The following is a 56,029-nucleotide window of genomic DNA, read 5'->3' as shown; positions in this document are numbered from 1 at the left end:
GGCGAACGATCTGACCCGGCTGCAGACCCGCTTCCTGGGCGAGCCGGAAAAGGTCGATGCGGCGGCCGAGCGCGAGGGCGAGGCGCTGGAAGCGTTCGACGCCAACGAGCTCGGGCTGGTGACCTTCGCCTTCGACGACATCGACTGGGAGGACGAGGTCCGCATCTTCCTGGAAGAGCGCGCGAGCTTCTCGCCGGACGCGCTTACCGGCATGGAAGCGAACCTCCGTTTCCCCGGTCCGGAAACCATGGAAACCCGCATCTTCGGACGGCTGACTGCCTGGCAGAACTGGATCTTCCAACGCCCGAACGCGGTCGGCGACGACGGCGCACTGCGCCGCTACGGCAGCGGTCAACGCGGGGCCTACGACCTACGCCGAGTCTAGAGAGCAAATCCACGAAAAGTGGGAACCGGTTTTCCGTTCGGATTTGCGGAGTGGAAGAGCAAATCCACGAAAAGTGGGACCGGTTTCCCGTCCGGATTTGCATCGAATCAAGAAATTCGAACCGCTGTGCGATTCACCGAAATGCGCAGCGGTTCGAGACCCAAATTCCGGGCCGGCTTCGTCCGGCCCCGACCGATCGCAGGGAGTGAAACATGCTCGATCTAATCAACGTTTCCTACGACACGCAGATCCCGAACAATGTCGGCCTGTCGAACGACAAGCGCGTGCTGAAGGCGCTGGAGCGCTGGCACCCGGGCTACATCAACTGGTGGAACGACCTGATTCCGAAGAACTTCCAGGAATCGCTGGTCTATCTGCGTACGGCGGTTTCGGTCGATCCCAAGGGCTGGGCCAAGTTCGACTATGTGAAGATGCCGGAATATCGCTGGGGCGTGCTGCTCGCGCCGCAGGTCGAGGAGCGCAAGATCCCCTGCGGCGAGCATGCCGGTGACCCGGCCTGGCAGGAAGTGCCGGGCGAGTACCGCAACATGCTCAAGCGGTTGATCGTGATCCAGGGCGACACCGAGCCGGCCTCGGTAGAGCAGCAGCGCTTCCTGGCGCTCTCCGCGCCGTCGCTCTACGACATGCGCAACCTGTTCCAGGTCAACGTGGAAGAGGGCCGGCACCTGTGGGCGATGGTATACCTGCTCCACAAGTACTTCGGCGCCGACGGCCGCGAGGAGGCCGACGACCTCTTGCGCCGTTCGTCGGGCTCGGAAGAAAACCCGCGCATGCTCGGCGCCTTCAACGAAGAGACGCCGGACTGGCTCTCCTTCTTCATGTTCACCTACTTCACCGATCGCGACGGCAAGATGCAGCTTGAGGCGCTGGCTCAGTCCGGCTTCGATCCGCTCTCGCGCACCTGCCGCTTCATGCTGACGGAAGAGGCCCACCACATGTTCGTGGGCGAGACCGGCGTCGGCCGCGTCATCCAGCGCACTTGCGAGGTGATGAAGGAGAACGGCATCGAGGATCCCTACGAGATCGACCGGATTCGGGCGCTCGGCGTGATCGATCTGCCGACCATCCAGAAGAAGCTGAACCTGCACTACACGCTCAGCCTCGACCTGTTCGGCCAGGAGGTTTCGACCAATGCGGCCAACGCCTTCAACTCCGGCCTCAAGGGGCGCTACCAGGAGCACAAGCTCGACGACGACCATCAGCTCAAGGACGACACCTACACGGTGTGGGACTTCGAGGACGGTCAGGTTGTGCGCAAGGACGTGCCGGCGCTGACGGCGATCAACATGCGCCTGCGCGACGACTACACCAACGACGCCTCCGGTGGTGTCGGCCGTTGGAACAAGATCATCGAGAAGGCCGGCGTCGACTTCAAGCTGAAGCTCCCGCACGAATCCTTCAACCGGAAGATCGGCGTGTTCGCCGACAAGACCTTCGATCCGGACGGCAACCTTCTGTCCGGCTCCGACTACGACGCCAAGGCCAAGGACTGGCTGCCCTCCCATGCCGATGGCGACTTCATTCAGTCGCTGATGAAGCCGTGCTGGGAGCCGGGCAAGTTCGCCGGCTGGATCGCGCCGCCGCGCGTGGGCATCGACAACAAGCCGGGCGACTTCGAGTACGTGAAGCTCCACATGGCTTGATCCGCTCCTCCCCCTGGGCGGGTGGCTGCCGGGCTTTCGGGTCCGGATGCCGCCCGCCGCTTCTCGTCAGAACAGGCCGGAGACCATGAACAAGCCCCTTGCCGATGCCGCTTCGTTCCAGAAGCCCATCAAGCAGCACGTGATCGATCCGGAAACGTGCATTCGCTGCTACACCTGCGAAGAATCGTGCCCGATCGATGCGATCACCCATGACGACAACAACGTCGTGGTCGACGCGTCCATCTGCGACTACTGCATGGCCTGCATTCCGCCGTGCCCGACCGGCGCGATCGACAACTGGCGGGTGGTGCTGGAGCCCTATTCGCTTGACGATCAGTTCGAGTGGGACGAACTGCCGGAGCAGGTGGAGCTCGCCGGCGAAGATGCCGGATCGAGCGCGGTCGAGGCGCTCGACGAGGAGATGGAGCGTCTCCTGAACGACGCCCATGCCGGTGCCGGCGGCAAATCCAAGCCGCCCGTGTCGGCCTCCAAGCCGAGCGTGAACCTGTTCACGATCGGCCATCCGGCAACCGCAACGGTCCAGGGCAACTACCGGCTCACGGCCGAGAACGCCGACAGCGACGTCCGGCACATCATTTTGGACTTCGCCGATGTGTCGTTCCCGGTGCTGGAAGGCCAGTCGATCGGCATTATTCCGCCGGGAGAAAAGGCGGCGGGGAAACCGCATCTGCCGCGGCTTTATTCCATCTCCAGCCCGCGCGACGGCGAACGACCGCAGACCAACAATCTGTCGCTCACGGTGAAGCGCGAGCCCCACGGCATCTGCTCCAACTATGTCTGCGACCTGAAGAAGGGTGACAAGGTTCAGGTGACCGGTCCGTTCGGTGCGACTTTCCTGATGCCGAACGATCCCCAGGCGAACCTGATCATGATCTGCACCGGCACCGGCTCGGCGCCGTTCCGGGCCTTCACGATGCGCCGCCAGCGCACCTCGCCGGAGACCGATGGCCGGATGATCCTGTTCTTCGGTGCGCGGACGGCCGATGCGCTGCCCTATTTCGGGCCGCTGAAGAAGGTGCCGGACCGCATCCTGGAGAAGGAGCTTTGCTTCTCCCGCGCGGACGACGGGGCGAAGGAATATGTTCAGGACCGCATGCGGACCGAGCGCGAGCGCGTGCTCAAACTTTTGAAGTCGGAGCGGACCCACATCTACGTCTGCGGCCTCAAGGGCATGGAAGAGGGCGTGGACGCGGCCCTTGCGGAAATTGCCGCGGAGGGGGCATTCGATTGGTCCGCCTTGCGTCGGCAGATGCGCGAGGAAGGTCGCTACCACGTTGAAACCTACTGACGACGAGGCGCGCTCCGGCGAGAGCGATGGGAAAGGGCCGGGGTCGGAGACGGATGCCGCCTGGAAACCGGGAGGGCTATCGACCTTCGTGCACCCGATCAAGGTGCGCTGGGCAGACTGCGACCTTGCCACGATCGCCTACACCGGTCGGATTCCGAATTTCGCGCTGGAGGCGATTGATGCTTGGTGGGAGGCAGTGGTCGGCTTCGACTGGTATCGGCTATCGATGGACAAGGGCTACTCGACCCCGTTCGTTCATATGTCGATCGATTTTCTCTCGCCCGTCACGCCCCGCTCGGTGCTGGAATGCGCCGTCCGGCCGCTGACGGTGGGCGACAGTTCGATCCGGTTCGAAGTGGTTGGACGCCAGGCCGGCGTGCGCTGCTTTGCCGGCGAATTCGTCTGCGTGTTCATCGAGACGGGGCCGTTCGAGAAGCGCCCGATCGTGCCGGAAATCCGGGCCTTGATCGAAGCCTGGATGGGCTGAGGACAACCCGGCTGAGCCTCTTGCGGTCGCGTGCTGCACCTGCGAAGATCTTCGGATCGGTGCCGCGCCCCGCTTGAGGGCCTATGAATTATAATGCATAATTGGGCCCACCATGAGCTCAGGCACCGTCAGCGAAATCGTCACTTTCAGCGGTCAGGTCTCCAGCGCCGACGCGGATGCGCTCGACGAGAGTGCGGCGTTCCTGGAAGTGGTCGGCGAGCGAGTCCGCAACGGCCGAGCCCGGCGCGGATTGTCGCGCAAGGCGCTGTCGGAAGCCTCCGGGGTATCGCAGCGGTATCTTGCGCAGCTTGAAAGCGGCACCGGCAACATTTCCATCGCGTTGCTGCGCCGGATCGCCGAGGCGCTGGATTTCCGCATCGAATGGCTGGTGGGCGAGGACGACCCGTTCGTTTCCGAGATTCCGGCGGTAACGGCACTTTATCGCGCGGCGACCCGGGAGCAACGCCGCAAGGTGCTGGAAATTCTCGATCCCGAGCATCCCGATCTCCGGCGTGCCTCTCGGGTGGCCCTGATCGGGCTGCGCGGCGCCGGCAAGTCGACCATCGGGCGCCTGACGGCGGCCACCGTCGGCCATCCCTTTCTCGAACTCAACGAGGAGATCGAGCAGGCGAGCGGGATGCCGGTAAACGAGGTCATCGCGCTTTACGGGCAGGAGGGCTACCGGCGCCTGGAGCGCCAATCGGTGGAGCGGGTCGCGGCGACTCATGACGCGATCGTGCTGGCGGTCGCCGGCGGCATCGTCTCGGAGCCGGAGACCTTCACCTACCTGTTGCGCCATTTCCACACGATCTGGCTGAAGGCGCGGCCGGAAGAGCACATGACGCGGGTGCGCGCCCAGGGCGACGAGCGACCGATGGCCGGCAACCCGGCGGCGATGGACGAGCTCAAGAGCATCCTGACCAGTCGCGAGGCGCTTTATGCCCGCGCCGAGGCGGTGGTCGACACCTCCAACAAGACCATCGAGGACTCCCTTGCCGACGTGTTGGAAACGATTCAGGCGCGCGGGTTCCTCTCCGGCGGTACCGCCGATGGCGCCCGCTATGCCGACCTTCTGGATCGCGCGGCGGGTTAGCGAGCATTAGGTCATGGACTCATAAATGCGAATGTTCCGGCGCCTGAAACGGCAAAGAGATGCCAGGAGAGCGGCGAAGGGCGGGGTCTTTCCCCCGTCCGAGCGGGTCGACGAAGCAGGTCGAAACCGTTTCGGCGTCCGAAGGAGCGGGTCGATTTGCCCGACTGCTGCGTCGCAAAATCTTGAAAACCGGCCGGGTTTCCTGCGCTCTTGCTCCTGGCATTCGACCAAATTGCCTCCGCCCGGACCGTCCGGATTTATGAGTTCATGACCTAGGCCATAGATCGCCGTCGCTTTCAGATCGCCGCTCGGGTTGCCTCAAGTGCCCTGACGGCGAAGCGCTCCGCCAGCGGGGCGAGCGACCCAGCCTCCTCGGACGCCGCGTTGCCCGCTCGCGCTCGATCGGCGATGCCAACGAAGATCACGGCGAAACGGAACAGCGCGAACGCCACATGGAACGGCGTTAGCGGCGCGGTCGGCCGGGCGTGGGCGTAATATTCCGCCACGAAGTCGTCGCGTGATGGGATCCCGGCGGCCGCCCACTCCGTTCCGAGGATGCCGCCATATTCGTCGGGGCTGGTGTGCCAAGGCATCACCGCGAAACCCAGGTCCGCAAGCGGATGGCCAAGCGTCGAGAGTTCCCAGTCCAACACTGCGATCACTCGGGGCTCGCTCGGGTGAAACATCAGGTTGCCGAGCCGGAAGTCGCCATGGGCGATCGAGACGGCGCCGTCGTCGGGTGGCATGTGCGAAGGTAGCCAGGCGATCAGCTCGTCCAGCGCCGCGATGCGTGGACTGGTGGATTCCTGATACTGCTTGCTCCAACGGCCGATTTGGCGCTCGAAATAGTTGCCGGGACGGCCGAAATCCTGAAGTCCGACCGCCTCGGGGCGGACGGCATGCAGCCGCGCCAGGGTACGGGCCATCTCCAGATAGATGTCCCGCCGTTCTTCGGGCGTCAGGCTCGGCAAGGTGCAGTCGGAAAAGACGCGTCCTTCCAGCCGCTCCATGAGGTAGAAGGGCGTGCCGAGGTGGCTGTCGGCTTCCTCCAGCCACAGCGCTTTCGGGACCGGCACGTCGGTCGCTTCCAACGCCTTTAGCACCCGGAACTCCCGCTCGACGGCATGGGCGCCCTTGAGGATCGGTCCGGGGGGCTTTTTGCGCAGCACCAGGCGCACAGTGCCGAAGGTTACGAACCAGGTCGGATTGGATTGACCGCCGCTGATCCGCTCGACCGAAAGGCCGCTCTCGTCGGGCAGCTTGTGCGCCAGCCAGGCCTCAAGGGCGGCAAGGTCGAGATCGCTCATGTCTCGGCGGTCTCCCAGGTCCAGAACGCGCGCTTTTCGTCGCTCAGGTGCCGGTTCAGGACCATCTGGTGCACTTCGTCCGCGCCGTCGACCAGCCGCGCCTGCCGGGCGTAGCGGTAGATCCATTCCAGCACGGTGTCTTGGGAATAACCCCGCGCGCCGTTGATCTGGATCGCCACGTCCGCTGCCTTGTGCAGGAGGTTGGCGACGTGGATCTTGGCCATGGAGATCTCCTTGCGGGCGAAGCTGCCCCGGTCGAGCTCCCAGGCCGCCTTCATCACCAACAGCCGGCCGACTTCGATCCCCATGGCGATGTCGCCCATTTTGATCTGGATGCTTTCGCGGTCGGCCAGCCGGACGCCGAAGCCGTGCCGGTTCTGGGCATATTCCTGGGCGATCTCCATGCAGCGCTTGGCCAATCCCAGCCAGCGCATGCAGTGGGTCAGCCGCGCCGGCCCGAGCCGCATCTGCGTGAGCTTCAGGCCCAGGCCTTCGCCCATGATCACCCGATCGGCGGGAAGTTCCATGTCCTCGTAGACGACCTCGCAATGGCCGCCGTGCTCCTCCGGGCCCATGATCGGAATCCGTCGCTCGATCCGCCAGCCGGGCTCGTCGCGATGGTGGAGAAAGGCGGTCAGGCCGCGCCTCGGATCGTCGGATGTGCGGGCCAACAGGATGAAGTGGCTCGCGTCCTCGGCGCCTGTGATGAACCATTTCCGCCCGCGGACGACATAGCGGTCGCCCGTCTTGGTCGCGGTCGTCAGCATCATTCCCGGGTCTGAGCCACCGCCCGGACGCGGTTCCGTCATTACGAAGGAAGAGCGCACATTGCCGTCCACGATCGGCTTCAGCCAGCGCTCCTTCTGGGCGTCGGAAGCCGCCTGCTCCAGCACCATCATGTTGCCGTCGTCGGGGGCGGCGGAGTTGAACGCCACCGGGCCGAAAATGGAGCGGTTCATCTCCTCGTAGCAGACCGCCATGCCGACCTTGCCGAGCCCCTGACCGCCGGTCTCGGGCTTGAGCTGCAAACACCACAGCCCCTCGGTCCGCGCCTTCTCGCGCAGCGGTTCCAGATGGTTCAGGGCAATGTTGCCGTGTGCGTCCCAGGCGTCGCGATCGGCTTCGAGCGGCAGGATCTCGTCTTCCACGAACCGGGCGATGCGGGCGCGAAAGTCTTCCACACGGGGCGGGATCTTAAAATCCACGGGACGACTCCAGTTATTTTTCGAGCGAGCGCTCGATAGATTTATAGGCGGGACCGGGTTAACTTGCAATCCGCCGTGCGCGTCGCGCCGGAGCGCCGCAAGTCTCAAGGGTGGAAGACCGGAAGAATGGACAGCATCGGAATGCTCGACCCGGCGGAGTTCACCACCGAGGCGTTGTGCCGGTCGATGCTTGCGCGCCACCGGGACACGATCGGGGTGCGGAAGCCGGAGGTTGCGATCCGCAAGTTGACCGTGATCATCAAGGCGGCCCTGGAGGTGTCGAACCGCAAAGGCTTCCAGGCCATGTCGCTGCGCGACCTGTCGCAGATCTCGGGCGTGTCGATGGGCGGGCTCTACGCTTATTTCGACAGCAAGACGACGCTTCTGAACATGATCCTTCAGGAAGTCGCCGAACAGGTGCGCCGCGTCCTTGCCGACCCGCCGGGGGAGGTTGCCGCCGATCCGGTGGCGCATCTGACCTGGCTGATCGAAACCCACATCCGGCTAACCGAAGCGATGCTGCCCTGGTTCGGTTTCGCGTTTCTGGAAGCCAAGACCTTTCCGCCCTCCGAACGCCGCGCGGCAGCGGACAGTGAGATCGAGACGGAGGCCTATTTCGCCCGCGTGATCGAGCGCGGTGTCGCCGAGGGCCGTTTCCGGACCGAAACCTCGCCCCTGCTCGCCTCGCTCATCAAGCCGCTGCTGCAGGATTGGTACGTGAAACGCGCCAAGTACCGGCGCCGTGAGGTCGCCATCGAAACCTATATCGCCACGGTCCAGGACTTTGTCCTGCGCGCCTGTTTGGCCGATCGGAATGGGGGTTAGGAGCCCGTGTTCGCGCTTGCCCCGTCTCCATCGGTCCGGCGCGGTGCGCCATGGCGCAGCCCGTCCATGATGACGGAAACCAGCCGGAGCGCGCGGTCTTTCCAGTCGGGCGTTTCTGGGGCGGAGTAGAGCCCCGAGGTGGCCTGCAGGATATCGGCGGCCTCGACATCCTGGCGGATGGTGCCCGCCTTGGAGGCGGCTTCGACCAGGCCTTGCAGCGCCTGCGAGATCCGGCTCGGCGTATCGGCGAAGATCGTGGAGCCGGTGTCGAGCAGAATGCGCAGGCTGTCCATCATGCCGCGCTTGGTGGCGGCGTAGGACACCAGGTGGCGCAGCCAGTCCTCCAACGCGTCGTCCGGGGGCAGGCGCTTCGCCAGGTCCTCGGCGGCTTGGCAGAGCAAGTCGACCTCGCGCCGATAGACTGCCTCGACCAGATGCTCGCGGGTCGGAAAATGGCGATAGAGCGTGCCGATCCCGACGCCGGCCTCACGCGCGATATCTTCCAGGGATGTCTGCACGCCATTGGCGGCAAACGCCTCGGCCGCCACGGCCACGAGCCTGTCCCGGTTGCGGCGGGCATCCGCCCGCATCGGCTTTTCTTCCGCCGCGTCGCCCGAACCGAGCTGCCTCCCGGCGCGTTTTTCGACCAATTCCATGCTCCGCCGGTCCGGCGGTCTTGAACCCCGGTTATCGGTCTTCTAAATATAAACGGAGGCGCCTCCGCTTATTGGCTCCTCCCCTGCATACCGTATCGTGGGTTTGCCTGTCACGCGTGGATTGTCGGCCCCCTCTTATTCCGGCCCGGCGTGCGACCCCGAGCGGCGTTCGGACAAGGATCTAGGATGACCGACCCGACACGCATCGACCTCACCATCAACGGAATCTCCCACACGCTTCATGTCGAGCCGCGCGTGACGCTGCTCGACGCGCTTCGCGAGAACCTTGGCCTGACCGGAACCAAGAAAGGGTGCGACCATGGCCAGTGCGGCGCTTGCACCATCCATGTCGACGGCGAGCGCATGCTGGCCTGTCTGATGCTCGCGGTTCAGGCGGACGGCCGCGCGATCACCACCATCGAGGGCCTGGCGGCCGCCGATGGCACGCCGCATCCGGTTCAACAGGCCTTCCTGGAGGAAGACGCCTTCCAGTGCGGCTACTGCACGCCGGGACAGATCATGTCCGCGGTGTCCTGCATCGCCGAAGGCCATGCCGGCTCCGACGACGAGATCCGGGAGTACATGTCCGGGAATCTCTGCCGGTGCGGCGCCTATCCTCACATCGTCGCTGCCGTCCGCAAGGCGGCGGAAGCCGAAACCGACCGAGCCCAGGAGGCGGCATGATCGACTTTCACTATGAGCGGGCGACAAATCTCGACGAGGCCTCCGTCCTCGCCAACTTCGCCGACACGATGGTGATCGCCGGCGGGACGACCCTCGTGGACTTGGCCAAACTGGATGTCGTTCGGCCGGAGACGGTGGTGGACATCTCCCGGATTCCCGGCCTCGACGCCATCGATGTCGACGCGAGCGGCGCAATGATCGGGGCGCTTGCGAAAATGAGCCGGGTGGCGGACGATCCCCGGATCAAGGACGGCTTTCCGGCCGTCGCTCAGTCGCTCTCGTTGGCCGCCTCTCAGCAGCTTCGAAACATGGCGACCATCGGCGGTAACCTGATGCAGCGCACCCGCTGCAGCTATTTCCGGGATCCTGCCGCCTATCCCTCCTGCAACAAGCGTACCCCGGGCTCCGGCTGTGCCGCCCTTGGCGGACTCACCCGTAATCATGCCGTGCTCGGCACCAGCGAGGCCTGCATCGCCACCTATCCGGGCGACCTTGCCGTTGCCCTCGTGGCCCTCGACGCGACGCTCCACGTGGGTCGGCGCACCGTTGCCGCCGAGGACTTTTTTCTCCTGCCCGGCGAGACTCCCGAGCGCGAGACCGATCTGCGTCAGGGCGAGATCATCACGGCCGTCAGCGTTCCCGCGTCGCCCGTGGCACGGCGGTCTACCTACCTGAAGGTTCGCGACCGCCAGTCCTACGAGTTTGCGTCCGCGAGTGCGGCCGTTGGGCTGGAGCTCGCCGACGATGGCGGTACGATCGCCGATCTTCGCGTCGCGCTCGGCGGTGTCGCCACCAAGCCGTGGCGGGCGCGCGCCGTGGAGGATGCCCTCCGCGGCACGCCTCTCGATGAGGAGGCCGTCGGAGAGGCGAGCCGGCTCGCCGTGGCGGAGGCCGTCGCCTTCGACGGCAACGCCTACAAGATCGAGCTTGTCCCGCGCGTGATTGCACGTGCCATCCTGACCCTGGGAGGTCTGGCATGACCATCATCGAACCGACCACGAAACGCGGCGACGCGTCCGATGGCGCAATGGTGCGCGGCACGCTCGGCAGCATTCATGTGCGCGCCGACGGGCCGGCCAAGATCCGTGGCGAGGCGACCTATGCGCTGGAGCACCGGATCGACGGCCTGCTTCACTGCGTCCTGGTCCAGTCCACCATCGGCGCCGGCCGCGTCGTCTCCATCGACCGCAGCGCGACGGAGGCAAGCCCCGGCGTGCGGCTGGTGCTGGACGCCTTCAATGCGGCGCAGGTGAAGTGGATCCCGGACTATTGGGGCAACGCGCCCGCGAAGGACTACGACACCCCGTTTCCGACCGAGATCACGTTCAACGGCCAGGCGATTGCCGCGGTGGTGGCTGATACCCCTGAGCAGGCGCGGGAGGCGGCAGCCCGCCTCGCGGTCGTCTATGAGGAAGCTCCGGTTCGCGCCACATTCGACGCCGAGGACACCCAGACCCGGCCGGTGGACATGATGGCCAAGGACTGGGGCGATCCGGACGCGGCTCTTGCCGAGGCCCCGGTCGTCGTGGACGCCGCCTACGAGACACCGCGCGAATACCACATGGCGCTTGAGCCCCACGGCCTGATCGCCCACTGGGAGGACGACGACCGGCTGACGCTCTACGAATCCACCCAATGGATCGACGGCACCGCGAACTGGTTCGCCCAGCAGTTCGAGATCCCGTTTGAGAACATCCGGGTGGTCTCGCCCTATGTGGGCGGTGGGTTCGGCTCGAAAGGGTTCGTGCTGCCGCATTCGATCGTGGCGGTGATGGCGGCGCGCCAGCTCCGCCGGCCGGTGAAGCTGGCGCTCCAGCGCAGCCAGCATTTTACCGCCTTCGGCGCACGTCCGGCCACGCGCCAGTCGCTCAAGATCGGCGCCACCGAAGACGGCCGGATCGTCGCCATCGACCATCAAGGCACCAACGAGACGGCGGTGGACAAGGCCTTCGTGGAGCAGTTGGGGTCGGTGACCGCGCTGCTCTACGCGGTGCCCAACTTCCGCTCGCGCCAGTCGATCGCTCCGGTCCATACGGTGCTGCCGGGCGCTTTTCGCGCGCCGGGCAAGACGCCGAGCGCCGTCGGCATCGAGTGCGCCATCGACGAGCTTGCCGGCAAGCTCGGCATCGATCCGCTGGAGCTCCGGCGCCGGAACGAGGCCGACCACGACTTCGATAGCGGCCTGCCGTGGTCGTCGCGCCGTCTGATGGCGTGCTACGACACGGGCGCGGCGGCCTTCGGCTGGTCCGGGCGTCCGTTGGAGCCGCGTTCCATGCGGGACGGACACCAGCTCATCGGCTGGGGCATGGCGGTGGGGACCCATCCGGTCATTTCCAGCCCCGGCGAGGCCAGGGTGCGCATCCTTTCCGATGGCACGGTCGAGGTCCTGTCGAGCGCGATCGACATGGGCACTGGCACCTATACCATCCTCGCCCAGACGGCAGCCGACGTGCTCGGGGTTCCGGTCGAGATGGTGGACGTGAAGCTCGGCGATTCCACGCTCGGTCACGCGCCGGTCGCCGGCGGGTCGCAGCTTGCCAACCTGATGGTCGGTGCCGTCTACAAGACGGCGGTCGCCGCCCGCGAGGAGCTGATCGCCCTCGGCCTCACCGATCCCAACTCACCGCTGCGCGACCAGGCCAACACGCTAACGCTCTCCGAGGGCAGGATCGGCACGCCGCGCGGGGCGACGATGTCGATCGCTCAGTTGATGGCGGCGACCGGGCGCAGCGAGATCGATGTCACCCGAGACACTCTCCCGGACGGCGAGCGGCCTCCGGAGGAGCGGCTTAAATACTTCACCTCCATGGCCGGGATGGAGGGCGGCGTCAGAGGAGAGGTCTCGCGCCATTCCTTCTGCGCCCATTTCGTGGAAGTGCGCGTCGACGAGGATTTCGGAACCGTGCGCGTCTCCCGGGTGGTGACGGCGGTCGATGCCGGCCGGCTCTACAACCCCAAGCTTGCCGACAGCCAGTTCAAGGGCGGCATCATCATGGGGATCGGCATGGCGCTCCTGGAGGAAGGCGTTACCGATCCGCGCAACGGGCGGATGCTGAACGCCAATTTCGCCGACTATTTGGTGGCGACCAACGCCGACGTGCCGGAAATCGACATCCATTCGGTGGGCGAGCCGGATTATGACGCGACCCCGCTTGGCGGCAAGGCTGTTGGCGAGCTCGCGATCGTGGGCATGGCACCGGCGATCGCCAACGCGGTCTATCACGCGACCGGCAAGCGGGTCCGCAGGCTCCCGATTACGATGGAGAACTTACTGTAAGGCCCAAATCTCCTATGGCTTCCGCTCATTCCGGCGACTGCTGGAATGAGCGGTCCCCCGGTCACGCCGATTGGGCGGCGAGGCCCGCATCCAGCGCGGCGACGATGCGCTGGACATCGTCGGCGGTGATCACCAGCGACGGCGACAGGATGATGGTGTTGCCGGAGACCCGCAGCATCACTCCTTCCGCGTAGGCGGTTTCGAACACGGCGCCGATCGTCGCCTTGTCGATCGGGGTCTTGGTGCCCCGGTCGGCGACGAGCTCGACCGCCACCATCAAGCCCTTGCCGCGCACATCGCCGACGATCTCGTGCTTTTCCTTCAGCGCCTCGCAGCCGGCCAGGAGCTCGTCGCCGCGCGCGGCGGCGTTGGCGGCCACGTTGGCCTTTTTCATCTCCGGGAGGCAGGCGAGCGCGGCGGCCGCGCCCACGGGATGCGCGGAATAGGTGTAGCCGTGGCCGATCGCGCCGAAACTGTCCGTGCTGTTTTCGAACACGTCCGCGACCTTGTCGCCGATCATGACCCCGCCGAACGGGAAGTAGCCATTGGTGATCGCCTTGGCGATGGTCATCAGATCGGGCTTCACGCCCCAAAGCCGCGAGCCGGTCCAGGCGCCGGTGCGGCCGAATGCCGTGATCACCTCGTCGGCGATCAGGAGCACGCCGTGGCGGTCGCAGATGTCCCGCACCATCGGCATGAAGCTTTCATGCGGCGGGATCACGCCGCCGGCGCCGAGCACCGGTTCCATGATGAAGGCCGCGACCGTGTCGGGACCCTGGAAGAGGATCTCGTCTTCCAGAAGTTGCGCGCAGATTTTGGCGAGTGTCTCCGGGTCGCTCTCATCGAACGGATTGCGATAGGTGTAGGGTGCGGCGATCTGATAGCAGCCGGGAAGCAGCGGCTCGTAGTTGCGGCGGAAATTGGCGTTGCCGTTGACCGAGGCGCCGCCGAAATGGGTGCCGTGATAGCCCTTCTTCAGGCTGATGAACTTGGTGCGGTCTCGCTCGCCGCGGATCTTATGGTACTGGCGCGCCAACCTGAGTGCGGTCTCCACGCTGTCGGATCCGCCGGAAGTGAAGAAGGAGCGCACCAGACCGTCGGGCTTGAACCACTCCGCCAACTGGTAGGAAAGCTCCACCGCCGGGCTCGTCGCGGTGCCGCGAAAGGCGGAATAGTAGGGCAGCTCGTTGAGCTGGTCGGCGATCGCCTTTTTGATCGGGTCGCACGAAAAGCCGAGATTGACATTCCACAGCCCGCCGACGGCGTCGAGCGTCTTGTGGCCGTCGACGTCGGTGAGCGTCACGCCTTCGGCGGCCACGAGCAGCTTGGGCGGATGGGCTTGCATCTCGGCCGGGTGGGCCATGGGATGCCACATGTGACGCGCATTGTTTTCTTTCAGGAAATTGCTGTCGTGGAGCATCATGGCCGAGCCTCCGGCGTTTGAGGAAGTCCGAGAAGGGCGAGCGCGCGGGCGTAGCTATCGGCGGGGTGGCGCACGTCGAAATGCACGGTCTTCATGCCGGCCGCATCCGCGCCACGGATGTTTCTGAGCTGGTCGTCGACGAAGACGCAGGCCTCTGCCGACACCCCCAGCCCATCGATGACGAAGCCGTAGGCGCGCGGGTCCGGCTTCAGGATCTCGGTGTAGGTGGCGTCGACGATCAGGTCGAAATCGGCAAGGAAAGGCAGCTTGTCGCGAAAGTCCGGGCCATAGAACAGGTCGAGCTCGTTGGAGAGGATCGCGAGCCGGCGCCCGGCAGCCTTTGCCGTTTCGATCGCCGCGAGCGCCTCGGGCCGGACCACGTCGCGCCCGCTGCCGCGAATGCGCTGGAGAAATTTGGGAAACGTGTCCCAGACCTCACCGACCAGCTCGCCGGTCTCCCGCGCCCGGACGGCCCAGTATTCCCGTTCGGTGATCTCGTTGGCCTGCATGGCGCGCCACAGCGGGTCGCCTGCCGGATCGAAGGGACCGAGCCAGGTCAGCGTTCCAGGCTCAAGCCCAAGGGTGCGCTCCGTTTCCGCATGGGTCTCGAACACGGTCTTGGAGACGACGCCGCCGAAATCGAGAACCAGGGTCGTGCAGGGCGCGCTCATGTCAGGCTCCGCCTTGCCTTGATGAGTGCCGGGTCGGGCTCTGCGCCCATGGCGCGGGTGACGTCGATCGCGGCGCCGAGTACGGCGGCGGTCACCTTCTCCTGCAGTTCCGGCGTCGCGCGGGCCGCAAGGATCGCCACCGCGATCGCGCCGTAGGCGGAACCGGACCAGTCGAAGATCGGCGCGGCGATGCCCACGACGTCGATCTCGTAGCTGTTGGCCGAGGCGGCCCACCCTCTCGCGCGGATCTCCGCCAGGTCCTGGCGCACATCGTCGGCCGAGGCTTTGGTGTGCTCGGTGTAGACGGAGAGCGGCCGATTGCCGATCAGCTCGTCCACCAGCTCGCTCGGCGAAAAGGCCAGATAGGCGAGCCCAGACGCCGTCGCATGGAACGGCAGCGGCTCGGAAAATTCCAGATGCACGCGGGTTGCGCGCTGGGGAACGGCAATGCCGACCGTGATCAACTCCGCACCCGAGGCGAGCGAGGCATGCGCCGTCTCGCCGGTTTCCTCCGCCAGCCGGTCGAGCGCCGGTTGGATCATGGAAAGCACCGGAAACGAGGTCTCGCGAATGCGCGCGAAGCGCAACACCGCCTTACCGAGCCGGTATTTCTTGGTTTCCGGGTGCTGCTCGACAAAGCCCTGTCGGGCGAGCGACGACAGCATGCGGAGCGTGGTCGCCTTGTCGAGCCCGGCTTGGCGCGCAAGATCACTCAGGCCCGCCTCCGGGCGCCCGACCGTAAAGAGGTCGAGAATTTTCAGAGCTTTCTCAACGGTTCGCATCGCGCACGTGCTGATTTCCTCATGGACGCCATTCAGACTTGACGGAACTTCCAGACCTCTGCAAGATTTTTTTGAACCATCGGTTATAATAATGAACCGATTTATTCGGAGGGTTCATGGATCAGGCCGCAGTCGACGCGCTTCGCCACAAGGCGGTTCCGTCCCAGCGTCTGTTTATCGGAGGCGCCTGGTCGGAGGCGCGCGAGCGCGCCGCGCTCGACGTCGTGTCTCCGCTGGACGGTCGCCGTCTGACGTCGATTGCCGATGCGGACGCGGGCGATGTCGACCGCGCGGTGACGGCGGCGCGCAATGCCTTCGACGCGGGCACCTGGTCGCGGGCGGCCCCGGCCTTTCGCAAGAAGGTGCTGCACAAGATCGCGGACTTGATCGAGGCGCATGCGTTGGAGCTTGCGGTGCTCGGCGTGCGCGACAATGGGACCGAGATCGGCATGGCGTTCAAGGCGGAGCCCGGCAGCGCGGCAGGCACTTTCCGCTACTACGCCGAGGCGCTCGACAAGATCTACGGCGAGATCGCACCGACCCAAGACGGCGTGCTGGGGCTGATCCATCGCGAGCCGGTCGGCGTGGTGGGCGCGATCGTGCCCTGGAACTTCCCGATGATGATCGGTGCCTGGAAGCTCGCCCCGGCGCTTGCCGCCGGCAATTCGGTGGTTCTGAAGCCGGCCGAAGGCGCCTCGCTTTCCCTACTGCGCCTGGCGGAGCTGTGTGCCGAGGCCGGCCTGCCCGAGGGTGTTCTGAATGTGGTGACCGGGCGCGGTCAGGTGGCGGGCGAGGCGCTCGGCCTGCACATGGGCGTGGATGTGCTCGCCTTCACCGGCTCCGGCGGGGTCGGGCGCCGGCTTCTGGAATATTCGGCTCGCTCCAATCTCAAACGGATCTATCTGGAGCTTGGCGGCAAGTCGCCCAACATCGTATTTGCCGACGCGCCGGATCTGGAACGTGCGGCGACGGTTTCGATCTCGGGTATTTTTCGTAATTCCGGCCAGGTCTGTGTCGCGGGTTCCAGGCTGTTGGTCGAAAAGCGCGTCCACAACGACTTCGTCGAGAAGCTCGTGGACCGGGTCGGAAAGCTGAAGGTCGGCGACCCCCTCGATGTCACCACCAACATCGGAGCCGTCTCCAGCGCCGAGCAGCTCGAGAAGAATCTGCGTTACGTCGCGCAGGCGCGGGAGGAGGGCGCCGGCCTGAAGGCGGGCGGGTCGCGCATCCTGGAAGAGACCGGCGGCTACTATATGGCGCCCACCGTGTTCGACGATGTGTCGCCAGCAATGACCCTTGCCCAGGAAGAAGTGTTCGGTCCGGTGCTTGCCGTCATCCCGTTCGAGGACGAGGCCGAGGCGATCCGGATCGCGAACGCCACCGACTACGGGTTGGCGGCCGCTGTCTGGACCTCCGATCTCGCCCGTGCCCACCGCATGGTGCGCGCGGTCAACGCTGGCGTTGTCCACGTGAACACCTACGGCGGGGCCGACAACACCGTCCCGCTCGGCGGCCACAAGCAGTCCGGCAACGGCCACGACAAATCGCTGCACGCCTTCGACAAGTACATCAACCTGAAGACCGCCTGGATCGATCTGACGTGAGCGACATAAAGACCATCCTGATCATCGGCACCTACGACACCAAGTCCGACGAGCTGCGCTATCTGCAAGGCGCGATCGAAGGGCAGGGCGGGCGCACGCTCACCATGGATGTCAGCGTGCTTGGCGATCCGCCCGAGGCGACCGATCTCTCCAAGCACGATGTGGCAGGAACCGCCGGTTCGTCGATCGAGGCGGTGATCGCCTCCGGCGACGAGAATTCGGCCATGCAGATCATGGCGGAGGGCGCCGCTCGTTTGGTGAAACAGCTCTACGAGGCCGGCCGCTTCGACGGCATGATCGCCATGGGCGGCACCATGGGGACCGATCTGGCGCTCGATTGTGCTCGCGCGCTGCCCATGGGCGTGCCGAAATATATCGTTTCCACCGTCTCCTTCTCTCCGCTGATCCCGACCGGGCGGCTCTCGCCGGACATTCAGATGATCCTGTGGGCCGGTGGGCTTTATGGCCTCAACGCGGTCTGCAAATCGTCGCTCAGCCAGGCGGCGGGGGCGGTGCTGGGGGCGGCACGGGCGGTCGAGCCTCCCCGCAAGGACCGACCGATGGTGGGCATGACCAGTCTCGGGTCGTCGTGCCTGTCCTATATGAAGATCCTGAAGCCCGCGCTGGAAGCGCGCGGCTTCGAAGTCGCGGTGTTCCACGCCACCGGTATGGGCGGCATGGCGTTCGAGAGCCTGGCTGCGGAGGGGGCGTTCGCGTGCGTGATGGATTTTGCGCTCCAGGAGCTCTCGAATCTCATGCACGGTTCGATCGTGAACAGCGGCGAGGATCGGGTGCTGACGGCCGGGCGGGCCGGCATCCCGCAGATCGTGGCGCCCGGCTGCATCGACCTGGTCGACTTCGCGGCCTGGCAAGAAGTACCGATGGGCCTGCGCGATCGTCCCTACCATGTCCACAACCGGCTGATCGCGTCCGCCATGCTGACGCCCGAGGAGCGCCGGGACACGGCGCGCGAGATCGGGCGGCGCCTCGGCCAATCCACGGCCCCGGCTCATGTGCTGCTGCCCGTCGGCGGGATTGAGGAATGGGACAAGCTCGGCGAGCCGGCGCACGATCCTGATGGGCTCGCCGCCTTCGTGGACGAGATGCGCACCGCGATCGTTCACCCTGTCGGGTTGACCGAGATCGACGCTCACATCAACGATCGAGCCTTTGCCGATGCCGCGCTTGCCGTCTTCGACGCCTGGATCGCCGACGGGATCATATCCATGTAGCTTTTGAGACTACTGCCGCTTCAGCTCCGCCCGGAGCTTGCGTGCCTTGATCAGCGAGCGCGCGTGCAGGACCAGCACCAGCACGATCAGGCCGAACAGGATCGCGGCGATCGGCCGGTCGATCAGGTCGAGCGGGGACTTGAGTCGCGGCAGCGAGGTGCGGAACTTGGTTTCCATGATGCCGCCCAGCACGATGCCGAGAATGATCGGGACGATCGGTAGGTTGAGCCGCTTCAGGATCAGGCCGAGGATGCCGAAGGCGCCGGCGATCATGCAGTCGGTGGCGGAGTTGCGCAGCGAATAGACGCCGACGAAGGAGAGCACCAGGATGCCCATTCCGAGGAAGCGGTTCGGGATGGCCACCACCTTCAGAAGCGGTCGGGTCGCCAGCACCAGGATCACCAGCGCCAGCACGTTGAGCACGAGCAGGCACAGATAGAGGGCCAGCACGAAGTCCAGATGGTTCTGGAACAGGCCGGGACCGGGCACGACGTTGTGGACGTAGAACACCGAAAGCATCATCGCCGTCAGCGCTTCGCCGGGGATGCCGAGCGCGAGCAGCGGGATCATCGCGGCGGCCGGGACGGCGTTGTTGGCGACTTCCGAGGCGACCACGCCATCCGGGGCGCCCTTGCCGAAGTCCATCGGCCGGCGCGAAACGCGCTGGGCCCAGGTATAGGACATGAACTGGGCAACGAACTCGCCGACACCGGGAATGATCCCCATCAGCGTGCCGAACCCTGCGCCGGGGACAAGCACCTTCGGATAGCGCAACACCTCGCGCAGGCCTTCGAACAGACGGCCGGCGAGCTTCGGCATCTTAAAGGCCTCGTCACGCCCGACCAGGAGTACGAACGCCTGGGACAGGGCGAACAGGCCGAGCACCACCACGATCAGATCGACGCCTGAAGTGAGCCAAGTCTGTCCGAAGGTGAAGCGGGCGCTGTAGCGCACCGGCTCCAGCCCGATCGTCTGCAGGAAGATGCCGAAGCACAAGAGCGCGCCGGCGGCCGCACTCTGGCCGCGGTGGGCGACCACCACCAACACCATGCCCAAAAGCGCGGCCAGGAAGATCTCGCGCGAGCCGAACATGGGCGCGACCTTGGCCAGAAGTGGCGACAAGAGGATGAGGCACAGAACCGAGAACACACCGCCGAAGAAGGAGGCGCCGTAGGAAAGCGCGAGCGCTCGGTGTGGTTCGCCGCGCAGCGTGATCGGATAGCCGTCATAGGTGGTGAGCGCGTTCACCGGCGTGCCGGGCGTGTTGATCAATACGGCGGGGATCGCCCCGCCGAACATCGCCGACCCGTAGATCCCGAGCAGCAGCGTCAGCCCGACCAGCGGTTCCATGGAAAAGGTGGCCGGCAGCAGGATCGCGATGCCCACGGCGGGCCCAACTCCCGGAATCGCGCCGATGACGACGCCGGCGGCAGAGCCGACGAGCAGGGCCAGCAGCGCATCCGGCCGGGCGATCAGATCGATGGCGGAAAGCAAAATGTCCATCGATGCAGGATGCCTAAAGGTAGAGGATCATGAAGTTGCGGATGGCGGGCGGCAGCAGTTCGTAAACGGCCCCGCCGGGAATGCGCACGCTCAACAGGCCTTTGAAGACCACGACGGTGACGATCGCGAGGAGGGCTGCGGCGGCGATCATCCGCGCGCTGCGGTAGCCAAGCCGCCAGGTCAGGAGGCAGGCGAAGGCGAGCGTGGTCGGCAGATAGCCGGCAAGCGGCACGAGTGCGACATAGGCGATGAACCAGACCAGAAATTCCAGCGCCCTGAGCCAGGCGAGGAGTTCGCTGCGGATCGCCGGAAGATCGGCGGCTCGGTTGCGGCGGATGGCGAAGACAAGCTCGGCCGCGCCGAAGATCAGCATTCCGACGATCGAAATGACCGGCCAGAAGCCCGGCTGGGAGACCAGCGCGGCGCGCTTCACCCAGGTGATCTCATTCGGAATTTGGGTCAGGAGCGCCACCGCAAACAAAAAGGCCGCGGCGCCGTAGACCAGCTCGGCAGGATGATGAGCGGCGGTCAGCCGCCGCTCGGTGTCGTTGGACGTCTCGGGACCGGTGGTCATGGCGGGCCATCGCGAGGGCAGGCCGAACGCGTGCGGTCGAAGACCCAGGCGACCGGCGATCCGGAGCTGTGAGGGCAGTGTGCGCCCGAAATCGGGAAGACGGCAACAGGCCGCAGAGACGACCAAGCGGGCGGCACCGCGATGCCGCCCGGTCACAAGGAGGCGTTACTGCCCCACCATTTCGTTGATCTTGTCGATCGTCTTGCCGTCCTTCTCGATCTGGGCTTCGGACGCCGCCTGATCCTTCCAGTAGATCAGGGCTCCGGTCTTTTCGGCGAAATCCTTGGCCTTGTCGCTGGCGATCGTCTTCTTGGCGACGGCGGCGATCTTGTCGATCACGTCCTGCGGCGTGTCTTTGCGGACGAACAGGCCATTCCAGAGCGCCAGATCGATTTCAGGAGCGAGGTCCCCGATGGTCGGAGCGTCCGGCACCATCGCGATCGGACGGTCGGTCACGGTCGCCAGCACCTTGATGTCGTCGAGACAGGCGGAGACGAGCTGGACCGTGGTGTTGATCACGTCGACGTCGCCGGAGGCGAGCGTGTTGCAGTCGAGCGCGTCGAAGGCGGCGTCGGAGGCGAAGGAGAAGCCCTTGGTGTCGGCGAGCGCGAGCGTGGCCTTGGTGGGCGGCAGGGCTGCGCCGAAGTGGCCCAGCGTCACGTCATGGGACTTGGCGTATTCCGCCAGCTCGTCGATGGAATCGTAGGGCGCGTCCTTGGCTGTCGCGATCACGAACGGATAGGTCAGGAAGATGCCCACCGGCACGAACGGGTTAGGCTGGAGCTGCGGGATGCCGAGCTGCGGGCCGACGATCGGAACGCCGATGACGAAGGAGCCGATCGTGTAACCGTCGGCCGGCGCATCGGCCACGTAGACTGCGCCGGGGAACGGGCCGCCGCCGCCGCCCGGCTTGTTCACAACCGCGGCCGGCTGGCCGTAGGTCTCCTGGAAGTTCTCCGCGATCATGCGCGTCAGGACGTCTTCCAGATCGCCGGGAGGCCAGGGCACGACGAACTCGACCGGCCGATCCGGATAGTCCGCCTGAGCGGGAGAGGCCAGGGTGAGCGCTGCAAGCGCGCCCGCGGCAAGAGGGGCTGTAAGGAGCTTGTGCATGCGGGTTCCCTTCTCGGTCCGGAAGATCGACCGGCGATTTGGCCGGTTCATTATTATCACCATCGGTGCAATTCCATTGTTGGTTTCACTTGAGACGGTGTCAATGCCTTTGTGTCGGGCCGTGTGGCGCGCCCTCCGCGCAGTCTGCGCGCGCAACGATTTGCGCAGGTCTGCGCGCGCAAAAGAAAAGCGGTGCGCAACATTCTGCACACCGCTTCGATACGGGCCTCGATGAGGCGCCGGTCAGGTGCGGAACAGGTCCTTGGAGATGCCCGCGGCCCGAAGCAGATAGTCCCGGCTTGCTTCCAACTCGCCGCGAAGCTGTTCCAGATCGCCGTCGAGCAGTGCGCCGCGCCATTTGCGGACCTTGCCGGCCACGAGCACAGTGTCGACGTTCGAGCGGTCCATCAGGGTGACGACGGCGCCCGGCGCGTGGTTGAGCGGGGCGACGTTGAGGCGGGTGGCGTCGAGCAGGACGATGTCGGCCTCCTTGCCGGGGGTCAAGCTGCCGGTCTTGGCGTCGAGCTTGAGCCCTCGCGCGCCTTCCAGCGTGGCGAAGCGCAGCACGTCGCGGGCCGACAAAAGCTTGGGATAGTCCTCGCCGGCCAGCGCGAGTTCGTTGGCGAATGCGCGCTGAAGCGTGATCGCCCCCCGCATCTGGGTGAAGGGATCGGCCGACATGGTGCATTCCACATCGGTCGAGAGCGAGGGCTGCAGGCCGTGATCGAGGGCGCGCTGCAGCGGCGGGATGCCGTGGCGCATGTGCATCTCGATCGGCACGGAGAGCGAGACATGCGCGCCGGCGTCGGCCGCCGCCTGCCAGCCGAGATCGCTCATGCCGGTCATATGGATGAAGATGTTGTCCGGACCGAACGTCCCGGCCTTCGCCAGCTCGTCGAACACCGGCGCCATGCCGAAGGTGCCGACCACGTGCAGTGCGATCGGAAGGTCCAGCTCGCGCCCGATGCGCCAGGCGCTTTCGTACATCGGCAGATAGATTTCGCCGCCCATGACCATCGTCAGGAGCTGATCGTCGGAGGCAAAATAGGTTTGTTTCAGACGGGCGGCGTCGTCGGGATATTTGGCCGCGTCTCCCCAGCCTTCGAAATAGCCGAACACGGAACGTCGGTCGGAGGCCTTGAGGGCGTCGACCGCGGCGTCGGAGTGTTCCGGCGAATGGTGGATCTGGGAGACGTCCATCACGGTGGTCACGCCGGTGTCGAGCTGGGCGAGCGCGCCGTAAAGCTCGCTGACATAGACGTCGTAGGGCCGGTACACCTGGGACAAGGTCTGCAGCATGCCCTCATAATAGTTGAGGGCGCTCTCCGGCCGGCCGTCGTTGATCAGGATCGCATCGGGCAACAGGCTGCGCAGCGCGGTTTCGAACTGATGATGGTGCGTGTCGATGAAGCCGGGCATCACCACCATGCCATCGGCCTCGATGATGGCGGCGTCGCCGGCGTCGAGATCGGGCCCGATCGCTTCGATTCGACGGCCGTTCAGGAGCACGTCGGCGCGCTCGAAATCGCCGACGGCCGGGTCCATCGACATCACCGTGCCGCCCCGGATCAGGGTTCGCCGCCCGTCGCGGCCGATGCCGTCCGGCAGCTCGCGCTGGCGAACCTTCGGCGACGGTTGCGCTCCGCCCGCCGACGGCGAGCCGTTTCCGGCCGCCATGGTGGCGTCCGATCCGTGCGCCGGCGCATGCCGCCGGCCGTTGCATGCCATGCACATGTCGTCCCTCCCCTCGTGTGGCACTCGCCCGACGTTGGTGCGGGCGTTCAGTCGTGATCGATGATGCGTTCGAGTACGGGATAGCGCTGGAACGTCTGCGCGATGCGGGCCGCCGCCTGCCGCAGCGGCAACAGGCGCTCCTCGACCAGCCGGTCCGCCGTCATGGCGCCGGAGTAGCCGGAGGTGTTGAGGGCGGCCACGGTCTGCCCGTCGCGCCCGCGGATCGGGACGGAGAGCGCCGTGATGCCGTAGTCGAGCTGGTCGACGGTAACGGCATAATGCTGCGCGCGGACGTTCGCGATCACCTCGCGCAGCTCGTCCTTGTCGACGATGGTGCGCTGCGTGAGCGCGACCGGCTCCATATTCTGCAGGAAGGCCTCCAGCCGGTCTTCCGGCAGGCCGGCCAGGATCACCTGACCCAGCGAGGTTGCCTGGGCGGGATAGCGCGCGCCGACGACGGCGCTCGGCCGGCGGGCGCGCTGCTCGGAATAGTGCGCGATATAGAGCACCTTCTGGCCGACCAGGGTCGCGACCGAAGAGGCGTCTCCGAACGTGCTGACGAAGTTGCGCAGCTCCGGCTGCAGCACCTCGTCCACGCGTGCGGAGAAGTAGAACGCCGAACCGAGGCTCATCACCTTCGGCCTCAGATGGAAGCGCTTTTCGGTCTGGCCGACGAATCCCAACGCTTTCAGCGTGATCAGGCTGCGCCGCGCGGCGGCGGGGCTGAGCCCGACCCGGCGCGCGATCTCCGAGAGCGTCATCTCCGCGTTGTCCGCTCCGAAACACTCCAGGATCGAGAGTCCCTTGGCGAGGGCTTCGACGAACTCGGGGGGACGTTCGTCCTGGTCCGGTTTCTGGAGCATGGGAGGTCTCCCGTCAGGCAGGCGCAAGCACGAAGTCGAAATAGACTTGGGCGTCCGGCTTGCGCTGGAGCTGGATATCGGCGTTGGCTGACGCGTCGTAGGGCTGGAGCTCGGTGATGAGCGATTTGCGTACGCCGAACACGGCGTCGTTGTCGATATATTCCGTGTTGGCGAAAAACAGCTCGGTGGTGATCGCCCGCATGCCCTCGGCACGGACGATGTAGTGCAGATGGGCGGCGCGCCAGGCATGCCGGTTGCCGGCGCGCAGGAGATCGCCCACGGGGCCGTCATAGGGCACGGTGTACGGCTTTGGCAGCACGGTCGTGTACCAGTAGTTGCCGTTCTCGTCTGCCCTGAAGATCCCGCGAAGGTCGTACTTGTCCTGGCCCTCCTCCTGGATCGGATAGGTGCCGCTGCCGTCGGCCTGCCAAGTGTCGATAACCGCGCCCGGAATCGGGTGACCGAGCGTGTCGCGCACCTGGCCGCGGCACAGCACCGACACGCCGGAGCGCGGTCCGGCCAGGTCGGCGCCAAGCGTCTTGTCCGGGGACTCGGGCAGGTAGAACGGACCCAGGTTGCTGCCCTCGGTCGCGCCGCCGCGCGTGTTGATCATGTCGACGATCGCCGAAAAGCCCAAGACGTCGGACAGAAGAATGAACTCGTGGCGATCCGGCGTTGAGATCTTTCCGCAGTCGTAGAGAAAATTCAGCGCCGCCATCCACTCGTCGTGGGTGAGGTTCGTCTCGCGAGCATAGGCGTGAACGTGGTCGATCAGCTTCTGAAGAAGCAGCTCTAAGCGCGAACCAGGCTCCGTCGCGAAGCTCTTCTTCACGGCTTCGGTGATGGTGAACTGATTGACGTCGGACATGGCTCCCTCCCGCTCGTCGGACGGCGCTTCGTCGTCGCCGGCCCCTACACTGCTTGACGGCAGGGTAAGCACAGCCCTATCCTTCGACAAGAGAAAAAAATTTCGGCATACGAAAGGTTTTGACGGAATGCGGATTGGAAAGCAGGACCAGGCCTTCACCGCCATTGCCACGTCCGACGCGGACTCGATCACGGTTCGCGGCAGCGATCTGTGCGACGAGCTGATCGGCCAGATCGGGTTCACCGATTATTTCTGGTTGTTGGTGACGGGAGAGCGGCCGAACGAGGTCCAGCGCCGGATCACCGACGCCTGCCTCGTGGCGATCGCGGAGCATGGTCTGGTGCCGAGCGTGCAGGCCGCCCGCATGACGCTCGCCGCCGGTCCCGACGCCTGGCAGGGCGCGATGTCGGCCGGACTGCTCGGCATGGGGTCGGTGGTTGCCGGCTCGTCGGAGGTGGCAGGCCGCTATCTGTTCGAGCTGGTGGAAGAGGCGCGCCAGAGCGGTGAGGATGCCGATGCGGTGGCGAAGGCGAGCCTGGAAGGCTTGAAGGCCAGCCGTTCGAAGGTCCCCGGTCTCGGTCATCCGCAACATGCCGCCGGCGATCCGCGCGCCAACGTGCTTCTGGAAATCGCCGATCGGGAGCGGATCGTCGGTCCTTATATCGGCATGCTGCGCACCCTCGGAGAGCACGCCCCGAAGATCATCGAGCGGCCGCTTCCCATCAACGTCTCCGGCGCGATCCCGGCCCTGATGCTGGACGCGGGCTGGCCGCATCAGGCGATGAAGGGCATCCCGCTGCTGGCGCGCACCGCCGGCCTGGTGGCGCACCTGTTCGAGGAAAGCCAGCGCTCGATCGGTTTCATCATGTCGAACAAGGCCGACCAGGCCATCGCCTATGATGGCCCGCTGTCCGACAAAGCCCGCAAGCGCGCTTGAGGGGGCGGACGATGACCAAGATCCTCAAGGACTTCCGCGTCGTCGAGCTCGGCACCTACATCACCGGACCGGCGGCCGGCATGCACCTGGCCGATCTCGGCGCCGATGTCGTCAAGGTCGAGCGGCCGGGCACCGGCGATCCCTTCCGGGCCTTCAAGGGCGGGCTCTACTCGCCTCACTACCAGACCTACAACCGCAACAAGCGCTCGATCGCGCTCGACACCAAGGATCCGGAGGATGCCGAGGTGTTCCGGTCGCTGATCGAAACCGCGGATGTCTTCATTCAGAATTTCCGTCCGGGCGTCGCGGAAAAGCTGGGCGCCGGCGAAGAGGATCTTCGCAAGATCAATCCGGGAATCATCTATTGCGCGATCACCGGGTTCGGGGCGTCGGGGCCGTACCGCGACCGGCCGGTGTTCGACACCGTCGCCCAGGCGGCGAGCGGCTATCTGCGGCTGTTGACCCCGCCGGATCGGCCGCGCGTCATCGGTCCGGCGATCGCCGATGCCATCACCGGCCAGTACGCGGCGATGGGAATTTGCGCCGCGCTCCTGGAGCGCTCCAAGACCGGGGAGGGGCGCCGGCTCGACATCTCCATGCTGGAGGCCATGAGCCACTTCAACCTGGACAGCTTCACCCACTATTTCTCCATGGGCGAGGTGATGGGTCCGATCAGCCGTCCGGAGGTGTCCCAATCCTATACCTTCGAATGCAGCGACGGAAAATGGATCGCCTTCCACCTGTCGTCGCCCACCAAGTTCTGGGACGGCCTTGTGCAAGCGCTGGATCGTCCGGAAATCGGCACGGACCCGCGCTTTTCGGAGCGTATGGAGCGCATCAAGCATCACGACGTCCTGATTGATGTGATGCGGCCGATTTTCCTGGAGCGCACGCGCGAGGAGTGGTGCGCGCAGCTGTGGGAGAACGAGGTGCCGCATTCGCCGGCCTACGATTCCGACGAGGCGCTGGACGATCCCCAGGCCCAGCATCTGGGCATCAAGATCTCCGCCGAACATGCGGAGATGGGAACCTTCACGACCGTGCGGGCGCCCTACGCGTTCGATGGGGAGGTGGATGCCGACATTCTGCCGCCGCCGACCCTGGACGAGCATGGCGCGGAGATCCGGGCCGAACTGGCCGGCCGCGGCAAGGCCGCCGGCTGAGGCGCCGGCGCCCGCAAACGCGAGGCGCAAGCAAGGGGGGAGAGGCGATGGGCGGACCGACATCGATCCCGGTTGCCGACGTCATGACGGCAAGTCGCGAGATGCTTCAAAAGCAGCTCTATGCCATCTTTACCCGACCGGCGAACGGGATAGGGCCTGTGCTGGAGCGGATGGAGGAGCATCTCGCCTTCCAGGTCAGCCTTGAAAAAGACGGCATCCTCTATGCCGCGGGCCCGATGTGGACCGACGCCGAGGATGCCTGGGAAGGCGAAGGGCTGGTGGTCGTGCGGGCCGGCTCGCGCGAGGAAGCGATCAAAATCGCCGAACGTGACCCGATGCATAAATCGGGCGCGCGCGCATTCACGGTCCGACCGTGGATGATCAACGAAGGCAGCGTGACGCTTCGGCTCGACTGTTCGAGCCAGACGTTCACGCTCATCTGACAATCGCAGAGGGAGGAACAGCAATGAAACGGTTGCAGCACTTTCAGGAAAAGTGGGGACCGGTTTTCCGTTCGAAATCGCGTCGAACCGACACCGCAGCGCCTCCGCGTGCGTCCGCGAGACGCGGAACGGCTCTGGCGGCGGCGCTGCTTATGGGCGCTTCGCTCGCGCCGACCAGCCTGTCGGCTCAGGAGACGATCAATCTCACCGTGGCGTCCAGCCACCCGCTGGTGATCCCGTGGGTCGGCATGATCAAGTCGGTGTTCATGGCGCGCACGGACGAGATCCTGGCGGAAACCGGCAACTACGAAATCAGCTGGAACGAAGCCTTCGGCGGCTCGCTCTACAAGGCGAACGCCACGCTCACCTCGGTGGAGGAAGGCATCACCGACATCGGCTGGGTGTTCTCGTTCCTGGAGGCCGCCAAGCTGCCGCTCAGCCAGGCGTCCAGCTACGCCCCTTTCGCCACCGCCAATCCGCCAGTGCAGCTTGACGTGATGGAAGAGCTGTTTGAGACCAACGACGCGTTCCGCAACGAGTGGGAGCAGTACAATCTCAAGGTCCTCGGCTTCACCGGGACGGATATGTACGACATCTACACCAAGGAGCCGATCGAGGGCATCGACGACATCGACGGCATGAAGCTGTCGGCGCCGGGCGTGCTCGGCACCTGGCTGCGCGGAACCGGGGCCAATGCCGTCGATGGTGCGCTGACGACCTTCTACACCGACATCCAGACCGGCGTGTCGGACGGCGTTCTGTCGCTGGCGCTGGGCGCGCTGCCGACCAAGCTCTACGAGGTCGCGCCCTATATCAGCCGCTTCGATGCCGGCGTTGCCTTCTCCGGCGCGGTCGCCATCAATCGCGATACCTGGGATTCGCTGCCCGAAGAGGTACAGAACGCGATGATCCAGGCGGGCAAGGACTACACCGAAGCCCACGGCAAGGACCTCCTGGAGCGTCACGAGGCGGCGATGGAGAAGATGGTCGAGCTCGGCGCCGACCAGGATCCGCCGGTGACTGTCACCGTGATGCCGGAAGAAGAGCGGGTGAAGTGGGTGAACAAGCTCCCCAACCTCGCCGGCGAATGGGCTGAGCCGCTGGAAGCCCAGGGCATTCCCGCCAACGAGTTCCTGGCCGCCTACATGGACGGGCTGCGCGAGCGCGGCGAAGAGCCGGCCCGCGACTGGGACGCCGAGTAGGGCCCGCCAGGCGGCGTCTCGCCCGATGTCTTCCACCCAAACCACGGCTCCCTCCGGCCCATCGGCCGGAGGGGCACCGAGCGCGGTCAGGCGAGCCTGGAACACCCTGGTGGACGGCTTCGCCGCGCTCGGCACGGTGCTGATCTGCGTGCTGATGCTGATCATCGCGAGCGACGTCGTCGCCCGCAACCTGGTCGGCGGGTCGCTGCCGCTCGTATCCGAGCTCGGCGCCCTGACGCTGGTGATGATCGTGTATCTTCAGCTCGGCACCACGATCCGCCACGATCGTCTTGCCCGTACGGAATTCCTGTTCGGGGCCCTGTGCGCCGCGCGTCCGCGCCTCGGCCAGCTTGTGGGCGCGCTCTACGATCTCATCGGCGCGGGGATCGTCGGCGCCATGGCCTGGGCCACCATCCATATCGTGGAGAAGGACCTGGCCTCCCATGAATTCATCGGAGTGACCGGCGTGCTGACCGTTCCGGTCTGGCCGTTTCGCGTCCTGATCCTTGCCGGTCTCACGATCGCGGCGTTGCAGTTTCTGCTTCAGACGGTCGACGCGCTTCGCGGGCGCGGTGCGGCGACGGCATCCAAGGACAAAACATGAGCGTGGAAATCGGAGGCATCGCGATTGCCGCGCTGGTGGTGTTGATCTTCCTCGGCCTACCGATCGGCATCAGCATGATGGTGGTTTCGTTCGTGGGTGTGGCCCTCATCCGCAACGACACGGTGGCGATGCGCATGCTCGGCCAGGTCGCCAACGACAGTCTGCGCGAATATCTGTTCGCGGTGGTGCCGCTGTTCGTGCTGATGGGGCTTTTGGTCACCGTCTCCGGCGTCGGCAAGGACACGTTCGACTTGTTCGAGCGGCTGATGCGCCGGCTGCGCGCCGGGCTCGGGATCGCCACCGTGTTCGCCAACGCCGTGTTCGCCTCCATCACCGGCATCTCGATCGCGTCCGCCTCGGTGTTCGCCCGTGTGGCCGTGCCGGAAATGACCCGCCACGGCTACGGCAAGGCGTTCTCCACCGGGGTGGTGGCCGGATCCTCGGTGCTGGGCATGCTGATTCCGCCCTCGCTGTTGATGATCGTTTACGCCGTGCTGGCCGAAGAGTCCGTCGGCCGCATGTTCCTGGCCGGCGTCGGGCCGGGCCTTCTGCTCGCGGTGATCTTTTCCGTCACCATTCTCCTGCTCGGCACGTTCCGCCGCAGCTTCGTGTTCGACCGGCCGGACGAGGAGACCGTGCCGGACCCGTTCGGCGCGTTGCAGACTTTGCGCCTGGCGGTGCCGATCGTCTCTCTCGTCCTGCTCGTGCTGGGCGGGCTTTATGGCGGCTTTCTGAACCCGACCGAAGCCGGCGCCGTGGGTGCGCTCGGCGCGCTGGCGATCGCCCTCCTGCGCCGTTCGTTGACGCCGCGGGTGTTCTGGAACCTCCTGGTGGAGACCGGGCAGATCACCGTTTCGGTGCTGTTTCTGATTGTCGCCGCCACCTTCTTCAGCCGGATGCTGGCGATGTCCGGCTTGCCGAACTGGCTCGCCGAGACCTTGCTCGACGGCTCGCTCGGCCATCTCGGCTTTCTGATCGTCTATCTGGCGCTGGTGATCGTGTTGGGCTGCCTGATCGATTCCATCTCGATCATGCTGATCCTGCTGCCGATTGCCCTCCCGGTCGCGGAAGCGGCGCATTTCGATCTGATCTGGTTCGGGGTCCTGACCGTGGTTGCGGTCGAAACCGGGCTTTTGACGCCGCCCTTCGGGCTGTCGGTCTATACCATCAAGTCGGCGCTTCAGGACGATGAGCTGACCGTCGGCAATATCTTTCGCGGCGCCTTTCCGTTCGTGCTTGCGATGATTGCCGCGTTGGCCATTCTGATAGCGGTCCCGTCGATCGCGACCTGGCTGGCACGCGCGTGACGTCGGCCAAACGAAGACTCAATCCAAAAAACTGCGGAGGACATCCCCATCATGACCACCCAGGCAACGCTGCTCCCGACGTCGCTGGTCGGCTCCTATTGCCAGCCGGACTGGCTGATCGACCGCGCGAAGCTCGGCATGCGCTTTCCGCCGCGGGTGCGCGCGAACGAGCTTTGGCGGGTCGCTCCGGAATGGCTCGAGGAGGCGCAGAACGACGCCACGCTGCTTGCGATCCGCGACCAGGAGCGGGCCGGGCTCGACATCATCACCGATGGGGAGGAGCGGCGCGAGAGCTATTCCAACCGGTTCGCCACCGCGCTCGAAAATGTCGATATCGACAATCCCGGCACCGCGCTCGACCGTAGCGGCCATCCCAACCCCGTGCCCCGCGTCGTCGGCCGCATCAGCCGCAAGCATCCCGTCGAGGTCGAGGATATGAAATTCCTCAGGGCCAACACCGACCGGATGACCAAGATCACGGTGCCGGGTCCGTTCACCATGGCCCAGCAGGCCCAGAACGACTTCTATGAAAGCGAACGGGAGATGGCGCTCGACTATGCGGCCGCCGTCAACGAGGAGATCAAGGATCTGTTTGCGGCCGGCGCCGATATCGTGCAGGTCGACGAGCCCTACATGCAGGCCCGCGCCGAAAAGGCGCGCGAGTACGGCATCGAAGTCCTGAACCGTGCGCTCGACGGCGTGACCGGTACGACCGCGGTCCATATCTGCTTCGGCTATGCCGCGATTATTCACGAGCGGCCGGAGGGATACTCCTTCCTGCCGGAGTTCGAGGGGTCGTCGGTCAAGCAGGTGTCGATCGAGACGGCCCAGTCGAACCTCGACTGCACTATCCTGGAAAGCCTGCCCGACAAGGACATCATCCTGGGCGTTCTGGACCTGTCGACGAACGAGATCGAAACGCCGGAAACGGTGGCCGCGCGCATTCGCCGGGCGCTGCCCCACGTCGATGCCAAGCGCATCACGGTGGCGCCGGACTGCGGGCTGAAATATCTGCCGCGCGACGTCGCCTTCGGCAAGATGAAGGCGATGGTCGACGGCGCCGCAATCGTGCGGAAGGAAGTGGGATAAGGCACACCCCAGGAGAAGCGGGAACCGGTTTTCCGGTTGCCGCAAAAAATGGAACGGCCGGGGAGCCGTCCCATTCGTTCTTTTGCGGATCTCGCCTGAGCGTCAGGCGGCGCGGACGCTGGTCAGGAACCGCTCGACTTCGGCCCGCAACGCATTGGCGTCGCGGTTCACCGTTTCCGCCGAACCGGTCACGTCGTTGGCGGCCATCTTGGTTTCGCCGGCGGCTTCGGAGACGCTGACGATGTTGTCGGTCACGTCCTGGGTCCCGCGCGAGGCCTGCTCGATGTTGCGGGTGATCTCCCCGGTGGCGGCGCCTTGCTCCTCGACCGCGGCGGCAATCGCCGAGGCGATGGCGTTCATCTCCTCCACCGTCTTCACGATGGAATCCACCGCGTTCACGGAGACCTGGGTCTCGGCCTGAATCGCCAGGATCTGGTCGGTGATTTCCTTGGTCGCCTTCGAGGTCTGGCTGGCGAGCTCTTTCACCTCGGCCGCGACCACGGTGAAGCCCTTGCCCGCCTCGCCGGCGCGGGCGGCCTCGATCGTCGCGTTGAGGGCGAGCAGGTTGGTCTGCTCGGCGATCGCCGCGATGATGCTCACGACCTGGCCGATGCTTTCGGCCGCGGCGGCGAGCCCCTGGATCTGCTTGTTGGTCTTGGTCGCCTCGGTTACCGCCAGGGAGGCGATGTCCGACGACTTGGACACCTGCGATCCGATTTCGCGGATGGAGGCGGAGAGCTCTTCGGTTGCCGAGGCGACGTTCTGGACGTTGGCGGACGCCTGCTGGGCGGCGGTGGCCACGTTCGCGGAGCGCTGGTTGGTGCCGTCGGCCATGTCGGCCATGGCCCGGGCGTTCTGCTCCATCGCTCCGGCTGACGACGTGACCGCACCCAGAAGCTTTGCGGCGCTCTCGTCGAATCGATGGGTCAGTTGCTCGATCCGAAGCGCGCGCTCCTCGCGAACCTTCTGCTCGGCGGCCTGCGCTTCGGAGAGGGTTCGTGCCTCGATCATGCTCTCGCGGAACACTTCGGCGGTCGACGCCATCTGGCCGATTTCGTCGTGGCGGCCGGCACCGGGGATTGCCGCATCCATATCGCCGTTGGCCAGGCGGCCCAGCGCGGCGGTGATGGACGCGATCGGCCGCGTGATGCTGTTGGAAAGAAACAGCGCGCCGCCCGCGATCAGGAGAAACAGCGGGACCGTCCACATCAGCGTGTTGATCGCCTTGCGCCAGATCGCGGCATAAAGGTCGTCGACATAAAGCGCCGAAGCCACGACCCAATTCCAGGGCGCGAACGCCATCGAATAGGCGATTTTCGGCGAGGGCGTCGTCTCTCCCAGGCGCGGGTAGGCGTAGCTGATGAAGCCGCCGCCGGCCCTGCCCGCCTCGATGATGTCCTTGCTGAACGCGTTTTTGACCGGATCGGCCTTCCAGGTGTTCTGGCCCTCGACCTTGTCGCTCGGATGAGCAACGGACAGGCCGTAATTTTCCGGGCTGTAGTCGCTGGCGAAGACGTAATCGTTGTTGCCGTAGCGGATCGAGCGCAAGGTGAGCCGGGCGGCTTCCTGTGCTTCCGCCTCAGATATCTTGCCGGCCTCCGCCTGCTTTGCCAGCGACGCCACGATGCTATAGGCGCTTTCGACCTGGTTTTTGACCATCTGGCGGCGGTCCGCCATCATCTGATCCGAAATGGCCTTGAAGTTCAGTCCAAGAATGACTGCAAATATGAGAAGTGCTCCGCCCACGAGCAAAAGCATTTTCTGCCGAATTGACATGTCTGAGATCCGATTTTCTGCTTCGCGTCCATCCAGGCAAGCTCCTCATTCAGGAGCAGGCGCCATGGGGTGCGCGAACGAAGGTGACTAAACTCCGGCTTTTCCGGTGGTGATCGATCCGGCGTGCGAACGCTCGCCACCGGCCGCGTTGCGAAAGCGGGTCGCCAAGATGCGGACCGGCAAACGCGGACGTGGCCTTTGGAGACTTTGCCGCACGCTCATAAGTGGTGGAGCCAGAAGCTTGCGCTGAGCTTGTCTGGGGCGGCGACGGACGCAGCGACATGTCGGCGCTGAGGGGAGCGGCCGTAGGGTCAGGACCCGTAAATCCGGAGGTCATGGGAGGAGGCGATTTGGTCGAATCCACCGATCGGCCCGCGTTCGGCAGGTGCCGAATGCGGACGAGCCGATCGGAGCTTTCAGCGTCGAGCATCTTATCGGCGCGCCGTCGGCGCGCAGGATGCTCGATGAGCGAGAGCTTAGGAAACCCCGGCGGTTTTGCCGTTCCGGCCTCTTCGAGGGGCCAGCTCTTGAGATGCCGCAGTCGGGCAAATCGATCCTGACCCTAGCTTTGAGCGATCGCGTCGATCATCTTTCGCGATCGGCTTCGAATGCCGGTCGTGAGCATGACGGCCGCGCCGAGGAGCACCGCGAGGCAGGTGTAGACGATTGCGCCGACCGGGCCAAAGACTTCGACGGTCGCGCCGCCGATGATAGCGCCGACGGCGATCGAGATCTGGAAGCTCGAAGCCTGCAGAGCGCCGACGCTTTCCGCATGATCCGGTGCCGCTTCGGCGTTCCAGGTCGCGATGGCTACCGAAAAGGCGCCGAACGCGAACCCCCATATGGCGGTCGCGGCGATGGCGACGAACGGCGCGGAAACCACCAGCGCGAGCGAGGTAGTTGCCAACATGAGGAAAACCGACGAGCCAGCGGCACACAAGAACGCGCTGCGCGCGGCCAAGGCGCCGCCAACGATGCTTCCGACGACACCACTTATGCCGAACGCGAAAAGCGCCAGGGATATGCTGTCGATTTCCAGCCGGGAAAGCTGTTCCAGGATGGGGCGGATATAGGTGAAGCTGGCAAATTGGCCCGAAAGCACAAGGAAGATCGTCGCGAGGCCGGCGACCACGGAACCGCGTGCCACGACGGTGCGGAACGACGCAAGTTTAAGAGCCTGAGCCGCAGGAAGCCGAGGCAAGGTCGCGACTTGCGCGATCAGGGCCGCAAGTCCCAGGACCGCGGCCGCGAAAAAGGTGCCGCGCCAGCCGACGATTTCGCCAAGATAGGCGCCGGCGGAGGGCGCCACCACGCTTGCGGCTGACACACCCGTCAAAATCATCGACATGGCGCGCGCTACCTGATGGGTGGGCACGAGCCGAAGCGCGAGCGCCGTAACCAGCGCCCACGTTCCGCCGAGCGCCAGCCCAAGCAGCACGCGCCCGATTAGAAACTGCCACAAGCCGCCGGCGACCGCCGAAATAACGCAGGAGACGGCGAGGACAGCGGCAAGGCTCCAAACCAGCAAGCGCCGGTCGAAGCGCCCCGATCCCAAGATGACGAGCGGGCTCGCGAGCGCGGCGGTCGTCGCCGTCACCGTCACCGCTTGTCCCGCCGCTCCGATCGAAATGTTCAGGTCCGCCGCGATGGGCGTCAGCAGACTGATCGGCAAAAGCTCGGCCGTCACCAGGCTGAACATTGCGAAGGAGACGGAGAGGACCGCGGGCCAGGATGCGGTCGACGGTTCGGCTTGAGCGGTTGAATATGCCATGGAAGGTTCCTGAACGGGCCGCGACCCCGAATTCGGTCCGCCAGCAGATATTACAAGCGATTGCTTGTTTTATTTTCAGGTACCAGTGTGGCGGCGCCGGAGTCAAGTCGCCGCATCCCTTGGGGCGATCAAGCCGCTAGGGTCTAAGTTCCTGTTTCAAAACGCTTTCGGATGGCCAATCGGTTTCCACTTGGCCTGGAGATGCGAAAGCCTTTACCGATCAGGTGGATACGCCTGACCGGTTAGAAATGGCCCCAGCTTCAATATCTTGAGCAATTCCTTTTCGTTCAGACTGAATCAGTCTGAACGGGGAATGTTCACCAGGTGCGCGAACGGTCGGCGCGCCGCGTCTGCCTTGGCGAAGCCGGCGATGTCATCGGCGTAGCTCTGGGTGAGGTCCAGGTCGTCCCAGCCATTCAGCAGCTTCTTGCGCGAGATCGGGTCGATTTCGAAACTGGTCCGGATCTCGCCGGCCGTGATTTCCTGTGTTTCCAGGTCGACGGTGATCTCTCGAAGCCCGCCTGCGATCGCGGCCAGGATCGCCTCGCCGTCCGCCTCCGGCACGCGGGCCGGCAGCAGGCCGTTGTTGACGGCGTTGTTGGCGAAGATGTCGCCGAAGGTGGGGGCGATTACCGTGCGGAAGCCGGCATCGACCAGCGCGTAGACCGCCGCCTCCCGCGACGAGCCGCCACCGAAATTGCGCTGCGCGACCAGGATCTCGGCGCCCGCGCGATCGGGGTCGTTGATCGGGAAGGCGGGATCGAGGTCGCCGGCGTCGTCGCGGCGGCGGTCGTAGAGCAGGAAGTCGCCATATCCTTCCGAGCGCGGCCGGCTCATGAAGCGGGCCGGAATGAGCTGGTCGGTGTCCACGCCCATGAAGGGCAGCGGGCAGGCGAGCGCGGTCAGGCGGGTGAACGGGCGCATCACACGGTCTCCCGAAGCAGGGTGCGGACATCTGCGAGATGGCCGGTGACGGCGGCAGCCGCCACCATTGCCGGCGACATCAAATGGGTGCGCGCGCCCTTGCCTTGGCGCCCCTTGAAGTTGCGGTTGGTGGTGGACGCGCAGCGCTCGCCGGCGGCCACGAGATCGCCGTTCATGCCGACGCACATGGAGCAGCCGGACTCCACCCAGTCCAGGCCGGCGGCGGTGAAGATCTCCGCCAGGCCCTCCTCTTCCGCCTGCCGCTTGATCTGGGAGGACCCGGGCGATACCAGGCCCGGCACCCGGGCCTTGCGGCCGGCGAGAATGGCGGCGGCGGCGCGCAGGTCCTCGATGCGGCTGTTGGTGCACGAGCCGATGAAGACGCGGTCGACGGCGACGTCGGTCAGCTTTTGGCCGGGGACCAGTCCCATATAGCCTACTGCCTCGCGGGCATGGGCGGCACGGGCGGGATCGGCGATGCGGTTCGGATCGGGCACCGTTTCCGTCACCGGCAGCGCGTCTTCCGGGCTGATGCCCCAGGTCACGATCGGCACCACCTCGCCGCCATCGAGCACGATCTCCCGGTCGAACGCGGCGTCGGGGTCGGAGGGAAGCGTGCGCCAGTAGGACATCGCGCGTTCCAGTGCCTCGCCCGCCGGCGCGAACGGACGTCCGGCCAGATAGGCGAAGGTGGTGTCGTCCGGCGCAATCATGCCGCAGCGGCCGCCGCTCTCGATGGAGAGATTGCAGAGCGTCAGGCGACCTTCCATCGAGAGCGCCTCCACGGTGGAGCCGGCGAATTCGATGGCATGGCCATGGGCGCCGTCGGCACCGATGCGCGCGATGATGGTGAGCGCCAGGTCCTTGGCGGTCGCGCCCGGCGCCATGGCCCCGTCGACACGGATCTTCAGGCGCTTGGGCTGGCGCTGCCAAAGCGTCTGGGTGAGCAGCACATGGGCGACCTCCGAGGCGCCGATGCCGAAGGCCAGCGCGCCGAACGCTCCATGGGTGGAGGTGTGGCTGTCGCCACAGACCATGCTGAGGCCCGGCAGCGTCAGCCCCTGTTCGGGCCCGACCACATGAACGATCCCCTGGCGGGGATCGTCGAGACCGAACAGGCGGACGCCGTTTGCGGCGCAATTGTCGGAAAGCCGGGCGACCATGTCCGCGACGGCGTGGTCGACGGCCGAGAGGTCGCGGGTGCGGGTCGGCACATAGTGATCGGCGACCCCGAAGGTCAGCTCGGGATGGGCCACCTTCGCACCGCGCTCGGCGATCTTGCGAAAGGCGTGGTGGGAGCCTTCGTGCACGAAATGGCGGTCGATCCACAACAGCGCCGCGCCGTCCTCGCGGGTCGCCACCACGTGGTCGTCCCAGACCTTGTCGAACAGGGTCTTCGGCGCATCGCTGGCAGAGGTGTGGGAAACCATCCTCGGTCCCTCAATCGATCGGCGGAGCGGGTGATCGCTCCGCTCGTTCTTGTTTCAGGTTTGTATCAAAGATGGGACCGGAGCTTGGACGGGGCAAGCGTTGGCAGTCGGTCGCGATCACCGCCTCCGAGGTCCTCCACGGCTTGGTTTCCATTTGCGGGATCTGTATTAAATAAGATACAAGATATGTGTGTGGATTTGTGCGTCGCACCGGCGCCGGCCTGGTCCGGAGTGGAGCGATCGGTCTGGTGGATGGGACAAGCTTGTGCCATGGTTTTTCAAGACTTTTCGCCAGCGCCGGGCCGCAAGACGGGGTCCGTCGCACGGCTATGGAAACAGGAAATGAGCATAGGGTCGTTGACCTATGCTGTCATCTGTTTAAAACAGATTGTTAGGTTATTCCTGGACCTGACGGGGTGGGTGAGCGCACCTTTGCGGCAGTGGGATCCGTCCGCGTTGCATCGGTGATCCGCCGGAAAATGGCGATGTCCGGACCCGCCGCTTCGGCCGCATGCCGGCTCTCTCGACAACAGGGTCCTCCCGCAGGATAGGGCAACATGGCGAACGACGAGACAGACCGGTGCCGCGGGCAAGACAAGAAGGACAGCTCCCGATGACCTTGCGCGAACGCCTCCACCGCGACGGGCCGATCGTCGCCCCTGGCGTCTACGATGCGCTGACCGCCTCGATCGCCACCGACGCCGGGTTCGAGGCGCTTTATCTCTCCGGTGCCGCGATCGCCTATACGCGGCTCGGCCGTCCCGACATCGGTCTGGTCTCCATGTCGGAAGTGGCCGATCAGATCGCGCTGGTGCGTGACCGGGTCGCCACGCCCCTGATCGTCGATGCCGACACCGGCTACGGCAATGCGCTCAACGTGGAGCGCACCGTGCGGGTGTTCGAGCGCATGGGCGCGAGCGCGATCCAGCTTGAGGATCAGACGCTGCCCAAGCGCTGCGGCCATTTGAAGGACAAGAGCGTGATCCCGGCCGCGGAAATGATCGGCAAGATCAAGGCGGCCGTCGACGCGCGCCAGAGCGAGGAGACGCTGATCGTCGCTCGCACCGACGCGCTCGCCACCGAGGGGCCGGACAAGGCGATCGAACGCGCCCGCCGCTATGCAGAGGCCGGCGCCGACGTCCTGTTCGTGGAGGCGCCGACCTCCCAGCGCCAGCTCGGCGAGATCTCCGAGGCGCTCGGCGGGCTCCGGCCGCTTCTGGCCAACATGGTCGAAGGCGGGGCCACGCCGATCAGCTCCGCCACCGATCTCGGCAACCTCGGCTTCAAGATCGTGATCTTTCCCGGCGGCATCGCCCGCGCGCTCGCCCGCGCCGCCGGCGACTACTATGCCTCGCTCGCCACGCATGGCAGCAATTCGCCGTTCCGCGATCGCATGTACGACTTTGCCGCGCTTAACGAGGTGATCGGAACGCCGGAGATGCTCGCCCGCGGAAAAGCCTACGAACGGGCCGCGGACAAGGGCTCCGGCTCGAATGCCGAGGATGCGGCATGAGCGACGCGGCGGCTTTTCTCGATCCGGTCACGCTCGCCGTTCTGAAGGGCCGGCTGGAGCAGATCGTCGACGAAATGGACGCGACGCTCTATCGCTCCGCGTTCAATCCGACCATCGCCGAGGCCAAGGATGCCTGTCACGGCATCTACGATCCGGTCGACGGCGGCACGCTGGTGCAGGGTTCCGGCGGGCTTCCGATCTTCGTCGGCGCCATGGCGTTCGCCGTGAAGGCCGTGATCGACAAGGTCGCCAAGGAGGGCGGCCTGGAGGAGGGCGATACCTTCCTCTTCAACGATCCCTATGACGGCGGCACCCATCTGAACGACTTCCGGCTGGTGCGTCCGATCTTCCGCGACGGCGAATTGTTCTGCTGGATGGCCTCGGTCGGCCATTGGCTCGACATCGGCGGCAACGTGCCGGGCGGCTACAATCCGAAGGCGGTGGAAAGCTTTCAGGAAGGTGTCCGCATTCCGCCGGTGAAACTGTTTTCCGCCGGCAAGCTCAACGGCGACATCATCGGCATTCTGGAGGCGAACTCCCGGGTTCCGACCTCCAACTGGGGCGATCTGAACGCCCAGCTCAACGCGCTGGATCTCGGCGAGCGCCGGCTGAAGGATCTGCTCGACGAGTACGGCGACGGCACCATCGCCACCGCCTTCGACGCCTACTCCGATCGGGCCGAGGCGATGATGCGGGCCGCGATCCGGGCGATCCCGGACGGCACCTATTCGTTCGAGGACGTGCTCGACAACGACGGCATCACCGACGACATGCTGACGGTCGCCCTCGACGCCGTGGTGTCGGGCGAAGAGATGACGCTGGACTTCTCGCGCTCGTCGCCGGCCTGCCACGGGCCAATCAATATCTCGCGTTCGACCACCGTTGCCGCCTGCTATGTCGCGCTGAAGCACGTCTTCACCGACGTGCCGGCCAATGCCGGCTGTCTGCGCCCGATCGACGTGAAGATCGTCGATGGCTCGCTCCTTGGGGCCGGGCCGCCGAAGCCGGTGGCGGGCTACACCGAGACCATCCTGCGGCTGATCGGCGTCGTGTTCGGCGCGCTGGCCAAGGCGGATCCGAACCGGGCCCTTGGCGGTCCGTTCGGCACGATCAACGCGCTCTCGATCGCCGGCCACCGCACCGACGGCAGCCGCTGGGTGCTGTTCTCCTTCTTCGGCGGCGGCCTCGGCGGCAGCCCGGTCAGCGACGGCCTCAACCACGCCAACAACCCGATCTCGACGGCCACGATCCCGCCGATCGAGATCCTGGAAGCCGCCTATCCGGTGATCTTCCGCCAGTGGGCGCTCAGGCCGGATTCCGCCGGGCCCGGCGTTCACCGAGGCGGCGTCGGCGCGGTCTACGAGATCGAGACCATGACGCCGGCCGACGTCTCCCTGCTGGGCGAGCGCGGCAAGGCGGCCCCGTTCGGTGTTGCCGGTGGCGGACCCGCGGCACTGAACCGATTTGGCTGGACCACCGAGCAGGGCATGGTCTCGCCGCCCAACGTCTCCAAGATCACCGGCGTCCATATCGACAAGGGCGGGCGCGTCCGGCTGGAAACTCCCGGCGGCGGCGGCTGGGGCGATCCGCACCAACGCGATCCCGACCGGGTCGCGCGCGATGTGCGGCTCGGCTTCGTGAGCCTGGAGGCGGCCCGCGAGATCTACGGCGTCGTGCTGGACGGCGAGGGCATTGTGGACCGCGACGCGACGCAACGACTGCGCAACGAGGAGGTCGCGTGAGCGCTCTTGGGACCATCGTGGGTGTCGATGTTGGCGGCACCTTCACCGATCTCTTCTATTTCGACGAGGAAAGCCGGGCGTTCCGCACCGCCAAGGTGCCGTCCAATCGCGGCGACGAAGCTGCCGGCTTCCTGGCCGGGCTGACCGCGTTCGGGGCGGTTTCCAAGCTCGATTCCATCGTTCACGGCACCACGGTCGGCACCAACGCGCTGCTGGAGCGCAAGGGCGCCAAGGTCGGTCTGATCACCACCGAGGGCTTCCGCGACGTTTTGGAAATGCGCCGCCGCGATCGCCGCCAGACCTGGGGGCTGACCGGCGACTTCGTGCCCGTGGTCGAGCGCGACTTCCGCGTGGAAGTGGCCGAACGCACGCTCTCCGACGGCACGGTGCTGACGCCGGTCGATCCGGGCGAAGTCCAAAGGGTGGCGAAGGCGCTACTGGACGCCGGCGCCCAGGCCATCGCCATCGTGTTCGTCAACGCCTACGCCAATTCGGCCAACGAAGACGCGGCGTTGGCAGCGGCACGCGAGGTTTGGCCGAACGACTATATCGGCTGCTCCTCCGCGATCCTGCCTGAGATCCGCGAGTTCGAGCGCACCTCGACGGCCGCCCTCAACGCCTATCTGCAGCCTGTGGTCGGCTCCTATCTGGCCAAGCTGGAAGCCGCCCTGGCGTCGGAATCCTTCGACGGTCGCTTCCACATCGTGCAGTCGAACGGCGGCGTGATGTCGACGGAGACCGCGCGCAAGCTGCCGGCCCGCACCGCGCTGTCCGGCCCGGCGGCGGGCGTGATCGCGGCCGCGGCCATTGCCGAGGCCGCGGGCTTTCCCGACGTCATCACCGGCGATCTCGGCGGCACCTCGTTCGACGCCTCGCTGATCGTCGGCGGCAAGACCGCGCTGGCGGCTCAGACCACCATCGATTTCGGCCTCGTCATTCGCAATCCGATGATCGAGATCGTGACTATCGGCGCCGGCGGCGGCTCGATTGCCCATGTGGATGCCGGCGGTTTGCTGCAGGTCGGGCCGGAAAGCGCGGGTTCGCGCCCGGGACCGGTCTGCTATGGCGCCGGCAACGACCGGCCGACATTGACCGATGCCAACGTAGTGCTCGGCCGCATCAATGCCGACAAGCCGATCGGCGGTCAGCTCGACCGGCTGGACGTGGAAGCGGCCAAGGCGGCGATCGCCAAGCACGTGGGCGATCCGCTGGGCATCGACGCGATGGCCGCGGCCGAAGCGATCGTCCGCGTCGCCAACTCCAAGATGGCCGGCGCGCTGCGGCTGATGTCGATCGAGCGTGGCCACGACCCCACGCGCTTCGCCGCGGTTCCCTTTGGCGGTGGCGGCGCGCTCCATGCCGGCGCGCTGATTAAGGACGTCGGGCTGAAGGCCGCGCTGGTTCCGCGCTATCCGGGCGTCACGTCCGCGCTCGGCTGCGTGATCGCCGACATTCGCCACGACCAGGTCCAGACCCTGAACCTGCCGCTGACCGGCATCGATGCCGCAGCGCTCGACGCACGCATGGTCGAAGAGGCGGTAAAGGCCAAGGCGGTGGTGGAGAACGCCCATCTCGCGGTGGAGCGCATCGACATCGTGTTCGAGCTCGACATGCACTATGTCGGCCAGACCCATACGCTGGCGGTGCCGTTGCCGGTAACGGTGGAAAACGGCACCACCGGGATCGACGAGGCGATCATCGCCAAGGCGTTCGAGACCGCCTACCAGGCAAGCTTCAGCCGGCTTCTGTCCGGCGTGCCGATGCGCATCGTCAATCTGCGCACGGCGGCGATCGGCGTCCGGCCGAGTTTCGACCTCGCCGCCCTTGCGCCTTCGGCGGAAGGAACGATCGCGGACGCGCAGATGGGCACCCGCTCGGTCTGGTTCGACGGCGCCTACCACGACACCGTGATCTACGACCGGCTCGCACTGCCGGTCGAGGCGGTGGTGGAGGGCCCGGCGATCCTGGAGCAGGCGGATGCCACCACCGTGGTCGATCCCGACCTGAAGGCGCGGATCGATCGGTTCGGCAATCTGATCGTCGAGCGCAAATCATGACCGTGGCCATGGACAAGACGGCGCTGCTGTTCGCCGACCTGCAGAACGACTTCATCCATCCGGACGGCGCTTACGGGCGCGCCGGGCAGAGCGCGCCGGAAATCGCGGTCTTGCCCGGTCGGTTGAAGCCGCTCGCGGACCTCGTCCGCGACAAGGGCGGCTGGATCGTCTCGACCCAGTTCACGCTGGTGCCCGGGCGGGGCGGCGAGCCCATCATCGCGCCGCACCTCAAGAAGATCCGCCCCTTCCTGGCCAAGGGCGATTTCGCGCCGGGAAGCTGGGGCAACCAGCTCGTCGACGAGCTCGGTCCGGCGGACTTCTGCGTGGAGAAGGTGGCCTATTCCGCCTTTTACATGAGCCGGTTGGAGTGGGTGCTGCGCAAGGCGGGCATCGAGCGGCTTCTGGTCGCTGGCATCGTCACCAACGGCGGTGTCGCCACCACCTTCCGCGATGCCCATGTGCGCGAGTTCGATGCGATCCTGATCGAAGACGGTTGCGCGGCCTTCTCGGTGGAAACCCACATCACCGCCGTCGAGGCGCTGAGGCCGGTGGGACGGATCGCGACGGTTGCGGAGATGATGGCGGAGCTCGGTTGAGGCATGGCGGGATCGGAGCGCGATCGGTTGGACGTCGGGTCGCCGATGATCTTCATCGTCTATAATGTCGGCGAACATGCGGTCGACGCCGGTTACGAGCCTTGGCTGAAAGAGACCGACAATCCTTTCTTCAACGCCATTCCGGGCGTCCGTCACTACGCCAACTGGAAGCTGGTGGCGCCCAATCCGGCTCCGTTCGGGTGGTTCGACTTCATGGCGCTCGACGCTCACGACAGCCTTGAGCGCGTCTGGTTCAATCCGGACCTCGATCGCTTCCGCTCCGAATGGGTCCGGCTTTGGGGATATGGCCCGGCGCCGCACGAGATGATCCGCTTCAGCTACTGGTGCACCTGCCGGCGCTCCGATGTCAGCTTGGCCGCCGACGGGGGCTGGCTCGTGCTTGGCAAGGGCGCGGCGCCGGGGGACATCGACGTGGTGTGGACCGTCGACGGATCGCTCTCCAAGCATTTCGCCGGGGTCGAACGCGCCGACGATTGGCTGATGCCGGCGGAAAAGCGCAATCCCCTCGGCTACGACTGGGTCGGCTTTTCGCTGTCGGAACCCGCCCCGATCGCGGACGGGCTGGTGCTCGCCACCACCTGCACGGCGCGGCCCTGACTTCGGGTGGTGAGTAAAAAGGGTTGTGATTTCAGAAGTTTGGCTGGCCGTCGGGCGCCTCGAACGGCGCTCGCGTGGCTGGTTGAAGCGATCAATTTTAGCGTGTCTCGCTCATCCGCGCTATATGTGCGGGTTGACGGGGCATGTCTGGCAACTCATACAGCTTGCCCGTTCAGACAGGCCTGGGAAACGCGACCGTGCGGCTGGCGACCGATCCCCTTAAAACGCAGAAGGTCTATCTTCTGCTCCGAGATCAGATCATGACGGGCGACCTCGCCTCCGGCACTCGCTTGCCGGGCGAGCCGACGCTTGCGCAGGATTTCGACGTTTCGCGCGTGACCGTGCGTCGGGCGCTGGCGCGGCTCGCCGAGGAGGGGCTGGTGGAACGCCGGCCCGGCGCGGGTACGTTCGTGCGCGGTCAGGAGCCGAAGGTTCGCACCCTCATCACCGATGTGGCGAACGTGTTTTCCCATCTGATCGAGATGGGCCGCTCCACCGATGTCCGCCTGTTGTCGTTCGAATATATGCGGCCACCGAACATCGTGCGCGACGCGCTCGATCTGGCCGCCGACGAGCAGGTGCAGCGTTCGATCCGCGTGCGGCTGGTGGACGGCACGCCCTTCTCCTACCTCACGGCCTATGTGCCGGAGCGGATCGGCCGGGTCTATTCCGAGCAGGATCTGGCGCAGATGCCGCTGCTGGAGCTGATGGAGCGCACCGGGCTTCGCTCGGAATTCGCGCGCCAGGAAATCAGCGCCGTGCTGGCGGGACCGGAGGTCGCCGAGGCGCTCGGGATCGATGTCGGCGCACCGCTGGTGTCGCTGAGCCGGGTCGTCTACGGCCAGGACGGCGACGGGATGGAGTATCTCTCCGCCCTCTACCGGCCGGACCGCTACACCTTGCAGATGGATCTGGTTCGCACCGCCGGCAGCTCCGGACCGCATTGGCGGCCAAGCGAGCAGACCGCACGCACGCGTCCCGGCCGGCGCTCGCGCACGACCGCGTCGGCGAAGAAAACATGATGGCGCCTGCGGCGTCCGACGATCACTTTCCGACGAAGCGGGGCGGGCGCTTTTCGGCGAAGGCTGCGCGGCCTTCCGCATAGTCGGCGCTCTGATTGGCGATTTCGGCGAACCGCAGGATCTCTTCGGAAGGCCGATAGCGGCCGGCGATCTCCGACAGTGCCGCCTTTGCCGCCGCGATCGTGAGCGGCGCCCGGGCCGCGATGATGCCGGCCAGCGCGTCGGCGGCGAGGCGCACCTCGCCCTGGGTGGCGAGTTTGTGGACGGCACCGATCTGGTGGGCGCGGTCGGCAGTCATGCGTTCTCCGAGAAACAGGAGTTCGCGGGTCGCCGCATCGCCGAACACGCGGACCAGCCGCGCCACGCCGCGCGGATCGTAGCCGATCCCGAGCCGGGCAGGGGGCACGGCGAAGAAGGCGGCTTCCTCCGCCACCCGGAAGTCACAGGCGGCCGCAAGAGCCGCACCCGCCCCCATGCAGGGGCCGGCCACCGCCGCGATCACCGGCTTCGGCATCGCTTCCAGTGCGGCCAGCGCATCTTCCAGAAGATCGTCATAGGCGCCGGCGCCGCTTCCGCTGCGGCCGGTGTCGAAGCCGGCGATATCGGCGCCGGCCGAGAAGGTGCCGTCGGCACCCTCCACGATCACGCAGCGGATCGCCGGATCATCGGCCACCTCGCCGGCGACGCGGAGCAGCTCACGCCACATATCGGCGGAGATCGCGTTGCGCTTGCCTGGATTGGAGAGGGTGAGGCGCGCCGCCCCGTCGTCATGATCGAACTCGATGCTGCCGGTCATCTCGCGCGCTCCTCTCGTGCCCCGCCCCGCGGGTGGCGGGCTTCGTCGCGGCAAAGGAGTGACCGGTTCGCGCGCCAAGGGCAAGCGTCTGCTGTGCGCAGTCGTTGCGCGAACTCAGCGCTTCCACGCCAAGTGGAACCCGGTTGGCCGTTCGGAAAAGGCTTTCGGAAAAATGCGCAACGCTACATTTGCGCGCTGCGCACCTCATTTGCGCAAAAGACCGGGTGCGTAAAAGACCGGGACGTTGCGTCCGGTCAGCTTCCGCTGGAGCGCTGCTTGCGGCGGTCCGGCACCGGCTGGTAGGCAACCCGGGCATGGGCGCTGCAATAAGGCTGTCCGGGGGTGGACTCCCGGCCGCAGAAGGCGAAGTCGGAGGAGCCGGGATCGCCCATCGGCCAGCGGCAGGTGTGCTCGTTGAGCTCCATCAGCGTCTTGCGCTCGCCGAACGGCACCACGTCGGCCTGGCCGACCGGCGCGGGCTGGGTGGCGACTTCGCTCTCCACCACGAGCTTCAAGGCGGTGTTGCCGACCACGCGGGTGGCGCGGGCCACCGTGGCGGCGTTGCCACCACCACCGGATCCGCCACCGCTGCCGCCGGCCGCTACCCGGGGCGTCGGCTTCGACGTCGCCGGCCGCTGCTTGCGCGGGCGGGGCTGAGCGGCCGTCTTGGCTCGGCCCGAAAGACCGAGACGGTGGATCTTGCCGATCACCGCATTGCGGCTGACCCCGCCAAGCTGGGTCGCGATCTGACTCGCGCTCAGTCCTTCCGACCAGAGCTTCTGCAGAAGCGAGACCCGCTCATCGGTCCAGGACGCCGTCGTCTCCTCACCCATTTCGAGACCTCCGTCTGTGGTTCACAGAATCCGTCGGCGCCGCGCGGACGGGCCGCGCACCTGCGCTCTCGGGGCTGAGGGGTGGGTTCTGCACGATATCTCGTGCCTCGATAGGAAAGAGACTACAACATCGCGAGAATCTCTGACAAGATTCAGCTGGACTCGACGCTGTGGACTGATTCGGTTTTCCCCAACCGATTTTCGTCTCCGATCGCAAGCCCGATTGCGGCTCGGACATTGACACATGGCGTCGTTCGCCGAATATACAACGTTCCGTCGTGCCGCCCCTTCTGGCGGCACGATTTGTTTTTCGGGCGCTGTACGACGAATTCGTCATCCAAATCGCCATCAACCATCGAGAGACGTCATGGCTTCTTCGGCCGTCTACAAGACCTATGCTCGCACGGAACTCGCCTTCGAAACCGGCGAAGGTGTCTGGCTCGATGGGTCCGACGGGCGACGTTATCTCGATTTCGGGTCCGGCATTGCCGTTTCCTCGCTCGGCCATGCCCACCCGCACCTCGTCGCGGCCATGAAGGACATGGCCGACAAGGTCTGGCACACCTCCAACATTTTCCGGATTCCCGAGCAGGAACGGCTGGCCGACCGGCTGTGCGCGGCGAGCTTTGCCGAGCGCGTGTTCGTGACCAATTCCGGCACCGAGGCCGCCGACGCCGCGATCAAGACCGCGCGCCGCTACCATTATGCCAATGGCGCGCCGGAGCGCTTTCGCATCGTCACGGTGGAAGGCGCCTTCCACGGCCGAACCTTTGCGGCCATCGCCGCGGGCGGCAATCCGAAATATCTGGAAGGCTTCGGCCCGCCGCTGGAAGGCTTCGACCAAGTGCCGTTCGGTGACTTCGAAGCCCTGAAGGCCGCGGTCGGCCCGGCCACGGCGGCCGTCATGCTGGAGCCGATCCAGGGTGAAGGCGGCATCCGTCCTTTCCCGCACGACTATCTGCGCGCCGTGCGCAAGCTGTGCGACGAGACGGGCACGCTTTTGATCCTCGACGAGGTTCAGTGCGGCATGGGGCGGACCGGCAAGCTGTTCGCCTGCGAATGGTCGGAGGTCGAGCCGGACATCATGATGGTCGCCAAGGGTATCGGCGGCGGCTTCCCGCTCGGTGCCTGTCTGGCGACCGCTGAGGTCGGCGACGTCATGATCCCCGGCACCCACGGGTCGACCTATGGCGGCAATCCGCTCGCCTGCGCCATGGGCAATGCCGTTCTGGACGTCGTGCTGGAGCCTGGCTTTCTGGAGGCGGTCGCCGGGCGCGGCATCGTCCTGAAGCAGGCGCTTGCCGGCCTGGTGGATTCCCATCCCGATGTGTTCGAGACGAGCCGCGGCGAAGGCCTGATGCAGGGGCTCAAATGCCGGGTCGCGTCGGGCGACGTGGTGGCCGCGGCGCGCGCCGAAGGCCTCGTTACGATTGCGGCCGGCGACAACGTGGTGCGGCTGTTGCCGCCGCTCGTGGTCACGGACGCGGACATCAAAGAGGCGGTGGATCGCCTCGATCGTGCGGCCTCCTCCGTCGAGGCGCAGATCCAGTCAGGAGGGGCGGCATGACCGGAAACGGCGCTCCGAGGCATTTCCTCGATCTCGATCAGCTTCCGAGTGCGGTGCTTCGGGGGATCATCGACGACAGCCGCAGCATGAAGGCGAAGCGCAATGGCGCGCGCCGGGGCGATGGCCCGCTGGCCGGACGTGTGCTGGCCATGGTGTTCGAGCGTCCGTCGACCCGGACCCGCGTGTCGTTCGACGTGGCAATGCGCGAGCTCGGCGGCGAAACGATCATGCTCACCGGCGCGGAAATGCAGCTCGGCCGTGGCGAGACCATCGCCGATACCGCACGCGTGCTGTCGCGCTATGTGGATGCGGTGATGATCCGGATTCTCGATCACGACGCGCTGAGCGAGTTCGCCGAATATGCGAGCGTGCCCGTGATCAACGGCCTGACCAAGGTCTCGCATCCCTGCCAGATCATGGCCGACGTGCTGACCTTCGAGGAGCATCGCGGTCCGATCGCCGGGCGCAAGGTGGCCTGGACCGGCGACGGCAACAACGTGCTGGCGTCCTGGGTGCAGGCAGCGGAGCGGTTCGCGTTCGAGCTGCGTGTCGCCACTCCGCCCCAGCTCGCGCCTGCCGAAGACGTGGTGGAGAAGGCGCGCAAGGCCGGTGCTAAGATCCTCGTCACCGAGGACCCGTTCGAGGCGGTCGATGGGGTCGATTGCGTCGTCACCGACACCTGGATGTCGATGGGAGACCGCGAGCGCGAGCGGCGTCACAACCTGCTGAAGCCGTTCCAGGTCAACGACCGGCTGATGGCGGCGGCCGCGCCCGATGCGATCTTCATGCACTGCCTGCCCGCCCACCGTGGCGAGGAAGTGTCGGAAAGCGTGATCGACGGACCGCAGTCGGTGGTCTTTGACGAAGCCGAAAATCGCCTACATGCGCAGAAAGGGATCCTGGCATGGTGTATGGCGGAGACAGCGGCGGCGGAATGAGCGAATCTGGCGGGGAGGTCGTAAGGCTTCCGTCCGACGATCTGGTGTTGCCGTTTTCGGTGAATGCGCTCGACGTGCGCGGCCGGGTCGCCCATCTGGGCCCGGTCGTGGACAGCGTCCTGTCGCGGCACGGCTATCCGGAGCCGGTGGCGCGGCTCTTGGGCGAGGCGCTGGTGCTGACGGTTCTCCTTGGCAGCGCGCTGAAGTTCGAAGGCCGTTTCATCTCTCAGATCCAGAGCGACGGGCCGGTCAGCCTGCTGGTGGTGGATTTCCGCTCGCCGGACCGGGTGCGGGCCTATGCCCGTTTCGATGCTGATCAGGTCGCGCGCCTGTCGGCCGACGGGGCGCCCGCGTTCTCCGATCTGGTGGGCGAGGGACATCTGGCCCTCACCATCGATCCGGGCGGCCACATGCGGCGCTATCAGGGCATCGTGCCGCTCACCGGCGACAGCCTGGAAGAAGTGGCACACGCCTATTTCGCCCAGTCGGAGCAGATCCCGACGACGGTGCGGCTTGCCGTCGCCGAAGTGCTGGAGCGCCGGGATGGCGCCGGGCTGCGCCATTCCTGGCGTGCCGGCGGGCTGATGATGCAGTTTCTTCCCGAATCCGAAGACCGCATCCGGCATCGCGACCTGAGCCCCGGCGATGCGCCCGGAAGCGAGGCCGGAGAAGGGGATGGCGAGCCGGACGACGATGCCTGGGTGGAAGCGCTCGCCCGGGTCGGCACGGTCGAGGATCACGAGCTGATCGACCCCGACGTCGCGCCGCCGCGGCTGCTCTTGCGGCTGTTCCACCAGCGCGACGTCCGTGTGTTCGACGCGGTTCCGGTGGAGGAGACCTGTAGCTGCTCGCGCGAGAAGATCGTCGACATCCTCAACCAGTTCGATGCCGATGAACGGCGCGAGATGGTCGAGGAGGGAGAGATCCGCGTGACCTGCGAATTCTGCAGCACGGTCTACCGGTTCCCACCGTCGGACTTCGGGATCGATGATTGAGCAATTTCAGGAAAAGTGGGAACCGGTTTTCCGTCCGAAATTGCGAGACCAAAGAGCTTTTTTGGGGGCTTTGGCGCGTGGTTCCCCCATCTTGCCCGCGTATCCGCTTGCCCGCGTATCCGCGCGCGTGAGCGAAAAATCTCTCAGCGCTCCCATCGCTCCGTCGCGGCGTCGTCTTCCACTTTCGCCGCGACCCAGCCGCCCTCGGCCCCGTCGCGCGGATGCTCCTTCTTCCAGAACGGAGCCTGGGTCTTCAGGAAGTCCATCAGGAAGGACGCGGCCTCGAACGCGGCAGCGCGATGGGCGGAGGCGGCAGCGACCAGCACGATGGTCTCCCCCGGCAGGATTTTACCGGAGCGGTGCACGACCTTGAGGCCGAGAAGTGGCCAGCGGCTGACCGCCTCCTCGGCGATGCGGCCGATCTCGTCCTCGGCCATGCCGGGATAGTGCTCCAGTTCCAGGGCGGCCAGCCGGCCCGCTTCGTCGCGGCAAAGCCCGGTGAAGGTGACGACAGCGCCAATGTCGGTGCGCCCGTGGGTCAACGGCGCGGTTTCGGCCGCCACGTCGATCGGCTCCGGCCCGACCCGGATCTCAGGTGCCAAATCGCTGCCAGACATGAGGCCGCCTACGCTGGGCATGGATTCGGACATTGTGCGTCCTCCATTTTCCCTGCCGCGATTTCGTACGGAAAACCGGTTCCCACTTTTCCTGAAATCGCTTGGGATCAACTCCTTCGGACGGTGTCCGAAGGGACGAGTTGATCGTCTTTCAAATCAGAGCGGATGCGGGCGGAAAGCCGGTTTCCACTTTTTCTCATCCCGCTCTATCCGCCCGTCATCGGCGGAAACAGCGCCACCTCTTGGGCGCCGGCGAGCGGGGCGTCCGGCCGGGCATGGACCTTGTCGACGGCGACCCGGATCGCACGTGGTTCTTCCAGCGCAAAGGCGTGGCCGGGGCTGCGCTCCTTGAGCCAGTCCACCAGTTCCCCGGCGGTCGCCACGCTTTCGGGAAGGTCGATGTCCTCGGCCTCGAGCCCGACGCGCTCGCGCACCCAGGCGAAATAGACGATACGCATCACTCAGCCTCGGTCAGATAGGGCAATCCACCCCGAATGTAGTCAATGCCGGTGTAGACCGTAAGGGCCGCGGCAATCCAAAGCACCACCAGGCCGAGGATTTCGACCGCCGGCGCCGCGGTCTCGGCGAGCGGCGCGATCAAGAGCACGGAGATGGCGACAAGCTGCGCCGCAGTCTTCCACTTGGCGATCTGGCTGACATGGATGACCACCGTGCCGCCCAGGAATTCGCGCAGACCGGAGACGAAGATCTCGCGCATCAGGATGAACACGGCAGCGAGCACGTTGAGGCCGGTGATGGTGCCGTCGGCGGCGAGCGCGACCAGAAGGGCGGCGACGATCAGCTTGTCGGCGATCGGATCGAGCATCCGTCCCAGCGCGGAGGTCTGGTTCAAGGTGCGGGCGAGATAGCCGTCGAAAAAGTCGGAGACCGCCGCGACCACGAAGATGATCACCGCCGCCCAGCGCGCGCCGGATCCCGGCACCAACAACAGCGCAGCCACCACCGGCACCGCGATGATGCGGCCATAGGTGAGCAGATTGGGAACGGTAAGCGCGTCGCGGCGTGTCATGAGCGGACCGGAACAGGAAGCTGCGGGCTGGCCAAGCCTGAGAGACCACAGCTCGCCCGGACCGTCAACGTGACGGCGGGTCGCCCGTTCCGATCGGCTCGCGAAGGGGAGCGCGGTCCCGGGCGCAATACCGGGCCCGCTTTTTCCGGAAATCGCAATCAGCTCGCCTGGTCGTGGAAGTAGGAGTAGATCGACTTCGCCATCGCCTCCGAAATGCCTTCCACGGAGACCAGGTCGTCGATGCCGGCCTTGGAGACCGCTTTGGCGGTGCCGAAATGGCGCAACAGCGCACGCTTGCGGGCGGCCCCAATGCCGGGGATCTCGTCGAGCGGGTTGGCGGCGATCTCCTTGGCCCGCTTGGCACGGTGGGTGCCGATGGCGAACCGGTGCGCTTCGTCACGCAGGCGCTGGATGAAATAGAGCACCGGATCGCGCGGCGGCAGGCGGAACGGCGCCTTGCCCGGCCGATGGAACTCTTCGCGCCCCGCGTCGCGGTCGACGCCCTTGGCGACGCCCACCAGTGGCAGGTCTTCGATTCCGAGCTCGGTCAGCACCTCGCGGGCGGCGGCGAGCTGGGTCGCGCCACCGTCGATCAGCACGAGGTCCGGCCAAGGGCCGATCCCGTCCTCCGGCGCCTCGTTTTCGCCGCGCGGACCGGCCTCTTTCAACAGCCGCTGGAAGCGGCGTTGCAGCACTTCGCGCATCATGCCGAGATCGTCGCCGGGGGTGACGGTGTCCGACTTGATGTTGAACTTGCGATAGTGTGCCTTGGCAAGGCCCTCCGGCCCGGCGACGATCATGCCGCCGACCGCGTTGGTCCCCATGATATGGGAGTTGTCGTAGACCTCGATCCGGCGCGGCGGGGCCGGCAGCTCGAACACCTCCGCAACGCCCTTGAGCAGGGTGGCCTGGCTCGCGCTCTCGGCGAGCTTGCGGCCGAGTGCCTCGCGCGCGTTCTGAAGCGCGTGGTCGACCAGCTCGCGCTTGGTGCCGCGCTGGGGCCGATGCACCTCCACCTTGTGGCTGGCGCGTTCGGTGAGCGCGGTGGCGAGCAGCTCCTCTTCCGGCAGTTGCTCGGAGGTGAGGATCAGCTTCGGGCACGGCTTGTCGTCGTAGAACTGGGCGAGGAAGCTTTCCAGTACCTCCGCCGCCGACCAGTTCGCGTCGGCCTTCGGGAAATAGGCCCGGTTGCCCCAGTTCTGGCCGGTGCGGAAGAAAAACACCTGGATGCAGCTTTGCCCGCCCTCCTGGTGGACGGCGAAGACGTCGGCTTCCTCGATGCCTTGCGGATTGATGCCCTGGTGCGACTGGATGTGGGAAAGCGCGGCGAGCCGGTCTCGGTAGCGGGCGGCCTGCTCGAAATCGAGCCGTTCGGCGGCCTGTTCCATCTCGGTGGCGAGCTCGGCGCGTACCGCCTTGCTCTTGCCGGCGAGAAAGGCGCGCGCCTCGCCGACCAACTCCTTGTAGGCAGCGGGATCGATCTCGCCGGTGCAGGGGCCGGAGCAGCGCTTGATCTGGAACAGGAGGCAAGGCCGGGTCCGGGTGTCGTAGACGGCATCGGTGCAGGAGCGCAGCAGGAAGGCCTTTTGCAGCGCATTGATGGTGCGGTCGACCGCGCCGGCGGAGGCGAACGGTCCGAAATAGTCGCCCTTGCGGCTGCGCGCGCCGCGATGCTTGACGATCTGCGGCGCTTCGTGGTCGCCGGTGATCAGGATGTAAGGGAACGATTTGTCGTCGCGCAGCAGAACGTTGAAGCGCGGACGCAGCCGCTTGATCAGGTTCGCCTCGAGGAGCAGCGCCTCGGTCTCGGTGCGGGTGGTGACGAACTCCATCGCCCGCGTGTTGGCTATCATGGTCAGCGTGCGATAGTGCAGACCCACCGGACGGGCGTAGTTCGACACACGCTTCTTCAGGCTGCGCGCCTTGCCGACATAGAGAACGTCGCCCTTTTCATCGAGCATCCGGTAGACGCCCGGCGCGTTCGGCAGCCGCTTGACCACGTCCGCGATCAGGTCGGCGCCCACGCGCGCTTCGCCGTCCGCCGTCTCGTCGACGGGTGCGAGCGCGATCCGCTCGAACGCGTCGTCGGCCGGCACGCTGGGCGCCGCCTTGCTCTGATCTTGGGACGTCGATTCGGTCATTCCTCGATTCCTAGGACGTCAGGCGTCTCCCAGCCAAGATGCTGCCCGCCGTCGAGCACGATGGTTTGGCCGGTGACCGAGCTCGCCTCGACGAAGAAGCGCACCGCTTTGCCGAACTCGTCTAGGCGCGGGCCGTGCCTGAGGGGGACGGCCGCTGCCTGGCGCTCGAAGTCGGACATGGCCTGGCGCTCGCTGGGAAGCGTCGGACCGGGCGCGATCGCGTTTACCCGGATGCGGGGCGCCAACGCCTGGGCAAGGGTCCGGGTCGCTCCATCCAATGTGGCCTTCGAAGTGCCGTAGGAGAAGTGGGTGGGGACGGTTTTGCGCACCCGCTGGTCGGTGACGTTGACGATGAGCCCTTCAGTTTGCTCCGGAAGCCGGCGCGCGAAGGCCTGGGCGAGAAAGATCGGCGCGGCCGCGTTCACCGTCATGTGGGCGAGGAAGCTCTCCGGCGTCATGGTCGCGATGTCGTCGTCGCCGAAGATCGAGGCGTTGTTGACGAGCAGGCCGATCGGGCCAAACGCGCTTTCGACGGCGTCGCAGATCTCGTCCAGACGATCGAGCTCGGCGAGTTCGCCGGGAACCGCGATCGCCCGAGCGCCCTGGGCGACGAGCTCGGCGGCGAGCGCTTCTGCGTCGTGTACCGAGCGATGGGCGTGGATGGCGACGGCGTAGCCGTGGGCGGCGAGATCCTCCACGATCGCCCGGCCGATGCGGCGGGCGCCACCCGTGACGAGCGCGGTCTTCGGCGCGGGAAACGGCATCAATTCTTTTCCTGTCGTCCCTTGGATTGCGGGTCCGGTTGCCCCGCGCTTGTCACATACGTCGGATTCTTATAGGCGGATCGAACCCTTCGCGCCCCCGCAAGCCATCGAAGCAAGGCCCTATGACCGCTCCCGTCAACATCGTCTGTATGAAGTGGGGCACCGTCTACGGGCCGCACTATGTCAATCGTCTCTATGGCATGGTGGCGCGGCAGCTCGACCTGCCGTTCCGTTTCATGTGCTTTACCGACGACCCGGAAGGGATCGACCCGAAGGTCGAGACGGCGCCGCTGCCGCCGATCACGCTGGATGCCTACCAGGACTATCCCTGGAAGAAGCTTGCGCTTTTCAACCGGACGCTCGCGGACCTTGAGGGCACCGCGCTGTTCCTCGATCTCGACCTGATCGTGGTGGATCGGCTGGAGCCCTTCTTCGAATTCGAGCCCGGCAAGCTTGCGATCATCCACAACTGGACCCATCCGGACCGGCGGATCGGGAATTCGTCGGTCTTCCGCTTCGAGATCGGCGCCGATCCGTTCGTGCTCGACACCTTCCACGAGCACACCGTCCAACACTGGGTGGACCTTTACCGCAACGAGCAGGCCTTCCTTTCCAACGTGAAGACCGACATCGTGTTCTGGCCGGACGAGTGGTGCGTGTCGTTCAAGCGCCACTGCCTGCCCAAGGGAATCAAGCGCTGGTTCGTGCCGGCGAAGATCCCGGACGGGGCGAAGATCGTGGTGTTCCACGGCCATCCGAAGCCGGACGAGGCGTTCGAGGGCCGCTGGCCGGGCGGCATCCACAAGCAGCTTCGACCGGCCCGCTGGATCGGCGATTACTGGCGGGAATAAAGCGGGATGAGGAAAAGTGGGCATCGGTTTTCCGCCCGCATTCC

The 56,029-nt window shown here is 65.9% G+C and carries 51 protein-coding genes (1 of these 51 only partly in view); 28 read left to right on the top strand and 23 right to left on the bottom strand.

Annotated elements, in window-relative coordinates; translation table 11 throughout:
- The 5 genes from boxC to HNS03_RS01250 all read left to right on the top strand — a co-directional run.
- Window positions 1–385, top strand: partial view of a 2,3-epoxybenzoyl-CoA dihydrolase gene (gene boxC / locus HNS03_RS01270; RefSeq protein ID WP_367192485.1) — the end only. Its footprint begins 1,277 nt before the window's first position; the window shows 385 of its 1,662 coding nt (coding positions 1,278–1,662); its start codon lies off the left edge, out of view; the stop codon is at window positions 383–385.
- A 212-nt stretch (window positions 386–597) separates the two neighbouring features.
- Window positions 598–2,049: a benzoyl-CoA 2,3-epoxidase subunit BoxB gene (gene boxB, locus HNS03_RS01265; protein WP_367192484.1), complete on the top strand. Its 1,452-nt coding sequence runs from the start codon at window positions 598–600 to the stop codon at window positions 2,047–2,049.
- A gap of 85 nt (window positions 2,050–2,134) precedes the next feature.
- Window positions 2,135–3,358: a benzoyl-CoA 2,3-epoxidase subunit BoxA gene (gene boxA / locus HNS03_RS01260; RefSeq protein ID WP_367192482.1), complete on the top strand. Its 1,224-nt coding sequence runs from the start codon at window positions 2,135–2,137 to the stop codon at window positions 3,356–3,358.
- Window positions 3,345–3,845, top strand: coding sequence for an acyl-CoA thioesterase (locus tag HNS03_RS01255; protein WP_367192480.1), 501 nt, complete (start codon window positions 3,345–3,347; stop codon window positions 3,843–3,845). Before boxA ends, HNS03_RS01255 begins: the two co-directional genes overlap by 14 nt.
- Window positions 3,846–3,957: 112 nt before the next feature.
- Entirely contained in the window at window positions 3,958–4,938 is a 981-nt protein-coding gene (locus HNS03_RS01250) for a helix-turn-helix transcriptional regulator (protein ID WP_367192478.1), read from the top strand.
- A 296-nt stretch (window positions 4,939–5,234) separates the two neighbouring features.
- Here the strand turns inward: HNS03_RS01250 and HNS03_RS01245 are convergent, their stop codons facing one another.
- Window positions 5,235–6,245: a phosphotransferase family protein gene (locus HNS03_RS01245; protein ID WP_367192477.1), complete on the bottom strand. Its 1,011-nt coding sequence runs from the start codon at window positions 6,243–6,245 to the stop codon at window positions 5,235–5,237.
- The gene (locus HNS03_RS01240; protein WP_367192475.1) at window positions 6,242–7,450 is read right to left on the bottom strand and encodes an acyl-CoA dehydrogenase family protein; all 1,209 of its coding nucleotides are present in this window, start codon (window positions 7,448–7,450) and stop codon (window positions 6,242–6,244) included. The genes HNS03_RS01245 and HNS03_RS01240 overlap by 4 nt, the downstream gene beginning before the upstream one ends.
- A gap of 126 nt (window positions 7,451–7,576) precedes the next feature.
- On the opposite strand from HNS03_RS01240, the gene HNS03_RS01235 reads away from it, so the two are divergent.
- Complete coding sequence (locus HNS03_RS01235; RefSeq protein ID WP_367192473.1) at window positions 7,577–8,275, top strand: TetR/AcrR family transcriptional regulator; 699 nt, start codon at window positions 7,577–7,579, stop codon at window positions 8,273–8,275.
- On the opposite strand, the gene HNS03_RS01230 is transcribed toward HNS03_RS01235, so the two are convergent.
- Complete coding sequence (locus tag HNS03_RS01230) at window positions 8,272–8,931, bottom strand: TetR/AcrR family transcriptional regulator (protein ID WP_367192471.1); 660 nt, start codon at window positions 8,929–8,931, stop codon at window positions 8,272–8,274. The genes HNS03_RS01235 and HNS03_RS01230 overlap by 4 nt on opposite strands.
- A gap of 186 nt (window positions 8,932–9,117) precedes the next feature.
- On the opposite strand from HNS03_RS01230, the gene HNS03_RS01225 reads away from it, so the two are divergent.
- From HNS03_RS01225 to HNS03_RS01215, 3 genes are read left to right on the top strand one after another with little or no spacing between them, the layout of a single operon-like run.
- The gene (locus HNS03_RS01225) at window positions 9,118–9,615 is read left to right on the top strand and encodes a (2Fe-2S)-binding protein (protein WP_367192470.1); all 498 of its coding nucleotides are present in this window, start codon (window positions 9,118–9,120) and stop codon (window positions 9,613–9,615) included.
- A complete protein-coding gene (locus HNS03_RS01220; RefSeq protein WP_367192469.1) occupies window positions 9,612–10,595 on the top strand; it encodes a xanthine dehydrogenase family protein subunit M in 984 nt (327 codons plus the stop codon). Before HNS03_RS01225 ends, HNS03_RS01220 begins: the two co-directional genes overlap by 4 nt.
- The gene (locus HNS03_RS01215; protein WP_367192467.1) at window positions 10,592–12,892 is read left to right on the top strand and encodes a xanthine dehydrogenase family protein molybdopterin-binding subunit; all 2,301 of its coding nucleotides are present in this window, start codon (window positions 10,592–10,594) and stop codon (window positions 12,890–12,892) included. The genes HNS03_RS01220 and HNS03_RS01215 overlap by 4 nt, the downstream gene beginning before the upstream one ends.
- 61 nt (window positions 12,893–12,953) lie before the next feature.
- Here HNS03_RS01215 and HNS03_RS01210 read toward each other — a convergent pair whose 3' ends face one another.
- Genes HNS03_RS01210 through HNS03_RS01200 form a run of 3 tightly spaced genes read right to left on the bottom strand, consistent with a single transcriptional unit; the run spans window position 12,954 to window position 15,768 of the window.
- Window positions 12,954–14,312, bottom strand: a complete 1,359-nt coding sequence (locus HNS03_RS01210; protein WP_367192805.1) for an aspartate aminotransferase family protein — start codon at window positions 14,310–14,312, stop codon at window positions 12,954–12,956.
- The gene (locus HNS03_RS01205; protein WP_367192466.1) at window positions 14,312–14,986 is read right to left on the bottom strand and encodes an HAD family hydrolase; all 675 of its coding nucleotides are present in this window, start codon (window positions 14,984–14,986) and stop codon (window positions 14,312–14,314) included. Before HNS03_RS01205 ends, HNS03_RS01210 begins: the two co-directional genes overlap by 1 nt.
- Complete coding sequence (locus HNS03_RS01200) at window positions 14,983–15,768, bottom strand: IclR family transcriptional regulator (protein WP_367192465.1); 786 nt, start codon at window positions 15,766–15,768, stop codon at window positions 14,983–14,985. The genes HNS03_RS01205 and HNS03_RS01200 overlap by 4 nt, the downstream gene beginning before the upstream one ends.
- A 116-nt stretch (window positions 15,769–15,884) precedes the next feature.
- Between HNS03_RS01200 and HNS03_RS01195 the strand changes: the two genes are divergently transcribed.
- Together HNS03_RS01195 and HNS03_RS01190 are read left to right on the top strand one after the other, a co-directional pair.
- Window positions 15,885–17,372, top strand: a complete 1,488-nt coding sequence (locus tag HNS03_RS01195) for an aldehyde dehydrogenase (RefSeq protein WP_367192464.1) — start codon at window positions 15,885–15,887, stop codon at window positions 17,370–17,372.
- Complete coding sequence (locus tag HNS03_RS01190; protein WP_367192462.1) at window positions 17,369–18,604, top strand: Tm-1-like ATP-binding domain-containing protein; 1,236 nt, start codon at window positions 17,369–17,371, stop codon at window positions 18,602–18,604. Before HNS03_RS01195 ends, HNS03_RS01190 begins: the two co-directional genes overlap by 4 nt.
- Window positions 18,605–18,613: 9 nt before the next feature.
- On the opposite strand, the gene HNS03_RS01185 is transcribed toward HNS03_RS01190, so the two are convergent.
- The 6 genes from HNS03_RS01185 to HNS03_RS01160 all read right to left on the bottom strand — a co-directional run bounded on the left by HNS03_RS01185 (window position 18,614) and on the right by HNS03_RS01160 (window position 25,259).
- Window positions 18,614–20,107 (bottom strand): tripartite tricarboxylate transporter permease, encoded by a 1,494-nt coding sequence (locus HNS03_RS01185; RefSeq protein WP_367192461.1) that lies wholly within the window; start codon window positions 20,105–20,107, stop codon window positions 18,614–18,616.
- Between the two features lie 13 nt (window positions 20,108–20,120).
- Window positions 20,121–20,681 (bottom strand): tripartite tricarboxylate transporter TctB family protein, encoded by a 561-nt coding sequence (locus HNS03_RS01180; RefSeq protein ID WP_367192459.1) that lies wholly within the window; start codon window positions 20,679–20,681, stop codon window positions 20,121–20,123.
- A gap of 165 nt (window positions 20,682–20,846) precedes the next feature.
- On the bottom strand, window positions 20,847–21,794 hold the full coding sequence (locus HNS03_RS01175; protein WP_367192457.1) for a tripartite tricarboxylate transporter substrate binding protein: 948 nt from the start codon (window positions 21,792–21,794) through the stop codon (window positions 20,847–20,849).
- A gap of 243 nt (window positions 21,795–22,037) precedes the next feature.
- The gene (locus tag HNS03_RS01170) at window positions 22,038–23,528 is read right to left on the bottom strand and encodes an amidohydrolase family protein (protein ID WP_367192456.1); all 1,491 of its coding nucleotides are present in this window, start codon (window positions 23,526–23,528) and stop codon (window positions 22,038–22,040) included.
- 47 nt (window positions 23,529–23,575) lie between these two features.
- Window positions 23,576–24,391: an IclR family transcriptional regulator C-terminal domain-containing protein gene (locus HNS03_RS01165; protein WP_367192455.1), complete on the bottom strand. Its 816-nt coding sequence runs from the start codon at window positions 24,389–24,391 to the stop codon at window positions 23,576–23,578.
- 13 nt (window positions 24,392–24,404) lie between these two features.
- Entirely contained in the window at window positions 24,405–25,259 is an 855-nt protein-coding gene (locus HNS03_RS01160; RefSeq protein WP_367192454.1) for a dioxygenase, read from the bottom strand.
- Between the two features lie 127 nt (window positions 25,260–25,386).
- On the opposite strand from HNS03_RS01160, the gene HNS03_RS01155 reads away from it, so the two are divergent.
- From HNS03_RS01155 to HNS03_RS01125, 7 genes are all read left to right on the top strand, one after another.
- Complete coding sequence (locus HNS03_RS01155; protein WP_367192453.1) at window positions 25,387–26,196, top strand: citryl-CoA lyase; 810 nt, start codon at window positions 25,387–25,389, stop codon at window positions 26,194–26,196.
- An 11-nt stretch (window positions 26,197–26,207) separates the two neighbouring features.
- Complete coding sequence (locus tag HNS03_RS01150; protein WP_367192452.1) at window positions 26,208–27,359, top strand: CaiB/BaiF CoA transferase family protein; 1,152 nt, start codon at window positions 26,208–26,210, stop codon at window positions 27,357–27,359.
- Between the two features lie 47 nt (window positions 27,360–27,406).
- Window positions 27,407–27,802 carry a YciI family protein gene (locus tag HNS03_RS01145; RefSeq protein WP_367192450.1) on the top strand — a complete coding sequence of 132 codons (396 nt, stop codon included), beginning with the start codon at window positions 27,407–27,409 and terminating at the stop codon, window positions 27,800–27,802.
- 152 nt (window positions 27,803–27,954) lie between these two features.
- The gene (locus HNS03_RS01140; protein WP_367192449.1) at window positions 27,955–29,004 is read left to right on the top strand and encodes a C4-dicarboxylate TRAP transporter substrate-binding protein; all 1,050 of its coding nucleotides are present in this window, start codon (window positions 27,955–27,957) and stop codon (window positions 29,002–29,004) included.
- Between the two features lie 25 nt (window positions 29,005–29,029).
- Entirely contained in the window at window positions 29,030–29,608 is a 579-nt protein-coding gene (locus HNS03_RS01135; RefSeq protein WP_367192447.1) for a TRAP transporter small permease subunit, read from the top strand.
- Complete coding sequence (locus tag HNS03_RS01130; protein WP_367192446.1) at window positions 29,605–30,915, top strand: TRAP transporter large permease; 1,311 nt, start codon at window positions 29,605–29,607, stop codon at window positions 30,913–30,915. The genes HNS03_RS01135 and HNS03_RS01130 overlap by 4 nt, the downstream gene beginning before the upstream one ends.
- 51 nt (window positions 30,916–30,966) lie before the next feature.
- Window positions 30,967–32,004 (top strand): 5-methyltetrahydropteroyltriglutamate--homocysteine methyltransferase, encoded by a 1,038-nt coding sequence (locus HNS03_RS01125; RefSeq protein WP_367192445.1) that lies wholly within the window; start codon window positions 30,967–30,969, stop codon window positions 32,002–32,004.
- A 102-nt stretch (window positions 32,005–32,106) separates the two neighbouring features.
- Here HNS03_RS01125 and HNS03_RS01120 read toward each other — a convergent pair whose 3' ends face one another.
- The 4 genes from HNS03_RS01120 to leuC form a co-directional block, all read right to left on the bottom strand.
- Window positions 32,107–33,681: a methyl-accepting chemotaxis protein gene (locus HNS03_RS01120; protein WP_367192444.1), complete on the bottom strand. Its 1,575-nt coding sequence runs from the start codon at window positions 33,679–33,681 to the stop codon at window positions 32,107–32,109.
- Window positions 33,682–34,342: 661 nt separating this feature from the next.
- Window positions 34,343–35,551 (bottom strand): MFS transporter, encoded by a 1,209-nt coding sequence (locus HNS03_RS01115; RefSeq protein WP_367192443.1) that lies wholly within the window; start codon window positions 35,549–35,551, stop codon window positions 34,343–34,345.
- Between the two features lie 297 nt (window positions 35,552–35,848).
- Window positions 35,849–36,475, bottom strand: a complete 627-nt coding sequence (leuD, locus tag HNS03_RS01110; RefSeq protein ID WP_367192442.1) for a 3-isopropylmalate dehydratase small subunit — start codon at window positions 36,473–36,475, stop codon at window positions 35,849–35,851.
- Entirely contained in the window at window positions 36,475–37,905 is a 1,431-nt protein-coding gene (gene leuC / locus HNS03_RS01105) for a 3-isopropylmalate dehydratase large subunit (RefSeq protein WP_367192441.1), read from the bottom strand. Before leuC ends, leuD begins: the two co-directional genes overlap by 1 nt.
- A 613-nt stretch (window positions 37,906–38,518) precedes the next feature.
- On the opposite strand from leuC, the gene HNS03_RS01100 reads away from it, so the two are divergent.
- The 6 genes from HNS03_RS01100 to HNS03_RS01075 all read left to right on the top strand — a co-directional run bounded on the left by HNS03_RS01100 (window position 38,519) and on the right by HNS03_RS01075 (window position 45,453).
- Window positions 38,519–39,418, top strand: coding sequence for an oxaloacetate decarboxylase (locus tag HNS03_RS01100; protein ID WP_367192440.1), 900 nt, complete (start codon window positions 38,519–38,521; stop codon window positions 39,416–39,418).
- Entirely contained in the window at window positions 39,415–41,160 is a 1,746-nt protein-coding gene (locus HNS03_RS01095) for a hydantoinase B/oxoprolinase family protein (RefSeq protein WP_367192438.1), read from the top strand. Before HNS03_RS01100 ends, HNS03_RS01095 begins: the two co-directional genes overlap by 4 nt.
- Entirely contained in the window at window positions 41,157–43,217 is a 2,061-nt protein-coding gene (locus tag HNS03_RS01090) for a hydantoinase/oxoprolinase family protein (RefSeq protein ID WP_367192436.1), read from the top strand. The genes HNS03_RS01095 and HNS03_RS01090 overlap by 4 nt, the downstream gene beginning before the upstream one ends.
- The gene (locus HNS03_RS01085) at window positions 43,214–43,813 is read left to right on the top strand and encodes a cysteine hydrolase (protein WP_367192435.1); all 600 of its coding nucleotides are present in this window, start codon (window positions 43,214–43,216) and stop codon (window positions 43,811–43,813) included. Before HNS03_RS01090 ends, HNS03_RS01085 begins: the two co-directional genes overlap by 4 nt.
- A 3-nt stretch (window positions 43,814–43,816) precedes the next feature.
- Window positions 43,817–44,431 (top strand): hypothetical protein, encoded by a 615-nt coding sequence (locus HNS03_RS01080; protein WP_367192433.1) that lies wholly within the window; start codon window positions 43,817–43,819, stop codon window positions 44,429–44,431.
- A gap of 197 nt (window positions 44,432–44,628) precedes the next feature.
- Complete coding sequence (locus HNS03_RS01075) at window positions 44,629–45,453, top strand: GntR family transcriptional regulator (protein WP_367192432.1); 825 nt, start codon at window positions 44,629–44,631, stop codon at window positions 45,451–45,453.
- Between the two features lie 22 nt (window positions 45,454–45,475).
- Here the strand turns inward: HNS03_RS01075 and HNS03_RS01070 are convergent, their stop codons facing one another.
- Window positions 45,476–46,249, bottom strand: a complete 774-nt coding sequence (locus HNS03_RS01070; protein WP_367192430.1) for an enoyl-CoA hydratase/isomerase family protein — start codon at window positions 46,247–46,249, stop codon at window positions 45,476–45,478.
- A gap of 254 nt (window positions 46,250–46,503) precedes the next feature.
- Window positions 46,504–47,082 (bottom strand): GcrA family cell cycle regulator, encoded by a 579-nt coding sequence (locus tag HNS03_RS01065; protein ID WP_367192428.1) that lies wholly within the window; start codon window positions 47,080–47,082, stop codon window positions 46,504–46,506.
- 367 nt (window positions 47,083–47,449) lie between these two features.
- Here HNS03_RS01065 and HNS03_RS01060 point away from each other — a divergent pair, with 367 nt between their 5' ends.
- Genes HNS03_RS01060 through HNS03_RS01050 form a run of 3 tightly spaced genes read left to right on the top strand, consistent with a single transcriptional unit; the run spans window position 47,450 to window position 50,582 of the window.
- The gene (locus tag HNS03_RS01060) at window positions 47,450–48,649 is read left to right on the top strand and encodes an aspartate aminotransferase family protein (protein ID WP_367192426.1); all 1,200 of its coding nucleotides are present in this window, start codon (window positions 47,450–47,452) and stop codon (window positions 48,647–48,649) included.
- Entirely contained in the window at window positions 48,646–49,587 is a 942-nt protein-coding gene (argF, locus tag HNS03_RS01055) for an ornithine carbamoyltransferase (RefSeq protein ID WP_367192425.1), read from the top strand. The genes HNS03_RS01060 and argF overlap by 4 nt, the downstream gene beginning before the upstream one ends.
- Window positions 49,584–50,582: an Hsp33 family molecular chaperone gene (locus tag HNS03_RS01050; RefSeq protein WP_367192423.1), complete on the top strand. Its 999-nt coding sequence runs from the start codon at window positions 49,584–49,586 to the stop codon at window positions 50,580–50,582. Before argF ends, HNS03_RS01050 begins: the two co-directional genes overlap by 4 nt.
- A gap of 143 nt (window positions 50,583–50,725) precedes the next feature.
- Here the strand turns inward: HNS03_RS01050 and HNS03_RS01045 are convergent, their stop codons facing one another.
- The 5 genes from HNS03_RS01045 to HNS03_RS01025 form a co-directional block, all read right to left on the bottom strand.
- Entirely contained in the window at window positions 50,726–51,199 is a 474-nt protein-coding gene (locus HNS03_RS01045; protein WP_367192804.1) for a molybdenum cofactor biosynthesis protein MoaE, read from the bottom strand.
- A gap of 206 nt (window positions 51,200–51,405) precedes the next feature.
- Window positions 51,406–51,657 carry a molybdopterin converting factor subunit 1 gene (gene moaD / locus HNS03_RS01040; protein ID WP_367192422.1) on the bottom strand — a complete coding sequence of 84 codons (252 nt, stop codon included), beginning with the start codon at window positions 51,655–51,657 and terminating at the stop codon, window positions 51,406–51,408.
- Window positions 51,657–52,229 carry a CDP-diacylglycerol--glycerol-3-phosphate 3-phosphatidyltransferase gene (pgsA, locus tag HNS03_RS01035; protein WP_367192420.1) on the bottom strand — a complete coding sequence of 191 codons (573 nt, stop codon included), beginning with the start codon at window positions 52,227–52,229 and terminating at the stop codon, window positions 51,657–51,659. The genes moaD and pgsA overlap by 1 nt, the downstream gene beginning before the upstream one ends.
- Before the next feature lie 158 nt (window positions 52,230–52,387).
- Window positions 52,388–54,370 carry an excinuclease ABC subunit UvrC gene (uvrC, locus tag HNS03_RS01030; protein WP_367192419.1) on the bottom strand — a complete coding sequence of 661 codons (1,983 nt, stop codon included), beginning with the start codon at window positions 54,368–54,370 and terminating at the stop codon, window positions 52,388–52,390.
- The gene (locus HNS03_RS01025; RefSeq protein ID WP_367192418.1) at window positions 54,367–55,134 is read right to left on the bottom strand and encodes an SDR family oxidoreductase; all 768 of its coding nucleotides are present in this window, start codon (window positions 55,132–55,134) and stop codon (window positions 54,367–54,369) included. The genes uvrC and HNS03_RS01025 overlap by 4 nt, the downstream gene beginning before the upstream one ends.
- 122 nt (window positions 55,135–55,256) lie before the next feature.
- Here HNS03_RS01025 and HNS03_RS01020 point away from each other — a divergent pair, with 122 nt between their 5' ends.
- Window positions 55,257–55,985, top strand: a complete 729-nt coding sequence (locus HNS03_RS01020; protein WP_367192417.1) for a hypothetical protein — start codon at window positions 55,257–55,259, stop codon at window positions 55,983–55,985.
- Window positions 55,986–56,029 lie beyond the last annotated feature (44 nt).

The organism is Amorphus sp. 3PC139-8, from assembly GCF_040750475.1.
Classification (GTDB): Bacteria; Pseudomonadota; Alphaproteobacteria; order Rhizobiales; family Amorphaceae; genus Amorphus.
This window is presented reverse-complemented; position numbering and strand designations above follow the sequence as displayed.

Excerpts from the sequence above, each read along its gene's own strand:
- HNS03_RS01245 (WP_367192477.1), bottom strand. The coding sequence starts at position 6,245 with ATGAGCGATCTCGACCTTGCCGCCCTTGAGGCCTGGCTGGCGCACAAG.
- pgsA (WP_367192420.1), bottom strand. The coding sequence starts at position 52,229 with ATGACACGCCGCGACGCGCTTACCGTTCCCAATCTGCTCACCTATGGC.
- HNS03_RS01130 (WP_367192446.1), top strand. The coding sequence starts at position 29,605 with ATGAGCGTGGAAATCGGAGGCATCGCGATTGCCGCGCTGGTGGTGTTG.
- HNS03_RS01100 (WP_367192440.1), top strand. The coding sequence starts at position 38,519 with ATGACCTTGCGCGAACGCCTCCACCGCGACGGGCCGATCGTCGCCCCT.
- HNS03_RS01080 (WP_367192433.1), top strand. The coding sequence starts at position 43,817 with ATGGCGGGATCGGAGCGCGATCGGTTGGACGTCGGGTCGCCGATGATC.
- HNS03_RS01145 (WP_367192450.1), top strand. The coding sequence starts at position 27,407 with ATGGGCGGACCGACATCGATCCCGGTTGCCGACGTCATGACGGCAAGT.
- HNS03_RS01125 (WP_367192445.1), top strand. The coding sequence starts at position 30,967 with ATGACCACCCAGGCAACGCTGCTCCCGACGTCGCTGGTCGGCTCCTAT.
- HNS03_RS01185 (WP_367192461.1), bottom strand. The coding sequence starts at position 20,107 with ATGGACATTTTGCTTTCCGCCATCGATCTGATCGCCCGGCCGGATGCG.
- HNS03_RS01070 (WP_367192430.1), bottom strand. The coding sequence starts at position 46,249 with ATGACCGGCAGCATCGAGTTCGATCATGACGACGGGGCGGCGCGCCTC.
- HNS03_RS01115 (WP_367192443.1), bottom strand. The coding sequence starts at position 35,551 with ATGGCATATTCAACCGCTCAAGCCGAACCGTCGACCGCATCCTGGCCC.
- HNS03_RS01095 (WP_367192438.1), top strand. The coding sequence starts at position 39,415 with ATGAGCGACGCGGCGGCTTTTCTCGATCCGGTCACGCTCGCCGTTCTG.
- HNS03_RS01180 (WP_367192459.1), bottom strand. The coding sequence starts at position 20,681 with ATGACCACCGGTCCCGAGACGTCCAACGACACCGAGCGGCGGCTGACC.
- HNS03_RS01120 (WP_367192444.1), bottom strand. The coding sequence starts at position 33,681 with ATGGCGGACCGCCGCCAGATGGTCAAAAACCAGGTCGAAAGCGCCTAT.
- boxB (WP_367192484.1), top strand. The coding sequence starts at position 598 with ATGCTCGATCTAATCAACGTTTCCTACGACACGCAGATCCCGAACAAT.
- HNS03_RS01160 (WP_367192454.1), bottom strand. The coding sequence starts at position 25,259 with ATGTCCGACGTCAATCAGTTCACCATCACCGAAGCCGTGAAGAAGAGC.
- HNS03_RS01250 (WP_367192478.1), top strand. The coding sequence starts at position 3,958 with ATGAGCTCAGGCACCGTCAGCGAAATCGTCACTTTCAGCGGTCAGGTC.
- HNS03_RS01210 (WP_367192805.1), bottom strand. The coding sequence starts at position 14,312 with ATGCTCCACGACAGCAATTTCCTGAAAGAAAACAATGCGCGTCACATG.
- HNS03_RS01195 (WP_367192464.1), top strand. The coding sequence starts at position 15,885 with ATGGATCAGGCCGCAGTCGACGCGCTTCGCCACAAGGCGGTTCCGTCC.
- HNS03_RS01065 (WP_367192428.1), bottom strand. The coding sequence starts at position 47,082 with ATGGGTGAGGAGACGACGGCGTCCTGGACCGATGAGCGGGTCTCGCTT.
- HNS03_RS01060 (WP_367192426.1), top strand. The coding sequence starts at position 47,450 with ATGGCTTCTTCGGCCGTCTACAAGACCTATGCTCGCACGGAACTCGCC.
- uvrC (WP_367192419.1), bottom strand. The coding sequence starts at position 54,370 with ATGACCGAATCGACGTCCCAAGATCAGAGCAAGGCGGCGCCCAGCGTG.
- HNS03_RS01205 (WP_367192466.1), bottom strand. The coding sequence starts at position 14,986 with ATGAGCGCGCCCTGCACGACCCTGGTTCTCGATTTCGGCGGCGTCGTC.
- moaD (WP_367192422.1), bottom strand. The coding sequence starts at position 51,657 with ATGCGTATCGTCTATTTCGCCTGGGTGCGCGAGCGCGTCGGGCTCGAG.
- leuD (WP_367192442.1), bottom strand. The coding sequence starts at position 36,475 with ATGCGCCCGTTCACCCGCCTGACCGCGCTCGCCTGCCCGCTGCCCTTC.
- HNS03_RS01200 (WP_367192465.1), bottom strand. The coding sequence starts at position 15,768 with ATGCGAACCGTTGAGAAAGCTCTGAAAATTCTCGACCTCTTTACGGTC.
- HNS03_RS01155 (WP_367192453.1), top strand. The coding sequence starts at position 25,387 with ATGCGGATTGGAAAGCAGGACCAGGCCTTCACCGCCATTGCCACGTCC.
- HNS03_RS01020 (WP_367192417.1), top strand. The coding sequence starts at position 55,257 with ATGACCGCTCCCGTCAACATCGTCTGTATGAAGTGGGGCACCGTCTAC.
- HNS03_RS01170 (WP_367192456.1), bottom strand. The coding sequence starts at position 23,528 with ATGTGCATGGCATGCAACGGCCGGCGGCATGCGCCGGCGCACGGATCG.
- HNS03_RS01215 (WP_367192467.1), top strand. The coding sequence starts at position 10,592 with ATGACCATCATCGAACCGACCACGAAACGCGGCGACGCGTCCGATGGC.
- HNS03_RS01085 (WP_367192435.1), top strand. The coding sequence starts at position 43,214 with ATGACCGTGGCCATGGACAAGACGGCGCTGCTGTTCGCCGACCTGCAG.
- HNS03_RS01165 (WP_367192455.1), bottom strand. The coding sequence starts at position 24,391 with ATGCTCCAGAAACCGGACCAGGACGAACGTCCCCCCGAGTTCGTCGAA.
- HNS03_RS01220 (WP_367192469.1), top strand. The coding sequence starts at position 9,612 with ATGATCGACTTTCACTATGAGCGGGCGACAAATCTCGACGAGGCCTCC.
- leuC (WP_367192441.1), bottom strand. The coding sequence starts at position 37,905 with ATGGTTTCCCACACCTCTGCCAGCGATGCGCCGAAGACCCTGTTCGAC.
- HNS03_RS01050 (WP_367192423.1), top strand. The coding sequence starts at position 49,584 with ATGAGCGAATCTGGCGGGGAGGTCGTAAGGCTTCCGTCCGACGATCTG.
- HNS03_RS01235 (WP_367192473.1), top strand. The coding sequence starts at position 7,577 with ATGGACAGCATCGGAATGCTCGACCCGGCGGAGTTCACCACCGAGGCG.
- HNS03_RS01045 (WP_367192804.1), bottom strand. The coding sequence starts at position 51,199 with ATGTCTGGCAGCGATTTGGCACCTGAGATCCGGGTCGGGCCGGAGCCG.
- HNS03_RS01175 (WP_367192457.1), bottom strand. The coding sequence starts at position 21,794 with ATGCACAAGCTCCTTACAGCCCCTCTTGCCGCGGGCGCGCTTGCAGCG.
- boxA (WP_367192482.1), top strand. The coding sequence starts at position 2,135 with ATGAACAAGCCCCTTGCCGATGCCGCTTCGTTCCAGAAGCCCATCAAG.
- HNS03_RS01135 (WP_367192447.1), top strand. The coding sequence starts at position 29,030 with ATGTCTTCCACCCAAACCACGGCTCCCTCCGGCCCATCGGCCGGAGGG.
- HNS03_RS01025 (WP_367192418.1), bottom strand. The coding sequence starts at position 55,134 with ATGCCGTTTCCCGCGCCGAAGACCGCGCTCGTCACGGGTGGCGCCCGC.
- argF (WP_367192425.1), top strand. The coding sequence starts at position 48,646 with ATGACCGGAAACGGCGCTCCGAGGCATTTCCTCGATCTCGATCAGCTT.
- HNS03_RS01140 (WP_367192449.1), top strand. The coding sequence starts at position 27,955 with ATGGGCGCTTCGCTCGCGCCGACCAGCCTGTCGGCTCAGGAGACGATC.
- HNS03_RS01225 (WP_367192470.1), top strand. The coding sequence starts at position 9,118 with ATGACCGACCCGACACGCATCGACCTCACCATCAACGGAATCTCCCAC.
- HNS03_RS01230 (WP_367192471.1), bottom strand. The coding sequence starts at position 8,931 with ATGGAATTGGTCGAAAAACGCGCCGGGAGGCAGCTCGGTTCGGGCGAC.
- HNS03_RS01150 (WP_367192452.1), top strand. The coding sequence starts at position 26,208 with ATGACCAAGATCCTCAAGGACTTCCGCGTCGTCGAGCTCGGCACCTAC.